General features: G+C 43.2%; 36 protein-coding genes, 1 tRNA gene and 1 pseudogene (1 of these 38 running past the window's edge). 24 read left to right on the top strand and 14 right to left on the bottom strand.

Going from position 1 to position 57,671, the window contains the following annotated elements:
- Positions 1 to 108: 108 nt before the first annotated feature.
- The 4 genes from E4T80_RS05140 to fabI form a co-directional block, all read right to left on the bottom strand.
- Positions 109 to 185 (bottom strand) — tRNA-Val (locus E4T80_RS05140).
- 80 nt (positions 186 to 265) lie between these two features.
- A complete protein-coding gene (apaH, locus tag E4T80_RS05145; RefSeq protein WP_135055706.1) occupies positions 266 to 1,087 on the bottom strand; it encodes a bis(5'-nucleosyl)-tetraphosphatase (symmetrical) ApaH in 822 nt (273 codons plus the stop codon).
- A 45-nt stretch (positions 1,088 to 1,132) separates the two neighbouring features.
- Positions 1,133 to 3,112 carry an exoribonuclease II gene (locus tag E4T80_RS05150; protein WP_135055709.1) on the bottom strand — a complete coding sequence of 660 codons (1,980 nt, stop codon included), beginning with the start codon at positions 3,110 to 3,112 and terminating at the stop codon, positions 1,133 to 1,135.
- A gap of 92 nt (positions 3,113 to 3,204) precedes the next feature.
- Entirely contained in the window at positions 3,205 to 3,993 is a 789-nt protein-coding gene (fabI, locus tag E4T80_RS05155) for an enoyl-ACP reductase FabI (protein WP_135055827.1), read from the bottom strand.
- A 217-nt stretch (positions 3,994 to 4,210) separates the two neighbouring features.
- Between fabI and rlmE the strand changes: the two genes are divergently transcribed.
- From rlmE to E4T80_RS05205, 10 genes are all read left to right on the top strand, one after another.
- Entirely contained in the window at positions 4,211 to 4,837 is a 627-nt protein-coding gene (gene rlmE / locus E4T80_RS05160) for a 23S rRNA (uridine(2552)-2'-O)-methyltransferase RlmE (RefSeq protein ID WP_135055712.1), read from the top strand.
- A 76-nt stretch (positions 4,838 to 4,913) separates the two neighbouring features.
- Positions 4,914 to 6,830 (top strand): ATP-dependent zinc metalloprotease FtsH, encoded by a 1,917-nt coding sequence (gene ftsH, locus E4T80_RS05165; protein ID WP_135055715.1) that lies wholly within the window; start codon positions 4,914 to 4,916, stop codon positions 6,828 to 6,830.
- Positions 6,831 to 6,981: 151 nt separating this feature from the next.
- Positions 6,982 to 8,196 carry an aromatic amino acid transport family protein gene (locus tag E4T80_RS05170; protein ID WP_135055718.1) on the top strand — a complete coding sequence of 405 codons (1,215 nt, stop codon included), beginning with the start codon at positions 6,982 to 6,984 and terminating at the stop codon, positions 8,194 to 8,196.
- Positions 8,197 to 8,378: 182 nt separating this feature from the next.
- On the top strand, positions 8,379 to 9,596 hold the full coding sequence (locus E4T80_RS05175; protein WP_135055721.1) for an aromatic amino acid transport family protein: 1,218 nt from the start codon (positions 8,379 to 8,381) through the stop codon (positions 9,594 to 9,596).
- Between the two features lie 131 nt (positions 9,597 to 9,727).
- Positions 9,728 to 10,210, top strand: coding sequence for a leucine-responsive transcriptional regulator Lrp (gene lrp, locus E4T80_RS05180; protein ID WP_047976425.1), 483 nt, complete (start codon positions 9,728 to 9,730; stop codon positions 10,208 to 10,210).
- A 9-nt stretch (positions 10,211 to 10,219) separates the two neighbouring features.
- Positions 10,220 to 12,940: a DNA translocase FtsK gene (locus tag E4T80_RS05185; protein ID WP_135055723.1), complete on the top strand. Its 2,721-nt coding sequence runs from the start codon at positions 10,220 to 10,222 to the stop codon at positions 12,938 to 12,940.
- 59 nt (positions 12,941 to 12,999) lie between these two features.
- Positions 13,000 to 13,842 (top strand): KPN_02809 family neutral zinc metallopeptidase, encoded by an 843-nt coding sequence (ypfJ, locus tag E4T80_RS05190; RefSeq protein ID WP_135055726.1) that lies wholly within the window; start codon positions 13,000 to 13,002, stop codon positions 13,840 to 13,842.
- 99 nt (positions 13,843 to 13,941) lie between these two features.
- Positions 13,942 to 15,009 carry a 3-deoxy-7-phosphoheptulonate synthase AroG gene (gene aroG / locus E4T80_RS05195; protein ID WP_135055729.1) on the top strand — a complete coding sequence of 356 codons (1,068 nt, stop codon included), beginning with the start codon at positions 13,942 to 13,944 and terminating at the stop codon, positions 15,007 to 15,009.
- A gap of 98 nt (positions 15,010 to 15,107) precedes the next feature.
- Entirely contained in the window at positions 15,108 to 15,797 is a 690-nt protein-coding gene (tsaB, locus tag E4T80_RS05200; protein ID WP_135055732.1) for a tRNA (adenosine(37)-N6)-threonylcarbamoyltransferase complex dimerization subunit type 1 TsaB, read from the top strand.
- A 160-nt stretch (positions 15,798 to 15,957) separates the two neighbouring features.
- Entirely contained in the window at positions 15,958 to 19,053 is a 3,096-nt protein-coding gene (locus tag E4T80_RS05205; RefSeq protein WP_167740695.1) for an autotransporter outer membrane beta-barrel domain-containing protein, read from the top strand.
- A gap of 302 nt (positions 19,054 to 19,355) precedes the next feature.
- On the opposite strand, the gene purF is transcribed toward E4T80_RS05205, so the two are convergent.
- Both purF and E4T80_RS05215 read right to left on the bottom strand, forming a co-directional pair.
- Positions 19,356 to 20,870 carry an amidophosphoribosyltransferase gene (gene purF, locus E4T80_RS05210; protein WP_135055738.1) on the bottom strand — a complete coding sequence of 505 codons (1,515 nt, stop codon included), beginning with the start codon at positions 20,868 to 20,870 and terminating at the stop codon, positions 19,356 to 19,358.
- Between the two features lie 9 nt (positions 20,871 to 20,879).
- On the bottom strand, positions 20,880 to 21,383 hold the full coding sequence (locus E4T80_RS05215; RefSeq protein WP_047976419.1) for a CvpA family protein: 504 nt from the start codon (positions 21,381 to 21,383) through the stop codon (positions 20,880 to 20,882).
- Between the two features lie 368 nt (positions 21,384 to 21,751).
- Between E4T80_RS05215 and E4T80_RS13330 the strand changes: the two are divergent.
- The 4 genes and pseudogenes from E4T80_RS13330 to lysS all read left to right on the top strand — a co-directional run.
- Positions 21,752 to 22,507 (top strand): annotated as a pseudogene (locus E4T80_RS13330) (ESPR-type extended signal peptide-containing protein); the annotation flags it as partial.
- Between the two features lie 12 nt (positions 22,508 to 22,519).
- On the top strand, positions 22,520 to 33,274 hold the full coding sequence (locus E4T80_RS12770; RefSeq protein ID WP_233437162.1) for a YadA-like family protein: 10,755 nt from the start codon (positions 22,520 to 22,522) through the stop codon (positions 33,272 to 33,274).
- Between the two features lie 276 nt (positions 33,275 to 33,550).
- Positions 33,551 to 35,983, top strand: coding sequence for a DNA topoisomerase (ATP-hydrolyzing) subunit B (gene gyrB / locus E4T80_RS05270; protein ID WP_135055741.1), 2,433 nt, complete (start codon positions 33,551 to 33,553; stop codon positions 35,981 to 35,983).
- A gap of 201 nt (positions 35,984 to 36,184) precedes the next feature.
- Entirely contained in the window at positions 36,185 to 37,687 is a 1,503-nt protein-coding gene (lysS, locus tag E4T80_RS05275; RefSeq protein ID WP_135055744.1) for a lysine--tRNA ligase, read from the top strand.
- A 108-nt stretch (positions 37,688 to 37,795) separates the two neighbouring features.
- Here lysS and E4T80_RS05280 read toward each other — a convergent pair whose 3' ends face one another.
- Positions 37,796 to 38,581 carry an alpha/beta fold hydrolase gene (locus E4T80_RS05280; RefSeq protein ID WP_135055747.1) on the bottom strand — a complete coding sequence of 262 codons (786 nt, stop codon included), beginning with the start codon at positions 38,579 to 38,581 and terminating at the stop codon, positions 37,796 to 37,798.
- A 107-nt stretch (positions 38,582 to 38,688) separates the two neighbouring features.
- On the opposite strand from E4T80_RS05280, the gene seqA reads away from it, so the two are divergent.
- The 4 genes from seqA to aroC are packed head-to-tail and all read left to right on the top strand — an operon-like array spanning position 38,689 to position 45,035.
- On the top strand, positions 38,689 to 39,249 hold the full coding sequence (gene seqA / locus E4T80_RS05285) for a replication initiation negative regulator SeqA (RefSeq protein ID WP_135055749.1): 561 nt from the start codon (positions 38,689 to 38,691) through the stop codon (positions 39,247 to 39,249).
- Between the two features lie 29 nt (positions 39,250 to 39,278).
- Positions 39,279 to 40,688 carry an o-succinylbenzoate--CoA ligase gene (menE, locus tag E4T80_RS05290; RefSeq protein ID WP_135055752.1) on the top strand — a complete coding sequence of 470 codons (1,410 nt, stop codon included), beginning with the start codon at positions 39,279 to 39,281 and terminating at the stop codon, positions 40,686 to 40,688.
- On the top strand, positions 40,651 to 43,980 hold the full coding sequence (mscK, locus tag E4T80_RS05295; RefSeq protein ID WP_228064779.1) for a mechanosensitive channel MscK: 3,330 nt from the start codon (positions 40,651 to 40,653) through the stop codon (positions 43,978 to 43,980). Before menE ends, mscK begins: the two co-directional genes overlap by 38 nt.
- The gene (aroC, locus tag E4T80_RS05300; protein ID WP_135055755.1) at positions 43,962 to 45,035 is read left to right on the top strand and encodes a chorismate synthase; all 1,074 of its coding nucleotides are present in this window, start codon (positions 43,962 to 43,964) and stop codon (positions 45,033 to 45,035) included. The genes mscK and aroC overlap by 19 nt, the downstream gene beginning before the upstream one ends.
- A 35-nt stretch (positions 45,036 to 45,070) precedes the next feature.
- Here aroC and E4T80_RS05305 read toward each other — a convergent pair whose 3' ends face one another.
- The 3 genes from E4T80_RS05305 to E4T80_RS05315 form a co-directional block, all read right to left on the bottom strand.
- Positions 45,071 to 45,838, bottom strand: coding sequence for an FNR family transcription factor (locus E4T80_RS05305; RefSeq protein WP_047977487.1), 768 nt, complete (start codon positions 45,836 to 45,838; stop codon positions 45,071 to 45,073).
- 304 nt (positions 45,839 to 46,142) lie between these two features.
- Positions 46,143 to 46,493: a hypothetical protein gene (locus E4T80_RS05310; RefSeq protein WP_135055758.1), complete on the bottom strand. Its 351-nt coding sequence runs from the start codon at positions 46,491 to 46,493 to the stop codon at positions 46,143 to 46,145.
- Between the two features lie 12 nt (positions 46,494 to 46,505).
- Positions 46,506 to 47,543, bottom strand: a complete 1,038-nt coding sequence (locus E4T80_RS05315) for an IS1595 family transposase (protein ID WP_135055761.1) — start codon at positions 47,541 to 47,543, stop codon at positions 46,506 to 46,508.
- Positions 47,544 to 47,891: 348 nt separating this feature from the next.
- Here E4T80_RS05315 and E4T80_RS05320 point away from each other — a divergent pair, with 348 nt between their 5' ends.
- From E4T80_RS05320 to E4T80_RS05335, 4 genes are all read left to right on the top strand, one after another.
- A complete protein-coding gene (locus E4T80_RS05320) occupies positions 47,892 to 48,356 on the top strand; it encodes a hypothetical protein (protein ID WP_135055839.1) in 465 nt (154 codons plus the stop codon).
- On the top strand, positions 48,329 to 49,306 hold the full coding sequence (locus E4T80_RS05325; RefSeq protein WP_135055764.1) for a nucleotidyl transferase AbiEii/AbiGii toxin family protein: 978 nt from the start codon (positions 48,329 to 48,331) through the stop codon (positions 49,304 to 49,306). Before E4T80_RS05320 ends, E4T80_RS05325 begins: the two co-directional genes overlap by 28 nt.
- A 493-nt stretch (positions 49,307 to 49,799) precedes the next feature.
- On the top strand, positions 49,800 to 50,771 hold the full coding sequence (locus E4T80_RS05330) for a nucleoid-associated protein (RefSeq protein ID WP_077474557.1): 972 nt from the start codon (positions 49,800 to 49,802) through the stop codon (positions 50,769 to 50,771).
- Complete coding sequence (locus E4T80_RS05335) at positions 50,771 to 51,943, top strand: hypothetical protein (RefSeq protein ID WP_077478817.1); 1,173 nt, start codon at positions 50,771 to 50,773, stop codon at positions 51,941 to 51,943. The genes E4T80_RS05330 and E4T80_RS05335 overlap by 1 nt, the downstream gene beginning before the upstream one ends.
- Before the next feature lie 123 nt (positions 51,944 to 52,066).
- Here the strand turns inward: E4T80_RS05335 and E4T80_RS05340 are convergent, their stop codons facing one another.
- From E4T80_RS05340 to E4T80_RS05350, 3 genes are all read right to left on the bottom strand, one after another.
- Positions 52,067 to 53,149: a restriction endonuclease subunit S gene (locus E4T80_RS05340; protein ID WP_135055767.1), complete on the bottom strand. Its 1,083-nt coding sequence runs from the start codon at positions 53,147 to 53,149 to the stop codon at positions 52,067 to 52,069.
- Positions 53,139 to 55,109, bottom strand: a complete 1,971-nt coding sequence (locus E4T80_RS05345) for an HsdM family class I SAM-dependent methyltransferase (RefSeq protein WP_135055770.1) — start codon at positions 55,107 to 55,109, stop codon at positions 53,139 to 53,141. The genes E4T80_RS05340 and E4T80_RS05345 overlap by 11 nt, the downstream gene beginning before the upstream one ends.
- A gap of 114 nt (positions 55,110 to 55,223) precedes the next feature.
- A complete protein-coding gene (locus E4T80_RS05350) occupies positions 55,224 to 55,574 on the bottom strand; it encodes a helix-turn-helix domain-containing protein (RefSeq protein ID WP_135055773.1) in 351 nt (116 codons plus the stop codon).
- 109 nt (positions 55,575 to 55,683) lie between these two features.
- Here E4T80_RS05350 and E4T80_RS05355 point away from each other — a divergent pair, with 109 nt between their 5' ends.
- Together E4T80_RS05355 and E4T80_RS05360 are read left to right on the top strand one after the other, a co-directional pair.
- Positions 55,684 to 56,721 (top strand): IS1595 family transposase, encoded by a 1,038-nt coding sequence (locus E4T80_RS05355; RefSeq protein WP_135055776.1) that lies wholly within the window; start codon positions 55,684 to 55,686, stop codon positions 56,719 to 56,721.
- Between the two features lie 10 nt (positions 56,722 to 56,731).
- Positions 56,732 to 57,154: a hypothetical protein gene (locus tag E4T80_RS05360; RefSeq protein WP_135055779.1), complete on the top strand. Its 423-nt coding sequence runs from the start codon at positions 56,732 to 56,734 to the stop codon at positions 57,152 to 57,154.
- Positions 57,155 to 57,176: 22 nt separating this feature from the next.
- On the opposite strand, the gene E4T80_RS05365 is transcribed toward E4T80_RS05360, so the two are convergent.
- Positions 57,177 to 57,671 carry the 3' portion of a hypothetical protein gene (locus E4T80_RS05365; protein ID WP_135055782.1) on the bottom strand. 21 nt of this gene lie beyond the right edge of the window, so only the last 495 of its 516 coding nucleotides appear in the window; its start codon lies off the right edge, out of view; the stop codon is at positions 57,177 to 57,179.

The following is a 57,671-nucleotide window of genomic DNA, read 5'->3' on the forward strand; positions in this document are numbered from 1 at the left end:
AACGAAAAAAAGCGATAAATAACGATAGGTAAAAAGGACTAAATTAGGCTTAGGTGCTTGATTTATAAGAGTTTAAAGAGAAGTTACGAAAGGTCGTGATAAGTAGAATGGTGCGACCGGCTGGACTCGAACCAGTGACCCCCACCATGTCAAGGTGGTGCTCTAACCAACTGAGCTACGGTCGCATTGTGCTTGAAAACGCGGGCTATTCTATCAGAAAGATGGGGGAATGCAAGTGCCTTTTATTCAAGTGATTGTTTTTAAATCATTTTGGTGAATAAATGCGTGGTTGGGTGAAAATGTGTTTATCTTCCCACCGCAATAGGGTGAGGTGATTGCCCCACACGCAGCCGGTATCCAGTGCGTAGATATTGGCAGGTGTGGGGTAGCCGATAAGACTTGCCCAGTGTCCGAAGAAAATAGTCTGTTCTTGGTAGAGCGGGTTAGGTAGCTCAAACCAAGGTTTTAGTGCTTCGGGGGCTTGTTCTACAGGGAGTTTGCAGTCGAAGTCTAATCGATTATCGGCATAGCAAAACCGCATTCGGGTGAAGACGTTAATAATGTAACGTAGCCGATCGATGCCTTGTAAATCGGGCGACCACCGAGTCGGTTCATTACAATACATTTGGGCGAGCAATTGGGCAAAATGGTCGCTTTGCAAGACGCTTTCCACCTCTCTTGCACAGGCTAGGGTGGTGGTAAGATCCCACTGCGGACTAATCCCCGCGTGCGCCATAATAAATCGATGTTTTGGGTGTTGAGCAACAAGCGGTCGGTTTCTCAGCCAAGTTTGCAATTCGAGCCGATCTTCAGCATTAAATATCGCTTCCACATTATCTTTTGCTTTAACAGGCTTGATACCTTGCAAAGTAGCGAGTAAATGCAGATCGTGATTACCGAGCACGACCGTTGCGCGCTCGCCGAGTTGTTTCACAAAACGCAAACATTCCAAAGACTGCTCGCCACGGGCGACTAAATCGCCTGTCAGCCAGAGTTCGTCTTGGTTAGGATCAAAATCCGCCTGCTTTAACACACGTTGAAATTCATCAAAACAGCCGTGTAGATCGCCGATAATGTAAGTTGCCATTTTGTATCCTTGCAAAGTTTGGGAGAGAAGTTACCGCTTGTGCCGTTAAATCACCAATTCACCCACGATAGAGCGGGTCTCAATCCGCACCTCTTTGAGTTTTATATTAACCGTTTGCCCGATTTGGTAGGCTTTTTCGCCTTTAATGTAAAGGGCAAGCGCTTCGGGGTTGAACTGGATTTCCTCTTTATTCGGGTGAAGCGTTGAGAACGGAACGAACAGTGAAGCACCGTTTTTCAGCACTTTTACACGCAATCCGCCACGGGAAACATCGTGAATTTCTCCCTCAAATACCGTGTTTTGCTCGACCATTGGGGCGAGGTAACGGGCGTAGAGCCAGTCGGCAATATCCCGTTCAACCAAGCGATTTTGCTTGCGGGCTTCTTGCAGGCGGGTGAGGATATCCTCATTCACCGGCGTTGGTAATTGTCCGAGTAGCACCTGTTTGATGAGGCGGTGATTAACCATATCGCCGTATTTGCGGATTGGCGATGTCCAAGTGGCATAGTGGGCGATCCCCAATCCCAAGTGTGGTGCGCAGTGCGATTTAAATTCGGCAAATGTCAGATAGCGGCGGAGGCGCATTTCTAAGAAATTTTCCGGAAAATCCTCAATATCTCGGCGCATTTCGCAGTAGCCTGCTAATGTGCTTAACCGCTCGACTGAGTAGCGTGCGGCTAGTTCGGCTTGGTTCTGCTCATTGGCGAGGGTGTCGAGCAGGAATTTTCTTGCCGGTTCGAGATTTTTTTGATCGAAGCCGGAATGGGTATTGAATACGCCGGTGTGAGCGTGCTGATCTAAAAATTGTGCCGCACACATATTGGCGATAATCATTGATTCTTCGATCATTTGGTTAGCGATACGGCGGTATTCCACCTGAATATCTTTCACCGATCCGTCTTCGTTCAGCTCGAAAGCGTAGTCGCCCTGTTCTTTGAAGAGCAAGGCATTTTGACGTCGCCATTCAATGCGCGCTAAGGTGAATTGATGTAGCCATTCGATCTGTTGCTGTGTTTCAGGCTGATCCGGTGTCCAATGCTGCTCGGTTTTTTCAATAAAATCAGACACATCGTTGTAAGCTAATTTGGCTTTGGATTCAATCCACGCTGAAACGAAACTCGTGTCGCCCGTAACGTTACCGGCAAGATCCGTTTCAATATAGGAGACCAATGCCGGACGTTTTTTGTTCGGTACAAGCGAGCAAAGTTCGTCTGACAGCTCACGAGGTAACATCGGAATGTTAAAGCCCGGCAGATAGTTGGTAAAGCAGCGTTGGCGGGCAGCTTTTTCAATCTCGGAATTGAGCGGAATATAGGCGGTCGGATCGGCAATCGCGACCACTAAACGCCAGCCGCTTTGTACTTCGCCCGCTATTATCGGCTCAATATAAAGGGCATCGTCCATATCCTGTGTGCTTGGCGAGTCGATGGTGGTGAAGTAGAGCGAGGTTAAATCTTCCCGTGGTAATTCATCGTGAAGTTGATAGCTTGGTTCGCTTTTAACCGGCTCTCGTGGCTGCTCGTGGCGTGCTAAAGTTACCCACCACGGCGCAAAATTATCCGTGCCGGAGCAGATAAATTGGGCAACTTGCGCAAAGAAAAAGCGATCATCACGCAATGGGTGCGTTTTTAATTGTGCCACCACCCAGTCGTTTTCCGTCAGTTTTTGCGTGATTTTTTTGTGCGTATTGGCGGGAATAAATGACTTAATGCTTGGGTGATCGACCGCTAATTGCAATTTGCCGTCTTTGTTGAATTTGACTTGGGCGATAAAGCGGTTCAACATCGGCTCAAGCAATGAGTCAATCTCCACTTGTTCTTTGTCGCCGTCCCGTTTAACGACGGCTCGCACCTTGTCGCCGTGCATAATTTTTTTCATTTCCGGCGGTGGAATGAAATAGGTGTTCTTTTCACATTCTAAAAAGCCGTAGCTTTTATCGGAGGCTTTTACCGTGCCTTCCACATATTCTTTACTGGCTTCAATCTGTTGTTTGAGTTGGGCTAAAAGCGGGTTATTTTGAAACATAGGTTTAAATTAAAAGTATAAAAAATGAGAAACAAGCGGTGAGATTTGGCAAAAAATTGACAACAATCGACCGCTTGTCTGTGTATTGTAAATTATTCTGCGCCTAAATCGCCCATTGCGACAATGCTGAAACCGGCGTCCACGTGCACCACTTCGCCGGTGATCCCGCCGGCTAAATCGGAACACAAGAAAGCGGCGGAGTTACCCACATCTTCAATCGTAACGGTGCGACGTAGCGGTGCTGTTTTTTCAAAGGTCGCCAACATTTTTTTGAAATCTTTAATGCCGGAGGCTGCAAGAGTGCGGATTGGGCCGGCTGAAATAGCGTTTACCCGAATGCCTTCTTTGCCTAAATCCGCTGCCATTACACGAGTGCTGGCTTCAAGGGAGGCTTTTGCCAAACACATTACGTTGTAGTTTGGAATTGCCCGTTCTGCGCCAAGGTATGAAAGGGTGAGCAATGCCGAGTTTGGATTGAGCATTGGGCGGGCAGCTTGTGCCATTGCCACAAAGCTGTAGGCACTGATGTCGTGGGCGATGCGGAAGCCCTCACGGGTTGCGGCATTGACATAATCGCCGTCTAGTTGATCTGCCGGGGCAAAGCCGATGGAATGCACGAAACCGTCAAATTTTTCCCAATGTTTGCCAAGGGCGGCGAAGCATTCCGTGATGCTCTCGTCTGTGGCAACGTCCATTGGTAAGACAATTTCCGAGCCAAATTCTTTGGCAAATTCTTCAACACGCCCTTTTAATTTATCGTTTAAATAGGTAAATGCTAGTTCAGCCCCTTCACGCTTCATTGCGCTGGCAATGCCGTAAGCGATCGAGCGGTTGCTTGCCAAACCGGTAATTAAAATACGTTTTCCAGCTAAAAAGCCCATAAAATGTTCCTCTTTTTTCATTCATTACTGTGGCTCTATGAGCCGAAACGGGCGAATTATAGCGAATTTTTGATTTTTCGGGAAATACAAGCGGTCGGATCAGCGGTATTTTTTGCAAATTTCTCGGCAAGTTTAGCCGGAAAATCACATATTTCCCTTGAAATTAGGGATTTCAGCCTTATTATATCTGCCCTAAAATGAGGTGTTAATAGACAAAATGGGTAGAAAACGCAGTGCAAGTTCCTCTCGTTGGCTTGCGGAACATTTTAAAGATCAGTTTGTACAGAAGGCGCATAAGCAAAAATTGCGCTCTCGTGCGTATTTTAAATTGGACGAAATTCAGCAGACTGATCGTCTATTTAAAGCGGGAATGACCGTGGTTGATTTAGGGGCAGCGCCGGGCGGTTGGTCGCAATATGTGGTAACCCAAATCGGCAGCAAAGGGCGGGTGATTGCCTGTGATATTTTAGATATGAACCCGATTGTCGGGGTTGATTTTTTACAAGGCGATTTTCGTGAAGAGAGCGTATTAAATGCGCTATTAGAGCGGGTCGGTGAAGCAAAGGTGGATGTAGTGATGTCTGATATGGCACCGAATTTTAGCGGAATGCCGTCAGTCGATATTCCAAGGGCAATGTATTTGGTTGAGTTAGCCTTGGATATGTGTCGCCAAGTGTTAGCACCCAAAGGCAGCTTTGTGGTCAAAGTGTTCCAAGGCGAAGGGTTTGACGACTATCTGCGTGAAATACGCGCACTATTTAGTACCGTTAAGGTGCGTAAACCGGAAGCCTCACGGGATCGCTCTCGAGAAGTGTATATTGTGGCGACGGGCTATAAAGGATAGCCTAGTCAGCGTGGCGAATTTGTGGTAATTTGAACAGAATTTTTCAGTAAAAATAAGAGGTAAAGCCTTGAACGATATGTTTAAAAATATTTTGCTTTGGGCAGTGATTGGCATCACGTTGATGACTGCATTTCAAGGCTTTAACACGGGATTTAACAGCTCGGAAAATACGGCGTATTCCACGTTTTTAAGCGATATTAAAAACGATCGGCTTAAAACGGTGGATTTTAAACGCAGTGATGATGTGATTGCGGTAACACGGACAGACGGTACAAAATACCAAACTGTGATGCCGATATATGATCGCTCTTTAATGGATGATCTCGCCAACACCAATGCGGTGATTACCGGCGAACCGGCAGAAAGTCGCAGTTTTCTCTCACAAATTTTAATTTCTTGGTTTCCGCTTATTGTGCTAATCGGTTTTTGGGTATTTTGGACACGCCAAATGCAAGGGGGCGGCGGTCGAGCAATGAGCTTTGGCAAAAGCAAGGCGAAAATGTTGGCACCGGATCAAATTAAGACCACCTTTGCTGATGTCGCAGGTTGTGATGAAGCTAAAGAGGAAGTAGCGGAAGTGGTGGACTTCCTGCGTGATCCGAGCAAATTCCAGAAATTAGGCGGACGTATTCCTAAAGGCATCTTAATGGTCGGCCCGCCGGGAACGGGTAAAACCTTACTGGCAAAAGCGATCGCCGGTGAAGCAAAAGTGCCGTTCTTTACAATGGCAGGTTCGGATTTTGTCGAAATGTTTGTCGGGGTCGGGGCGTCTCGTGTGCGGGATCTTTTTGAACAAGCCAAGAAAAACGCGCCTTGTATTATCTTTATTGACGAAATTGATGCGGTTGGGCGTAAACGTGGCGGTGCCGGTTTTAGCGGCGGGCACGATGAGCGTGAACAAACCCTCAACCAAATGCTCGTGGAAATGGACGGCTTTGAAGGTTCGGAAGGCGTGATTGTGATTGCGGCAACCAACCGCTCCGATGTGCTGGATAACGCATTGACCCGTCCGGGACGTTTCGACCGTCAAGTGATGGTTGGTTTGCCGGACGTTAAAGGGCGTGAGCAGATTTTGCAAGTCCATATGAAGAAAGTCCCGCTTGCACCGGATGTTGATCCGATGATTATCGCCCGTGGCACACCGGGGTATTCGGGTGCAGAGTTAGCCAATTTAGTGAATGAAGCGGCGTTGTTTTCCGCGCGAGCGAATCAACGTGTCGTAACGATGAACGATTTTGAAAAAGCGAAAGACAAAATCAATATGGGGCCGGAACGCCGCTCAATGATTATGACCGAAGAGCAAAAAATTTCGACCGCTTATCACGAGGCAGGGCATGCCATTGTCGGTTACTTAATGCCGGAGCACGACCCGGTACATAAAGTTACCATTATTCCGCGCGGACGGGCGTTAGGGGTAACTTTCTTTCTGCCGGAAGGGGATAAAATCAGTATCAGCCAAAAACAACTGGAAGGCAAACTTGCCAGCACCTACGGCGGTCGCTTGGCGGAAGAGTTAATTTACGGCAAAGAAAATATCTCAACCGGTGCATCAAGCGATATTCAAGTGGCATCTAATATTGCCCGCCGTATGATTACGGAATGGGGTTTCTCCGAGCATCTCGGGCCGATTTTATACAAAGAGGAAGAGGGCTTTGGTGCACCGAAAGTGGTGTCGGAAGCAACGGCGAAGCTGATTGACGAGGAAGTGCGTAAAATTATTGATCGCAACTATGAACGCGCCAGACAAGTGCTAGTGGACAATATGGATATTCTGCACGCAATGAAAGATGCGTTGATGAAATATGAAACCATTGATATGCCACAAATTAAAAACTTAATGGAACGTAAACCGGTTGGAGAGCCGGCAAGTTGGCAGGATCATAACGATAATCCGCTACCGTCTTCAGCGGATAGAACGCCGGAAAAGGCGGTCGAAGAAAGCCCTTCACCATTGGAAGATTCCGTGGCTGATAGCCAAGCAGATCTTAAATAGCCGTCTATTAAGCTAAAGAACCGAGCAAGCGCTCGGTTTTTTCTGTTTTTTGCAAAATGCTGTATTTATAAAATTACATTGTAAAAATAACTATACATATCATTTTGTTGTTTGCTAGAATACTGCTGATTTTTTTGGTTTAGAGGTGCTTATGAAGAATAAAACGTTAGGCAGTGCTTTGATTGTTGCCGGTACAACAATTGGCGGGGGAATGTTGGCGATGCCGCTCACTTCCGCAGGGATTGGGTTTGGTTTGACCATTGTATTGTTGATCGCCCTTTGGGTATTATTATGTTTCAGTGCGTTATTATTTGTCGAACTGTATCAAAATGCTGACAGTGATGCCGGTATCGGGACTTTAGCGGAGAAATATTACGGCACGTTCGGGCGGGTGATTTCTACCGCCGTTCTGATTATTTTCTTGTATGCGTTAGTTTCCGCCTATGTGTCCGGCGGTAGTTCGATTATTGCCGCTTTCCTGCCGACTATTGTCGATGCGGAAACGACCTCCCGCGTTGCCGGATTGCTGTTTACCCTCGTGTTCGGTGCATTTATTATTATCGGTACGAGCAGTGTTGATGTAGTAAACCGCCTGTTGTTTACGACTAAAATCTTAGCATTTCTGCTTGTGCTTTGCTTATTGTTACCGAAAGTGTCGTTTGAGAACTTATTGGAAATCCCGATTGATAACGCATTGATCATTTCCGCCAGCCCGATTTTTTTCACCTCTTTCGGCTTTCACGGCTCAATTCCGAGTTTGAACAAATATTTGGACGGTAACGTAAAAGCATTGCGAATCTCCATTCTTATCGGTACCTCAATTCCGTTGGTTGCCTATATTCTATGGCAGTTGGCTACTCACGGCGTATTAAGCCAAGGGGAATTTTTAGCCATTTTAGATAAAGATCCGACCCTAAACGGCTTAGCCACCGCCGTGAGTGCGGCAACCGGTAGTGAGATTATCGGCGGTACGGTGCGCATTTTCTCGGCATTGGCATTGATTACCTCATTCTTAGGCGTGGCATTAGGCTTGTTTGAAGCCCTTGAAGATCTGCTTAAACGGGTGAACATCAACGCAGGTCGGGCTTCATTAGGTCTTTTAACCTTTTTACCGCCCCTTGCTTTTGCACTTTTCTATCCGCAGGGGTTTGTTGCCGCCTTAGGCTATGCAGGGCAAATGTTTGCTTTCTATGCGATCGTCTTACCGATTGCAATGGTGTGGAAAATGCGCCAACAATTCCCTGATTTAGCCTATCGGGTGAAAGGTGGCTCGGCGGCTTTAATCATCGCATTGGTAATCGGTATCTTTATCGTGATCGTCCCATTCTTAACGGAAGCAGGTTTATTACCAAAAGTGGTCGGCTAAACACCGCTATTGTTCAAATCGCTTAGTACAAGCGGTCGGTTTTTGCAAAAAACTGCAATGAACCGGCCGCTTTTTTGTCAGCATAAACTGACATAGATGTAATAATTTTATTACAGTGAAAATTTTTCGTTACATTTTGTTTTGGCTTTGCTAAAATGCTGCCGATTTTAATCGGAGGACGTATGAAAAATAAAATCTTGGGCAGTGCCTTGATGATTGCCGGCACGACGATTGGTGCCGGTATGCTGGCAATGCCACTCACCTCAGCCGGAATGGGCTTTGGAATGACATTGGTGCTTTTGGTCGGTTTATGGCTATTGCTGACTTATACCGGCTTGCTGTTTATGGAAGTGTATCAAACCGCTCGGCAGCAAGATGTGGGCGTGGCATCACTTGCGGAGCAGTATTTCGGCATTGTCGGGCGGGTGTTGGCAACGTTTAGCCTATTGGTGTTGCTCTATGCGTTATTGTCCGCCTATATCACCGGTGGCGGTTCGTTATTGTCCGGCTTATTACCGCAGATTATTGACGAACAAACCACTCTCAAAGTCGGTATTTTATTGTTTACCCTGATTTTAGGGACGTTTGTCGTGGTTGGGATTAAAAGTGTTGATGGTTTAACCCGCCTGCTGTTTATCGGCAAAATTGTCGCTTTTGTGTTTGTATTGTTGATGATGCTTCCAAAAGCGGAATTGGAGAATTTAACTGCCGTACCCCTTGATAATTTATTGGTGATCTCCGCCGTGCCGATTTTCTTCACCTCTTACGGCTTCCACGTCATTATGGGTAGTATTAACAGCTACCTAGATGCCGATATTAAGAAAATCCGCCTTGCGATTTTAGTCGGTACGCTCATTCCGTTGGTCGCCTATGTCTTGTGGCAGTTAGCTACTCACGGTGTGCTGACACAATCGGAATTTGTAGCACTGTTAAGCCAAGATCCAACCTTGAACGGCTTGGTGAAAGCGACCTCGCATATTACCGGCAGCACGATTTTAGGCGAAATGGTGCGTATCTTTTCCGCATTGGCATTGATTACCTCGTTTTTAGGGGTAGCGATGGGCATTTTTGAAGGCGTGGGCGATTTGCTGAAACGCTTTGAGCTGCCGAATACCCGTGGCGTACTGACACCGCTGACCTTTATTCCGCCCCTTGTATTTGCAATGTTCTATCCGGACGGCTTCATTTATGCGCTCGGCTGGGCAGGCTTACTGTTTGCCTTCTATGGTTTAATCTTGCCGATCGGCTTAGCGTGGAAAGCCCGCCAATTACACCCGAATTTGCCTTATCGTGTTGCCGGCGGTAATGCCGCACTTATTGTAGCGTTTGTGATGGGCGTCATCATTATGGTTATCCCTTTCTTAATGCAAAACGGCATTTTGCCACAGGTTGCGGGCTAAATTAGCGGTTCTTTCTCAAATCCAATCGTGCAAGCGGTTGGATTTTTGCTTTTTTTGAAAATAGTTTTAGACCTTGCAAATTTATCTCGGTAGAATAGCCTGTTAGAGAAATTTGCTAAAAAGGTCGTAAAATGGAACATAAAAAACTGCCGAAAGCCCTTGATGCCATTGATTTAAAAATTCTAAACGAATTGCAACGCAACGGCAAAATGTCCAATATTGAATTGTCGAAACGGGTCGGACTTTCCCCGACCCCCTGTCTTGAACGGGTCAAACGCCTTGAAAAGCAAAACGTGATTATGGGCTATAAAGCGTTGCTCAACCCCGAGTTATTGGAAGCACCGTTATTAGTGATTGTCGAAATTACGCTGGTGCGGGGGAAACCGGATGTGTTTGAAGAATTTAACCGTGAAGTGCAGCAGTTAGATGAAATTCAAGAGTGCCATTTGGTGTCCGGCGATTTTGATTACCTGCTCAAAACACGGGTGGCAGATATGGCGGCGTACCGAAAATTACTCGGCACAACCTTGTTGCGTTTACCGGGCGTAAACGATACCCGCACTTATGTGGTAATGGAAGAGGTCAAACAAACCAACTATTTATTATTAAAGTAAGGAAGTGAAGTGATCGCACATTTAAAAGGGAAGCAAAATGTCATTAAATTTGCCCTCTTGCTAACGGGCTTAGTGGGGTTATATTTGATTGTTGCTTGGGCGAGTTATAGCTCATTGGATAACGGCTGGTCGGTGGCGAGCAGTGCAACGCAAGACGTACTGAATAAAAGCGGCAGTTTGGGGGCGTGGCTGATTGATTTGCTCCAGTCAATGTTCGGCAAAGTGGCGTTTATCTTTCCCTTTGCCTTAACGTTCACCGCGGGTTATCTCCTGATAATGCGGTATGCCGAACAACTGACGTGGCAAGCAATGTGCCTGTGGTTTGTCAGCCTCTTATTGTTGATGTGCGGCTTAGCAGGCTTGGCAAACGTGCTGCTTGCCAACTCTGCCTATTATTTATCCGGCGGGTTTGTGGGGGGCGTGTTAGCCGATCTCGTTGGCGATTGGCTCGGTCAGTTTGGGATTTTGCTTATCGCAATGGTACTGGCTTCGGTCGGTTTTTATTTTTGCTCCGGTCAATTATTATGGGGCTTGTTCAATCGTTTTTATCATTGGCTGACGGAAGTAAAAGATCAAGCAACGAGCGAGCCTGCACCACCGGAAGCCGCGTTGCAAAAAAATGACGATCACACACCGCTTGTCATACCAAATGTTGATACCGATATTGCCCCACCGACAGCGGAAACAGGCTTAACCTATGTGTCGAACTTTATCACTCGTCCGAAGATTATCGGCTTAAAAACCGCGGAAAAACCTGCCGAGCCGACAGCGGTAATGCACCGTGAAATGCCGCAAAATCTGACCGATGTATCAAGGTTTCAGGTGGAAAATCCGCAGCCGTTACCGAAAGTCAGCGTGTCAGATGCCGAACCTCTGCCTGTTCACACTTCGCCAATCTCTGTTGAGACCGAGTATACTATCGAACCGTTATCCGAGCCGACAATGCCGCAGGTTCGGCTAAATCCGAGCAGTGTGGCGGTATCGCCAACGGTGAATGAAGAAGGACAAAACGAATTTAGTAGGGCGAGTATGGAAACGGCATTAGACGAACCGTTGTCATTGCCGAGTGTGAGTATGCCTCACGAAAAAGCCGAGTCGCAGCCCTCTTTTTTGCAAACTTTGGGGCAAAACGCACCGCCTGAGCCGATGGAAACGCTTTCTGAAACCGAGGCAAAACCGAAAGCGAGTTACCCGAAAGGCTATGGCAATAGTTTAATTCACCCGTTGTTGGAACGACAGAAAACGGTGGAGAAGCCGACCACCCCGTTACCGACGTTGGATTTACTCAATCCAAGCCCGGCTGCTCCGCAACAAATTACCGAGCAGGAAATTCGTGAAACTTCGGCGAGAATTGAGCAAGAGCTGGCAAATTTCGGCATTAAAGCTACTGTGGAAGATGTGTTAGTCGGGCCGGTAGTAACCCGTTATGAAATTCAGCCGGCAGCGGGAGTGAAAGCGGCAAAAATTGCCGCCCTTGGCAGTGATTTAGCCCGCTCGTTGATTTTTAAAGCGATTCGGATTACCGAAGCCGTGCCGGGCAAGCCTTATATTGGCATTGAAGCGCCAAATCGACAGCGTGAAACCGTGTGGTTGCGTGATGTGTTGGAGAGCGAAGCGTTTCGCTGTTCCGAGGCGATTTTACCAATGGCATTGGGCAAAGATATTAGCGGTAATCCGATCGTAGTCGATATGGCGAAAATGCCGCATTTGCTGGTGGCAGGGCAAACGGGCGGTGGTAAATCCGTTGGGGTGAATACGATGATCCTGAGCCTATTGTTCAAGCTCACGCCGGATCAAGTCCGTTTTATAATGATCGATCCGAAAGTGGTCGAACTGTCGGTGTATAACGATATTCCGCATCTGCTTACCCCAGTGGTAACGGATATGAAAAAAGCCGAAAATGCGCTACGCTGGGCGGTTGAGGAGATGGAACGTCGCTATTTGTTGTTGAGTAGCATTAATGTGCGGAATATTGAGGGCTATAACAGCTTGATTAAAAAGGCGAACGAAGAAATGGGCATTCCGATTCCAAATCCGCTTTGGCGACCGGGCGATACAATGGATCAAATGCCGCCGCCGTTGGAAAAAATGAGCTATATTGTGTTGGTGGTCGATGAATTTGCCGATTTAATGATGTCTGCCGGTAAACAGGTTGAAGATTATATTATGCGTATTGCCCAGAAAGCACGGGCGGTCGGCATTCACTTAATTTTAGCCACGCAGCGTCCGTCCACTGATGTGATTACAGGGGTGATCAAAGCCAATATCCCTAGCCGAATTGCCTTTACGGTGGCGAGCCAAATTGATTCCCGCACAATTTTAGATAAGGGCGGGGCGGAGTCGCTGTTGGGACGGGGCGATATGCTATATGCGCCGAACGGTAGTCCGGAATTAGTGCGTGTCCACGGGGCGTTTATGACCGATGATGAGGTCAATCGCATTGCGGATAACTGGCGGGCGAGGGGCAAACCGGCGTATATTGAGAATATCACTGCCTCAAACGATAATGACAACGGCAATGGTGATGAACGGGATAGTGGCGATCTCGATCCGCTGTTTGATGAGATCGTGCAATTTGTGATAGACACGGAAATTACCTCCATCAGCGGTATTCAACGCCGCTTTAAACTCGGTTTTAACCGTGCCGGCAGAATTGTGGATCAGCTAGAAGCCGAGGGGATCTTGTCTGCACAGGATAACCGTGGTAAACGGGAAATTCTCGCCCGTTGACCGTGCAAGCGGTCGGTTCGGGCTGAAAATTGACAAAACAATGAGAGAAGGAAACCAATATGCGTTTAGAAAATGAAAGAGAAAGTCGCAATGTGGAAGATCGCCGAGGGCAATCGGGCGGTCGCAGGATGGTTGGTGGGCGTAAAGGCGGCATTTTAGGCTTTATTATCTTATTGGTCGGGGCATATTATGGGGTGGATCTGTCCGGTATGGTCAATTTTGGCGAAGGGCAGTACGAGCAACAGCCACGGATTGCCAGTGCCGAAGAGCAAGAGTTGAATACGCTTTCCCGCAAAGTGCTTTATACGACCGAGCGAATTTGGGGCGACTATTTCAAGCAAAACGGAATGACCTACCAAGCACCGACCTTAGTGTTGTACCGTGGAGCAACGGGAACGGCGTGTGGCACCGGGCAGTCGGTAATGGGACCGTTTTACTGCCCTGCCGATGAGAAAATTTATCTCGATCTCGCCTTTTATGATGATATGAAACACAAATTGCGTGCGGCAGGGGATTTTGCATTTGCCTATGTGATTGCCCACGAAGTAGGGCATCATATCCAAAATAAATTGGGCATCACCCAGCAAACACAGCGGGCGCAACGCAATGCCGCCAGCCAAAAAGCCGCTAATCAAATTTCGGTGAATGTCGAATTACAGGCAGATTGTTTTGCGGGAGTATGGGGCTACCAAATTCAGCGTGAAGGTAAACTCGAGGCGGGCGATGTGGAAGAAGCCTTTTTAGCTGCCGAAGCGGTCGGCGATGACCGTTTGCAGCAACAAAGTCAAGGCAGAGTCATTCCGGACAGTTTCACCCACGGGTCATCGGCACAGCGTTTGGCGTGGTTTAGAAAGGGGCTACAATCGGGCAATCCGAATGTGTGTAACACCTTTAATCATTGATTGACAATGCCCGCCAATTCTTCTACTTTAATTGGCGGGGCGTTGTATTTTAACGATCCCCATTATCTACGGATATTTTTATAATAATGAGGAAGCAAAATGTACAGAAATGACGATATTCGGATTAACAGCATCGAAGAATTATTACCGCCGGTGGCATTGATTGAAAGTTGTCCGGCAAGTACGGTCGCCGCAGATACGGTAGAGAAAACCCGTACCGCCGTCCACAATATTATTCACGGTAAAGATGATCGCTTATTGGTGGTGATCGGACCTTGTTCCATTCACGATCCCAACGCGGCGATTGAATATGCGCAAAGAATTAAAGCGTTACGCGCCAATCTGGATATTGCCCGAAATCTTGAAATCGTAATGCGGGTCTATTTTGAAAAGCCACGCACCACAGTCGGTTGGAAAGGCTTGATTAACGACCCGTATCTGAATGAAACTTTTGCGTTAAATGACGGTTTACGCATTGCCCGTAAGGTGTTATCGGATATTAACGATCTGACCGTACCGGCGGCAGGGGAATTTTTGGATATGATTACACCGCAATATGTGGCGGATTTTATGAGTTGGGGAGCAATCGGCGCAAGAACGACTGAATCGCAAGTGCATAGAGAACTAGCCTCCGGCTTATCCTGTGCGGTAGGCTTTAAAAACGGCACAAACGGCGGAGTGAAAATCGCCTTAGATGCGATTTCTTCGGCGGAATCACCGCACCATTTCCTGTCTGTTACCAAGTTTGGCCATTCTGCGATTGTGTCCACTATCGGCAATCCTGACTGCCATATTATTTTACGGGGAGGGGATAATGGCACGAATTATGATGCGCAATCTGTGGCGAAAGTGTGTGCCGATATTGAGAAAGCCGGTCGCCGCCCGCACGTGATGGTTGATTTCAGCCACGCTAACAGCCAAAAACAGTTCAAACGTCAAATGGAAGTGTGTGCGGACGTCTGTGCCCAAATTGCCGGTGGTTCGCACTTTATTTCCGGCGTAATGATCGAGAGCCATTTGGTTGAAGGACGGCAGGATCTAGTCGCAGGTGAACCGTTGGTGTACGGGCAAAGTATCACCGATGCGTGTATCGGTTGGGAAGATAGTGAAAAGGCACTGTTCCAACTGGCAGAAGCCGTTGAGCAACGCCGTCAAAAAAGCCACTGATTTGCAAAAAACAGTGAGAAACAAACCGCTTGCAGTTGATGAGCAGGGACGCATTGGCGTCCCTTATAGATATAAAAATATGATCGGATAAGCAAAATATGACAACCATTCTTGCGTTAGATACCGCAACAGAAGCCTGCTCGGTGGCATTATTACATCAGGGGCAGCACACTTTTATGGATGAACTTAGCCCTCGTAGCCATACGCAGCGCATCTTGCCAATGGTCGATGAATTACTGACACAAGCCGGCATAGATCTTCGTCAAGTCGATTACTTAGCCTTTGGACGTGGACCGGGCAGTTTTACCGGTGTGCGTGTCGGCGTAGGGATTGCACAAGGCTTGGCAATGGGCGCGGATTTGCCAGTGGTGGCGTTATCCAACTTACATATAATGGCGGAACAGGCTTATCAAACGCTCGGTGCTACGGAGGTGGTTGCTTTAATTGATGCCCGAATGAACGAAGTCTATTTTACTCAATTAACCAAAACAGCAGACGGTTGGCAGGACATTATACCGGAGCAGGTCTGCTCGCCTGAAAAAGCGATCGCACAGTTCCGACAGGAACGTAATCCAACCGTTGTCGGCACAGGCTGGGCGGCATATCCTGCGTTTGCCGCTGCGGATTTAGGGGTAATAGTCAGCGATATTACTTTGCCTTCGGCACGTTATATTCTACCGCTTGCATTGGCGCAGGCAGCACAAGGTCGGAGGCAATCCGCCCTTGAGATTGAACCGGTTTATTTGCGCAATGAAGTAACTTGGAAAAAATTGCCGCATAAATTATAGGATTGGTGAGTTAAGTGTTGCTTTTAAAGCGATAATAATAGGTGTGTTGCCTGTTGACGCTAGCCTTTGATATTAAAATTATTTCCACTTTGTTCCTGTCATAAAGTATCCATATTTCCTTATTAGAATGCGCAAAATTCATTCTAATAAGGAACGTTCAATGGCTCAACCTTCATTTCAATTAAGCAAAATTGCTGTGTGCCTTAGCCTATTCTCGCTATTTACGCCTGATATGTTAGCGGAAATAGATTTAAACCAAACCTATCAGTTAATAGAACAGCAAGCGGGTAGTTGGTTTCAACAATTAGATAGAAGTTTGCCGCTTTACCCTCAGCCGGGATCGGTCGCAGCGGAGATAGATCGTAGGGAGGCATTAAATCGTCAACAGTCTGACAAGGCTCGCAAAGTTTTAGCTCAAGAAGATGCGAATCAACATAAAGATCACGTTGCAATGTTAATGCGTAATGCCGCATTACAGAATTTTGCCCCAAGTATTGATAACCAACGTTATTATGAATTGAGTGATGATTTACGCAATCTAGTAAAGCGAGCCGGTTATGTTTTTGATCCGAATAAAGGACGCTCTCGTTCTTACGATTTTATTTTGAAAGATAAATATCGGCGTGGCAGACCCTATCAGGTGTTAGATAAGAAGGGAGAATATAAACCGAATTATGTCAACGTAAAAGGATCATCTTATCCTAGCGGGCATACTGCTAACGGTTTTGGTGAAGCTGTCTTAGCCTCAATGATTTTTCCTGAACGAGGTAAAGAGATTTTTTCACGGGCGCTACAATATGGTGAAAGCCGTACAGTGCTTGGTGCTCATTTTCCAACAGACACGATAGCCTCTCGTTTTTCTCAGTATTTTTACAAAGCCCAATTACTTAACAATGATGAAATTGTTTCCCATTTAGTGCAATTTGCTAAAAGTGTGCGTGAGCCATTTGATACGGTTTGTCGGGAAACAGAAGATGCTTTACGCACTTGTTTAGATATGCTTGATGCTCCGTTATCCACCCAATATGAGGCTGAAGATCATAATATTGGCTATTATGGGCAAATCTTTCCTGAACGCACCGCTCAAGTTGTTTTACCGGATAATTTACCCGATACCGCAGGTGCTTTATTACGTCTGCGTTTTCCATATTTGAATGATAATGCCCGAAGACAAATTCTCGCAGCCGATGCCTACCCAAGCCATAGTTTGGCTAATTTGGGGGATTTCTCAAATGCAGAAAATAACTGGGGCTTGATCAATTTGCCCGCCTCTTATGATGGACCTAGTTATTTTTACGGAGATTTTGCCACGCTTGCTGAACCGGAACACCACTTAGATTTAGGCAATTTTAGTCAGTATGACCGTTGGACAAAAGCGATTCAAGGAGAGGGGCGCTTAATAATGAACCATACAGGTATATTGGATTTGGTGGGGCGTAATCGCTTTGCGGGTATTATTATTCATCAAGGGCTTGTTCGGTTAGCGGGCGAACATCGTTTAGCTGGCAAGAGTCAGATAAGTGAAAATGGAAATTTAGTGATTGCGGAAGCAACGCCAAGGTTGGGGCAATTAAGCGGTAATGGAACGGTGATATTTGAACCTCGTGAAGGGTTTTCAATCTTGACATTAGATAACCTATCCGGTCAGTTAAATTTTGAGATTAACACCGATCTTGCTCATCAAAAATCCGATAAAATCGTTGTAAAAGGCTCGGACAACGGTGAGTTTGGTTTGATTGTTACAGATAGCGGTAACGAACCGCAAACGGAAAACGGCAAGGTTACACTGGTTGAAACCCAAACGGGGACGGCACAATTTCGCTTAAAAGATCGGGAATATATCGATGCAGGGGCATTCCGCTACCGTTTGTATAAAGAGGACAATGATTGGGTGCTGTCTAACCGCAATGGTGAGCGGGTTGTTACACTGACTAAACCGAATGAGGCAGAAAGTGCGCAAACGGATATGTCTAAGCCGGAAGCGGATATCCAGCCGACTGTTTCGACAGAGACACGGCCAAATGAAAATACCAACAACAAAGAGCATCTCGTCAATCAGCCGAGTGAAACGCTGACCGTGCCGGTAGAGAATCCGCCAAAAAATGATGTGGCTGATTTGGGGGATTTTGAGAATCAACCAATAGAATCTCCAATAACATCAGCCATATCAGCAGATAATTCATCAAAAGATAATGTAGGGAATTTGGCGATTCAACCAACGGAACTCCCAACAACATCAGACATATCAACGGGCAATTTACCAAAAGAGAATACGTCAAGTTCGAGTAATGTTACGCATCAACCGACAGAATCAGCTAATAATGCGACACCGTCGGTGAATACACCGTCAATAACGCCTCAAGTGCCGCAAGTAACGGGCGGTTTAAAGGAATTGTCGGCAAGAACCAATGAGGGTATCTCACTTCGTCAGGCACAGGTGTTGCATTTGGAACAGAGTTTAAGCGGTATTCATCAGCGCTTGGGTGAGCTAAAACAAGGCGAGCGGAGCAATGTATGGGTGAGAAATCTCAACAGTCGTCATAAGTTGGGTGAAATGCAGGTTGTACCGGACAGCCGTACATCGGGCTTTACGCAGGATTATCACACGCTACAAGTCGGAGCGGATACTGCATTAAATGATACGTTGCGGTTGGGGGCATTTGCCGGTACGGCTCGCTCGAAGATTGATTTTAAGGGCGACTACGGCTCCGGCAAAATCAACAGCCAAACGCTCGGTTTATACGGCACGTTCCAATTTAATAACGGTTTGTATTTTGATCAGATTGCCAAATATGAACGCTTAACATCACAGGGGCAGGCAACAGCGAAACGTCGTTACAATGGCTATACGTTGTCGAGCGAAGTGGGCAAAGTGCATACATTGGGGCAAGGTTGGACGGTTACGCCGCAATTACAGTTAGCGTGGTCAAGCCTCTCGGCAAAAGAGAATGAAGATCGTCTGTCAGCATTTTATGCGAGAATGGGTGTTCGGGTCACCAAAATGTTGGATTTAAACGGTTGGACGTTACAGCCGTATGCGGAAGTCAACGGTATAACGACCAAAAACCGCCACAGTCAAGTACGAGTTAATCAATATGTCTTTGACGTTGCCTCAACACGAGGGCGGGTTGAAACTGTTCTTGGCATCAATGCAGCGGCAGGCAACCACCGTTTTGGTGTAGAAGCAACAACCACGAGGGGTAAACACCTCGACCAACCGTTTGCAGTACAAGCAAATTACCGTTATAGCTGGTAACAAACAAGCGGTCGGTTTGTTGTTATTTTTGGCAATAATCATCGTAGTGGCACAAAACGATTGCTTTAATGTAGGTATTGGGGACGCGATCTAGGCGCTCCTCTCTATGTGGAAAATGATATTTTGCGTACAACTATACTATACAAGAGCGTACTTCTTATGCTGATGGGAGATGATAAAAATCGGCAAATTTTTGCCGATTTTGGGGAATGATGTAGTAAATACATAAAATAGATATTGCGATGTAATATCGTAATTTTCAGGAAATATCTTAAAACGCACCGCTTGTACGGTGCGTTTTGTTATCTTTCGTTGTGGATTTCCAAATTGGTTGCTTGAGCAGCGAGTTTGGCTTTTGCCTTATCGTTGCGGGCGTTGGCTACGGCATCAAGATAGGCACAATCGACATCACCGGTAATGTATTCTCCGGTAAAGACAGAAGCATCGAAATTGTGGATTGCCGGATTTTCAATTTGCACGGATTTAAACAAGTCCGCTAAATCTTGGAAAACCAATTTATCTACGCCAATCATTTCTGCTACTTGTTCAACAGTACGGTCGTAAGCCACTAATTCTTGGCAGGTCGGCATATCGATACCGTACACATTCGGGTAGCGGATTTCCGGTGCGGCGGAGGCAAAATAGACTTTTTTCGCACCGGCTGCCCGTGCCATTTCCACGATTTGCTCGGAGGTTGTGCCACGTACGATGGAATCATCAACCAATAACACGTTTTTGCCGGTAAACTCGGTCGCAATGGCGTTTAGTTTACGGCGTACCGAACTTTTACGCTGGGCTTGTCCCGGCATAATAAAGGTACGAGCCACATAGCGATTTTTGACAAAACCCTGTCGATACGGCTTGTTCAGTACATTGGCAATTTGCAAGGCAATATCCGTTGAAGTTTCCGGAATCGGAATAACCACGTCAATATCGGCAAGCTCCGTTTGCCACTCCCGTGCGATTTTCTCACCGAGTAAACGCCCCATATGGACACGGGACGCATAGACGGAAACGCCGTCAATTACCGAGTCCGGACGGGCAAAATAGACGTATTCAAAAATACACGGGTTGAGCTTCGGATTATCCGCACAAATGGCAGAGTGGAATTGCCCGTCAAAGCTGATGTAGATTGCCTCGCCCGGTTGTACATCACGCACATAATCAAAGCCGACGACATCAAGTGCCACGCTTTCGGAGGCAAACATATATTCCGTTTTGCCGTTGATTTCACGTTTACCCAGTACAAGCGGTCGGATACCGAACGGATCACGAAATGCCACCATACCGTAGCCGATAATCATAGCCAAACAAGCATAAGCGCCTTTGATGACGTTATTCGTTTGGCGGACGGTATCGAAAATATTTTGGGGGGTAAGCGCATTCGGGTATTGATCGAGGTAATGAGCGAAGATATTGAGTAAGGATTCGGAATCGGAATTAGTATTCACGTGGCGTTTGGCAAGGGTGAATAGCATCTTTTTGAGTTCGGCATTGTTGGTTAAATTACCGTTATGCACGAGGGTTAAGCCGTAAGGCGAGTTTACATAGAAAGGCTGCGCTTCCGATACGCTAGAACTGCCCGCCGTTGGGTAGCGAACGTGCCCGATACCGACATTGCCCTGTAAGCGCAACATATGCTCTTGTCGGAATACATCGCTGACTAAACCGTTGGCTTTACGCAGCCGGAAGCGGTTTTCGTTATCAATGGTTACAATGCCTGCCGCATCTTGCCCACGATGTTGTAAAAGGGTTAAACCATCATAAATTGCCTGATTAACAGGCGTATTGCCAATAATGCCGACAATGCCGCACATAATTACCTCTTAATTGGTCGATTTGAGAAAACTGGAGTTTGCTTGAAGCTGTTCAAAAAACCATTTCACGATGAAGTCGAAATGGGGAATCAGTTGCGATTCTTTCCACAATTCACTTTGGCTGAATTGGGTAAAGGTATCAATAAAAAATAAAATTGCCGCCACAATGAAAATGCCGCGTAAAACACCGAATGCAGCACCGAGCACCCTATCTGTACCGGTTAAACCGGTTTTATCTACTAATTGGGATAATAGTGCATTGGCAATGCCGACAATCATTAGTGTGATAACAAATAAAATAGCAGCGGCAATGCCGTTGCGAAGATATTCCGAGTTTTGTAGATAAACAGAGTTAATTTGCAATAAATAGCCGCTTAAATACGGATAAAATTTGCTGGCGATAAAGAAAGCAACGACCCATCCGACAAGAGATAGCACTTCGCTGACAAAGCCCCGCCAAAGACTGACTAGTAATGAAAAAACAATAATCCCGATAATAATGGCATCAACCATAAGCACCTCAAAAGTGGATTAGGCAACAAAATGACTATTCTACAAAAAAAGAAAACGTTTGCGTAGTTTAAATTTGTCAGCTTGATACTTACTCTCTTAGCAAGCGGTCAGTTTCAGCAAATTTTTGCAAAATGTCGTTTTCATCTATCAATAATTTATGCGAAGCTCTACTAATTTGTTTGGTAAAATATTGTAAATTTTTCATTTGTTTTAATTTTGTTAAATTTGTATAAGTGATTGATTTTTTTTTTTTTTTTTTTTTTTTTTTTGAGGGATGTTGGGTTTGCGAACTTTACGATTGTGTACTTTTAATTCTTTATTGTATATAATCGCGCGCCATTTAAATCAAAAAGGTAATAAGGAACTTTATGAATAAGATATTTAAGGTTATTTGGAACCAGTCTTTAGGTGTTTGGGTCGCTGTGTCTGAGTTAGCAAAAGGGTATAGTAAATCAACATCGAGTAATCAATCGGTAGATAAGGAGAGTATAACGACATTGGTCAAAAACACGAGTTTTATACTTTCTAATATATCCCTTGGATTAATTACTCTTTTGGCGGTTGATGCTGTTTTTGCGGGTCAAGTGGGTAACAGAGCAGATAGAGGAGATCCTAAAACGATTGTTATTGGTGAAGGGGAAGATTTTACTGGTTTACCTGCATACACATATTCTAATACGACATCTTCGAGTGATCCCCATCTGGTTTCGCCTAATGAGCATTCTATTGCAATTGGGGGGGCTGCAACGGTTTGGAATAAACAAAACAGTATTGCATTAGGACATAATGCCGTTGTTTGGGATGACTATCCTAAAGGAAATTTTCCTCAGGCAGGTAGTATTGCATTAGGTGCTCACTCTGTTGCCGGAGCGACAAATACTGGAAATACAACTAAATCAATAGAAATTGGTGGGATAAAATATACTTTTGCTGGACAACCTGGTGACAGCACTCCTGTGCTTTCGATTGGTTCAGGGAGTTCTTATAAAGGTACTCGAACAACAAGAAATCAAACTCTTACTCGTGACTATCAATACCGTCAAATTCAAAATGTAGCGGCGGGGTCTATTTCCAATACATCAACAGATGCAATCAATGGCTCGCAATTATATGCTGTTATTGAAGCGTTAGGAAATATGAGTGGTGATGCTGGACTTTCAAATTTTACGCTGGGTGCAGGTAAGGCTAGTGAGAAGATCACTGTCAATAAAGATGCCGATAAAAATCATTTTGATATTGTTAGTGGTAATGAAACCTATCTGACAACTGCCGTTGATGGCAGAAATGTTAAAGTTGATTTAACAGAAAAGACTAAAAATGCGATTGATCAAGTTGATCAAAATAAGGCAAATATTGCTAACAATACCAAAAATATCACCAATAATGCTCAAAACATTATCAACCTTCAAAATGAGGTGGCTAAGGGATGGAATGTAACTACCTCCAAATCTGGCACGGGTAATGTAAATGGTGCATCTTTATCAAAAGTGGCGATGGGTGAAACGGTTACTATTGATGCAGGGGATAATATCAATATTACTCAAACAGGTAAGAAAATCACGATTGCGACTTCCTCTACACCAAATTTTAGTTCGGTAAATAGTGGTAATTTAACGATCAGACCAAACGGTAAAGTCGATTTTGGCAATAATAGATTAACTAATGTTGCTAACGGTACAAGTGGTACAGATGCGGTAAATTTAAACCAACTTAATGCTTCAATGGCTAAAGCAAAAACGGAAGTCAAAGCCGGCAATAATGTGAATGTCACGAAATCCTCTGCAGCGGACGGTCACGATGTTTATACGGTTAATGCTGATAAATCTACAGTAAGTAACGGTTCTGATAAGGTTAAAGTTACCTCAACAGTTGGTGCAAATAATACTACGAATTATGCTGTTGATCTTTCCGATACGGCTAAACAACAATTAGCGAAAGAAGAAAGTGTTAATTCAACCACTTCTAACCTGATTGTGACTGAAAATGGTAAGAATAGCACAGGTGGTAAAAACTACTCGGTTAATCTAAACACTACCCTTGATCTGACGAATGCGGGAAGTGTGAAAACGGGTGATACGGTTCTTAATTCAACCGGTGTAACCATCAAAAATGGCCCGAGCGTAACAAATACAGGTGTTAATGCAGGTAATAAAAAAGTTACTAATGTAACTAATGGGACAATTGCACCAACCAGTACCGATGCGGTAAATGGTAGCCAGCTTTATGCAACTAATCAAAATGTAACTAATCTGACAACGGAAGTGAATAAAGGTTGGAATGTTACGACTTCAAAATCGGGTACAGGTAACGTATCTAATAATACCACGGCAAAAGTTGCAATGGGTGATACGGTTACCCTCGATGCCGGTGATAATATCAACATTACTCAATCAGGTAAAAAAGTTACGATTGCGACTTCCTCTACACCAAATTTTAGTTCGGTAAATAGTGGTAATTTAACGATCAGACCAAATGGTAAAGTCGATTTCGGTAATAATACCTTAACTAACGTTGCGGCACCGACAAATAATACGGATGTGGCAAATAAAAAATATGTAGATGATGGTCGTACAACGGTTAATTCAACAGACGGTAGTGTGACGGTAAATGGCACAGGGACAAATCCGAAGAATTATGATTTGTCTGTCAATATGTCAAAAGTCGCTAATGATGTGAAATTAAAATACAAAGGCGATAACAATACCTCAGGCGAAAATAAACTTGCCGATACGGTAACGTTTAAAGGTTCAACGGATATTGTAACGAATGCGAGCAATGGCCAAGTTGCCTTTGATTTAGCCGATGCAACCAAAAATAAAATTAACAATGCGATCCAAAATTTCACTGTTGGTGCGGATAAAAATAATACTGCAGCAGGTGTAAATGTAACAAATGGCGGACGTTTTGATATTGTTGGTAAAGACGGCAATTATATCGAAACGAATGTCAGCGGCAGTAATATTACCGTTGCATTAAATCAAAATGCGACTGAGGCAATCGAAAAAGCACATAAAGGCTTTAGCTTGAAAGCTCAAGACGGTAACAATGTTACTAAACAATTAGGCGAAGCGATTGAGGTTGAAGGCGGTAATAGTAATATCAACACCACCGTTGTTGACGGTAAAGTTAAGGTTAACTTAAATAATAGCCTTGATTTAACAGAGACTGGTAACGTAAAAATTGGCGATGTGAACCTGACTAAAGAGGGTTTAACCATTAACGGTGGGCCGAATGTCACTAAAGCGGGTATTGATGCGGGTAGCAAGAAAATTACCAACGTTGCAGACGGCGATATTGCGGAAAACAGTAAAGATGCGGTCAACGGCGGTCAATTATATACGGCAATCAAAGATTCCGGCTTTAACTTAGCTACCAACGGTGAAGATGTTGCAACAGATAAGCGTATCAATAATAACGAGACCTTTAACCTTAACCAAAGCACGAATATTTTGGTTAAACAGGTCGATAACGGCTATGAAATTGCTACGGCTGATAATGTAACGTTCACAAATATCACAGTTGGAAAAGACGGTAAAGACGGTGTTATCGGTGTAAACGGTGCAGACGGTAAAGGTGTCGTGTTAAACGGTAAAGATGGCTCTATCGGTCTGAAAGGTAAAGACGGTGTGTCAGCGAACTTTACAGTCGCAAACGGTACAGGCACGTTGGATGAACCAAATAAAGGCAAAGAAGGTATTGAGCGTCTTGTTTACAACACCACAAATAAAGACGGTACAACAACGACCCGTGAAATTGCCACAAAAGATGACGGTTTAATCTTTAAAGGTGATGACGATAAAGAGATTGCGAAGAAACTTGGTTCAACCTTAAATATCACCGGTGGTGCAAATAAAGATGCATTAACTGATAAAAATATCGGTGTGAACAATGAAAACGGTACATTAACGGTGAAATTAGCCAAAGATCTCAACTTAACCGAAAACGGTAGTGTGAAGATCGGCGATGTAAATCTCTCAAATGGCGGTTTAACTATCACGGGTGGGCCAAATATCACTAAAGATGGTATCAATGCGGGTAATAAAACGATCACTAATGTTGCCAATGGGACAAACCCGACCGATGCAGTTAATCTATCACAACTAAATGCCTCTGCAAAAGCGGCTAAAACGGAAGTGGTTGCAGGTCGAAATGTGAATGTAACAAATGCAACAGGTGATGCAGGTCAAACCATTTATACGGTTAATGCGGAGAAATCGGTTGTCAGCAACGGTTCGAGCAATATCACCGTTACGGCTACACCGAATGCAACCACGGGTATCACCGATTACAGTGTTGATCTTTCTGATGAAACTAAGGCACAAATCAAGAAAGAAGAAAGCGTTGTGGCGGCAAGTGATCGTGTTACAGTCACTCAAACCAAAACAAATGAGACCGGCGGCAAAGAATTTGAAGTCGATGTGAATGCACAAAAAGTGGTGGAAGCGGCACAATTACCGGTTGTTTATACGAATAAAGACGGTGATAAGCTTGTTAAAGTTGGCGATAAATTCTATAAAGCAGGTGATGTGACAAACGGCACGGCAAACGCGGATGCAACCGAAGTACCGAAAGCAGATGTGATCGCGTCATTAAATAACGGCGACAACAATACCACAGCGCCGATGACTTTAAGCAACCTACAAAGCACGTTAGACAAAGTCACCAACACGACAACGTCTAATCCGGACAAAACTGGCACGAAATATGACAATGCAACTCATAATGCTGCAACAGTCGGTGATGTGTTAAATGCAGGCTGGAACTTAAAAAATAATGGTAAAGACGTGGACTTTGTGACGCACGGTAACTCAGTCAACTTTAATGACGGCCAGGGTGTAAAAGTCAGTACGGATTACAACAGCACTACCGGTACAACTAATATTACCTTTAACACCACAAACAGTTATGTGGATAGCAACGGCAACCCAACAACCGAGCCGAGCAACAAGGTGAAATTCATCGGTGCAGAAAACGACAAACCGGTTTCTATCACCAATGTGGATAGCGGTGTATTGCCAAATAATAAAGCAATTCCGGAAGGTAAATCCTTTAATGATGTGCTAAATAATATTACCGGTAGCGATCTTAATAATGTTGTGAATGTGGGCGATTTACAAAATGCCACTAAAAACATTATGAACACCTCATTGCAAGCGGTCGGATTTGCATTAAAAACGACAAATGTAAGCGGGACTAATGGAGTAGCCGAAGAATTAACCGGTTTAACGGATGAAGGTAAACGTTTAACGAACAATGAAACCTTTAACCTAAATGCAAGCAATAATATCCAGATCAAACAGGTTGAGAACGGTTTTGAAGTGGCAACGACCGAAAACGTAACTTTCACCAACATTACGGTCGGTAAAGACGGCAAAGACGGTACAATCGGTGTGAACGGTCAAAACGGTACTGGTGTTGTGTTAAACGGTAAAGACGGCACAATAGGCATTAACGGCAAAGACGGTGCATCTGCTAACTTCACCGTGGCAAACGGTACGGGAACATTAGATACAGATGACAAAGGCGGTAACGGTATTGAACGTTTGGTGTACAACACCACCAATACGGACGGTTCAACCATGACCCGTGAAATTGCAACCAAAGATGACGGCTTGAAGTTCAAAGGCGATAAAGGTGATGAGATTGCGAAGAAACTCGGTGAAACCTTGAATATCACCGGTGGCGTGAGTGATGAAGCGAAGCTAACCGACAATAATATCGGGGTCATCACTAAAGACGGCAATCTCACTGTGAAACTAGCCAAAGATCTAAACTTAACCGACAACGGTAGCTTAACTATTGGCGATGTAAACCTCACAAAAGAGGGCTTAACTATTGCGAATGGTCCTAGCATCACGAAAAACGGTATAGATGCTGGTGATAAGAAAATCACGAATGTTACAGCAGGCACACTTTCAGCCGATAGTAAAGATGCGGTAAACGGTAGCCAGTTATATGCGACTAACCAAAACGTGACGAATATTACCAATGAAGTGGAGAAGGGCTGGAACCTCACGACCTCTCAATCCGGTACAGGTAAAGTCAGCGGTAATAGTACTGAAAAAGTCGCAATGGGCGAAACCGTGACTATTGAAGCAGGCGATAACATCAATATTACTCAAAGCGGTAAGAAAGTTACTATTGCGACCTCAAACAACATTACGGTTGGTACGGCTGGTAAAGACGGTCAAGATGGCGTTGACGGCACAATCGGTGTGAACGGTAAAGACGGTTCTGCGGTGGTGATTAACGGCAAAGACGGTTCAATCGGCTTAACCGGTCCGAAAGGTGCAGATGGTAAAGGTGCAGGTATTGCCTTAAACGGTAAAGACGGCGCAATAGGCATTAACGGCAAAGACGGTGCATCTGCTAACTTCACCGTGGCAAACGGTACGGGTACATTAGATACAGATGACAAAGGCGGTAACGGTATTGAACGTCTGGTGTACAACACCACCAATACGGACGGTTCAACCACCACCCGTGAAATTGCAACCAAAGATGACGGCTTGAAGTTCAAAGGCGATAAAGGTGATGCAGTTGCGAAGAAACTCGGTGAAACTTTGAATATCACCGGTGGCGTGAGCGATGAAGCGAAGCTGACCGACAATAATATCGGTGTCATCACTAAAGACGGCAATCTCACTGTGAAGTTAGCCAAAGATCTGAACTTAACCGAAAACGGTAGCCTCACAATTGGTAATGTAACGCTTAATAAAGATGGCTTTAACGCAGGCAATACCACAATTACCAATGTGAAAGGGAATTTAGATGCTGTTACCAACGATACAACGTCTAACCCAGATGCGACCGGTGATAAATATGCCAATATTACTCATAACGCAGCGACAGTTGGCGATGTATTAAATGCAGGTTGGAACTTGAAAGAGAACGGTAATGCAGTGGATTTTGTAACTCACGGCAATACGGTTAACTTCAAAAACGGTCAAGGTGTGAAAGTAGGGACAACCTACAATAGTACAACAGGAACGACCGATATTACCTTTAATACCACAAATAGCTATGTGGACGATAACGGAAATGCGACAGCCGAGCCAACCAATAAAGTGAAATTTATCGGTGGCAATGCGTCAGCGCCGGTTTCAATTACCAATGTGGATAGTGGCGTATTACCAAACAATGCCAGCTTACCGGAAGGTAAGACCTTTAATGATGTGTTAAATAACCTTACAGGCGATGCGTTAACTAACGTAGTCAATGCGGGTGATTTGAAAAATGCAACTAAGGATATTACAAATAGTACGCTAAATGCGGTTGGCTTTACGCTTGCGTCAAAAGCAGTGGCGGATACCAACGGTCAATCTAGCGAGAAAGAGGGATTATCGGAGGCGGATAAACGTCTGACGAACAATGAAACCTTCACATTAGATGCGGGTAATAACGTTCGCATTAAACAGATTGAAAACGGCTATGAAGTATCAACTGCAGACAATGTTACCTTTACCAATATTACTGTGGGTAAAGACGGTCAAGATGGCGTTGACGGCACAATCGGCGTGAACGGTAAAGACGGTGCGTCAGTGGTACTAAACGGTAAAGACGGCACAATCGGCATCAACGGCAAAGACGGCGCATCCGCTAACTTCACCGTGGCAAACGGTACGGGAACATTGGATACTCTGGAAAAAGGCGGTAACGGTATTGAACGTTTGGTTTACAACACCACGAATACGGACGGTACAACTACGACCCGTGAGATTGCCACTAAAGATGACGGCTTGAAATTCAAAGGTGATAGTGGTGATGAGATTGCGAAGAAACTCGGTGAAACCCTAAATATTACCGGCGGATTAACTGACAGCAATAAATTGACCGATAACAATCTTGGTGTAATCAATCAAGCGGGTGGTTTAGTGGTTAAATTAGCAAAAGAGCTTAACTTAACGAAAGACGGTAGCCTGACAATCGGCAATACCACCTTAAATGATAACGGCTTTACCCTAGTTGGCGGACCAAATATCACGACAAGCGGTATTAATGCCGGAGATAAGAAAATTACCAATGTTTCAGACGGTAATGTCAGCAGCGGTAGCAAAGAGGCAATCAACGGCGGTCAGCTCTATACGGCGATTACCAACAGTGGCTTTAACCTCACCACAAAAGCAGTGACGGGTACAAACGGTCAATCCAGCGCAGAAGGGCTATCTGATGAAGATAAACGTTTAGCGAATAACGAAACCTTTACGTTGGATGCCGGTAACAATCTTGTGATTAAGCAAATTGCAAACGGCTACGAGATTGCGACTTCTAATAACATCACTGTTGGAGCAGCGGGTCAAGATGGTGTTGACGGCACAATCGGTGTGAATGGTAAAGACGGTTCTGCGGTTGTGATTAACGGCAAAGACGGTTCAATCGGCTTAACCGGCCCGAAAGGTGCAGATGGTAAAGGTGCAGGTATTGCCTTAAACGGTAAAGACGGCGCAATAGGCATTAACGGCAAAGACGGTGCATCTGCTAACTTCACCGTGGCAAACGGTACGGGTACATTAGATACAGATGACAAAGGCGGTAACGGTATTGAACGTCTGGTGTACAACACCACCAATACGGACGGTTCAACCACCACCCGTGAAATTGCAACCAAAGATGACGGCTTGAAGTTCAAAGGCGATAAAGGTGATGCAGTTGCGAAGAAACTCGGTGAAACTTTGAATATCACCGGTGGCGTGAGCGATGAAGCGAAGCTGACCGACAATAATATCGGTGTCATCACTAAAGACGGCAATCTCACTGTGAAGTTAGCCAAAGATCTGAACTTAACCGAAAACGGTAGCCTCACAATTGGTAATCTAACGCTTAATAAAGATGGCTTTAATGCAGGGAATACCACAATTACCAATGTGAAAGGGAATTTAGATGCTGTTACCAACGATACAACGTCTAACCCAGATGCGACCGGTGATAAATATGCCAATATTACTCATAACGCAGCGACAGTTGGCGATGTATTAAATGCAGGTTGGAACTTGAAAGAGAACGGTAATGCAGTGGATTTTGTAACTCACGGCAATACGGTTAACTTCAAAAACGGTCAAGGTGTGAAAGTAGGGACAACCTACAATAGTACAACAGGAACGACCGATATTACCTTTAATACCACAAATAGCTATGTGGACGATAACGGAAATGCGACAGCCGAGCCAACCAATAAAGTGAAATTTATCGGTGGCAATGCGTCAGCGCCGGTTTCAATTACCAATGTGGATAGTGGCGTATTACCAAACAATGCCAGCTTACCGGAAGGTAAGACCTTTAATGATGTGTTAAATAACCTTACAGGTGATGCTTTAACCAATGTGGTTAATGCGGGCGATTTGAAAAATGCGACCAAAGATATCACGAATACCACGTTGCAAGCGGTCGGATTTGCGCTGAAATCTGCAAAAGTGGCTGGCTCTAATGGTATGGTTGAAACAGCATCAGACTTAAATGAGGCAGGTAAACGTTTAACAAATAACGAAACCTTTAGCTTAAATGCCGGCAATAACATCGTGATTAAACAAATCAACGATGGTTATGAAATTGCAACTGCCAACAACATCACAGTTGGAGCGGCTGGCAAAGACGGTGTTGACGGCACAATCGGCGTGAACGGTAAAGACGGTGCGTCAGTGGTACTAAACGGTAAAGACGGCTCTATCGGTTTAACCGGCCCGAAAGGTGCGGACGGAAAAGGTGCAGGCATTGCTTTAAACGGTAAAGACGGCACAATCGGCATTAACGGCAAAGACGGCGCATCCGCTAACTTCACCGTGGCAAACGGTACGGGAACATTGGATACTCCGGAAAAAGGCGGTAACGGGATTGAACGTCTGGTGTACAACACCACTAATGCGGACGGTTCAACCACTACCCGTGAAATTGCAACCAAAGATGACGGCTTGAAGTTCAAAGGCGATAAAGGTGATGAGATTGCGAAGAAACTCGGAGAAACCTTGAATATTACAGGCGGTGTGAGCGATGAAGGGAAGCTAACCGACAATAATATCGGTGTCATCACTAAAGACGGCAATCTCACTGTGAAGTTAGCCAAAGATCTGAACTTAACTAAAGACGGTAGCGTTACTATTGGTAATACAACCTTGAATGATAAAGGGCTAACCATTGCCGGTGGACCGAGTGTTACTGTTGATGGCATTAATGCAGGGGATAAGCAGATCACTAATGTAGCAAATGGGACAAATGCAACAGATGCTGTGAACCTTTCCCAGTTAAATGCAAGTATGGCTGCGGCGACAACTGAAGTTGTAGAAGGTAAAAACGTTACTGTAACTAATACAACTGTAGCGGACGGACATAAGATTTATACTGTTAATGCAGAAAAATCGATTGTTAAAGGTTCTGATAACGTTAGTGTGATTGGAAAAACAGATACAGCAAACTTCACAACAACTTACGAGATCGATCTTTCCGATGCAATGAAAAAACAAATTGCGAAGGAAGAAAGTGTTACTGCCGGTGATACAAACATTAAAGTCGATCCGAATGGCACTAACGCGTCAGGTGGTAAAGACTTTGCGGTCAGCCTCAATAAAGATCTGAACCTGACTAAAGACGGTAGTGTAACCATTGGCGGAACGACGTTGAAAGACGGCAACTTAACAATGGGTAACACCACAGTCGGCAACGATGGTCTCACCATCAAAGACGGTCCATCCATCACCCAAAACGGTATTGATGCCGGTAATAAAGTGGTGAACAATGTGGCAGATGGGGATATTAGCCCGAACAGCAAACAAGCGATCAATGGTGGTCAGCTCCATACAGCGATTACAAACAGCGGCTTTAATCTTGCGACTAATGGTCAAGATACGGCGACGGATAAGCGGATCAACAATAACGAAACCTTTAACCTCAACCAAGGTAACAATATTGTTGTGAAACAGATCGATAACGGTTACGAAATTTCAACGGGTAACAACTTAGTTATCGGTGAAAAAGGCGAACCGGGTAAAGACGGTCAGCCGGGCAAAGATGGTGTTGACGGTTCAGTCGGTGTAAACGGCAAAGATGGATCATCTGTTGTAATCAACGGTAAAGACGGCTCAATCGGCTTAACCGGTCCAAGAGGTGCTGACGGCAAAGACGGTGCGTCTGCCAACATTAGTGTGAAAAATGGCACTAAAGGTCTGGACGGTAATGACGGCAAAGACGGCGAAAGCAAAACCCGTATTGAATACGTCAAACAAGATGGTTCGACCGAAACGGTAGCAACCCTTAACGATGGTTTAGAGTTTATGGGGGATACGGGTACAGTATCTAAACAGAAACTGAATAGCCGAGTTAACGTTGTCGGCGGTCAAACGGATGCGACAAAACTATCCGATAAAGCGAACATCGGTGTGGTATCCGACGGTAAAGGCACACTTTCCGTGAAGTTAGCGAAAGATGTTGATTTAGGTCAAGAGGGTAGTGTTACTATTGGCGATACAATCATCAACAATGACGGTGTGTCTATCAAAGATGGTCCAAGTATTAACAGCAAAGGTATTAATGCAGGCAGCAAAGTGATTAGCAATGTTGCACCGGGCGTGAAAGGCACAGATGCAGTGAATGTGAGTCAATTGAAAGAAATGGGTAATCAAATTGGTCGCCATATCAATTCAATTGATAATAAAGTGAATAAAAACCGCAAGCGTAGCGATGCAGGTATCTCCGGCGTTGCTGCTATGAGCAATATTCCACAAGTGATGCTGCCGGGCAAATCTGGTCTAGGTGTCGGCGTTGGAACGAAGAACGGTCAAAGTGCTATAGCTGTGGGTTATTCACGAGCAAGTGATAATGGACGTCATATTATTAAAGTATCGACCTCCTATGATTCACAGAAGAACTTTACTGGCGGTGCAGGTTATATGTATCAATGGTAAATTAGCATTATTACCAAACTGTAATTTTATCTTTAAATAAAATTAAGCATTAATTTAAGAACTGATTTCAGCATTATGTTGGGATCAGTTCTTTTTTATATGGGAGTATTTTGCTTATCCCTTCGGAAAAGACAATCGCCGAGGGATCTGCTAAAATAGCAGTATAAATCCACTTAAAGCGGTTTTTATCGGCAAAACGACAAGCGTTGTGCGATACATTCTACACGGGTAGTGATTAAAGGCTTTAAGTATCAATCGGTTAAAAGGAAATTTATAATGACAGAGCAAAATCAACCAACTAACTATGATTCTTCAAGCATTAAGGTATTGCGCGGGTTGGATGCCGTGCGGAAACGGCCGGGAATGTATATCGGTGATACTGATGACGGCACGGGCTTGCACCATATGGTGTTTGAAGTGGTGGATAATGCGATTGACGAGGCATTGGCGGGGCATTGTGATGATATTGTTGTTACTATTCATTCGGACAATTCAGTGTCGGTGCAAGATGACGGGCGGGGGATTCCAGTCGGCATTCACCCAGAGGAGGGAGTGTCGGCGGCGGAAGTGATTATGACGGTACTGCACGCAGGCGGTAAGTTTGACGACAATTCTTACAAAGTCTCCGGCGGCTTGCACGGTGTGGGGGTGTCGGTGGTGAATGCGTTATCGTCAAAATTACAGCTCACCATTCGCCGTGAAGGACACGTTCACGAACAGTTTTACACTTTAGGCGAGCCCGATGCACCGCTCACCGTGATTGGTGAAACGGAGAAAACGGGTACAACCGTACGCTTTTGGCCGAGTTATGACATTTTCAAAAATAAAACCGATTTTGAATACAAAATTCTCTCTAAACGTTTGCGTGAGTTATCATTCTTAAATTCCGGCGTGTCGATTAAATTGGTTGATGAGCGGGACGGCAAAGAGGAACATTTTAAATATGAGGGCGGTATTCGGGCGTATGTGGAGTATTTAAACGAAGGCAAAAATCATATTCACCCGACCCCGTTCTATCTGTCCACCGAAAAAGACGGCATTGGTGTGGAAGTGTCGTTGCAGTGGAACGATAGCTACAATGAAAACGTCTATTGTTTTACCAATAATATTCCGCAGCGGGACGGTGGCACGCACCTTGCCGGTTTCCGTGGCGCATTAACCCGTGCGTTAAAGAATTATATGGATAACAGCGGCAAACTGAAAAAAGCTGACGCCAATATTGATGCCTCCGGCGATGATGCCCGTGAAGGTTTAGTGGCGGTGATTTCCGTGAAAGTGCCTGATCCGAAATTCTCCTCACAAACGAAAGATAAATTGGTCTCGTCCGAAGTGCGTCCGGCGGTAGAAAGTTCGATGAATGAAGCCTTGCAGGATTATTTATTGGAAAACCCAAACGATGCGCAAAGTATTGTGAGCAAAATTATTGATGCGGCGCGGGCGCGCGAAGCTGCACGGAAAGCCCGTGAAATGACCCGCCGTAAAGGCGCGCTAGATCTAGGTGGCTTACCGGGTAAATTAGCCGATTGTCAGGAAAAAGATCCGGCATTGTCCGAACTCTACTTGGTGGAGGGAGATTCCGCAGGCGGCTCGGCAAAACAGGGCAGGGATCGCAAAAATCAAGCGATTTTGCCGTTAAAAGGGAAAATTCTGAATGTGGAAAAAGCCCGTTTTGACAAGATGCTCTCCTCGCAAGAAGTGGCAACTTTAATCACCGCACTCGGCGCAGGTATCGGGCGTGATGAATATAATATTGAAAAGCTGCGTTACCACAAAATCATCATTATGACCGATGCGGACGTGGACGGTGCGCACATTCGTACCCTATTATTGACCTTCTTTTACCGTCAAATGCCGGAGCTGATCGAGCGGGGCTATGTGTATATTGCCCAACCGCCGTTATATAAAGTGAAAAAAGGCAAACAAGAGAAATATATTCAAGATAACGAAGAAATGACCCAATACGAGCTGGCACTCGCATTAGACGGTGCGGCATTGTATGTGAGTGAAAATGCACCGGCATTGAGCGGTTTAGCCTTGGAAAGTTTAATTTCCGAATATAATGCCGTGCAAAAATTACTGGAGCGGCTGGTGCGCCGTTATCCGTTGGCACTCTCTAATGAGCTGATCTATCACGAGCCGCTTTCAACGGATTTTGCAAAAAATGAAGCGGAAGTAACCGCTTGGGTAAGCACTTTGGTGGACACGCTAAACGCTAAAGATACCGCCGGCAGCACTTATCAAGCCAATGTGTTTTACAATGCCGAACGGCATATTTACGAACCGGAAATTGTCATCAAAACCCACGGTATTGACAGCACTTGCCGTTTGGACTTCAACTTTATCAGTAGCAATGAATACGCCCGTATTATTAAGTTGGGCGGACAACTCAGAGACTTACTTGAACCGACCGCCTATATAATGCGTGGCGAGCGGAAACAGCCGATTGATAGCTTCGCACAGGCGATTGATTGGCTAGTGAAAGAATCCCGCAAAGGATTAACCATTCAGCGCTATAAAGGGCTGGGCGAAATGAACCCGGAACAGCTATGGGAAACGACTATGGATCCCGTTGCCCGTAAAATGTTACAGGTTACGATTACCGATGCGATTACCGCCGATAAGCTCTTTACAACCTTGATGGGTGATGAAGTTGAGCCCCGCCGAGACTTTATCGAAAACAATGCGCTTTATGCCAATTTAGATATTTAACAAAAAGCCCCGAATTGTCGGGGCTTATTTTTTAGATTTAATAATAGAGAGTAGTCTAGCAGACGGTCAGATTGCCAATATGACATTATTGCAAAATAATTCAAGTATCCCACCGCTTGTTTCCTACCAAAACAATGGAAAATCGCTTATAATCTCGCCCTTTAACGTTCCGAATTTATTTTAAAAAGTTAAGGTAATCAAATGTCTGAACAGGAAAATCAAGAACTGGATCTCAACGGGGAAATGTTAGCCCGCCGTGAGAAACTCAATCAGCTGCGTGAACGTGGCAATCCTTTCCCGAACACCTTTCGCCGTGAAGATAAAGCCCTCGATTTACATCAAAAATATGATGACATAGACGGTGAAGAATTAAAAACACAATCAGTATCAGCGGTGGTTGCCGGGCGGATTATGCTGCGTCGTGCAATGGGAAAAGCTACTTTTATCACTATTCAAGATGTAAGCGGACAAATTCAGCTCTATGTTGCCCGTGATAATTTAGCCGAAGGCGAATACGAAAAAACCGTTGGTTTGTTGGATTTAGGCGATATTATCGGCGTCAAAGGCACTCTGTTTAAAACCAAAACCGGCGAACTTACTGTGCGAGCAGCCGAATTACAACTTCTCACCAAAGCATTACGTCCTCTACCGAACAAACATAAAGGCTTGACCGATCAAGAAACGCGCTATCGCCAACGCTATTTGGATTTAATCGCTAACGAAGAGTCTCGCCGTGCCTTTGTGATCCGCTCGAAAGTGGTGTCCGGTATCCGCCAATTCTTCTTGGAAAAAGATTTTATCGAAGTGGAAACCCCGATGTTGCAAGTTATTCCGGGCGGAGCGGCGGCCAAGCCGTTTATTACCCACCATAATGCGTTAGATGTGGATATGTATCTACGCATTGCGCCGGAACTCTACCTGAAACGCCTTGTGGTCGGCGGCTTTGAGCGGGTATTTGAGTTAAACCGCAATTTCCGTAACGAAGGGGTATCGGTACGCCATAACCCTGAATTTACAATGATTGAATACTACCAAGCCTATGCCGATTACCACGATTTAATGGATAACACCGAAGAGTTATTGCGTAAATTAGCATTGGATATTCTCGGTACGACCACCGTGCCTTACGGCGAATATGTGTTTGATTTCGGCAAACCCTTTGAACGCATTACAATGCACGATGCAATCGTGAAATATGGTAACGGCATTACTCTTGAGCAGTTGCACGATTTTGACCAATCGGTCGCCGTGGCAAAAGCGCTGAATATTGAGATCCAAAAATCGTGGGGCTTAGGTTCGGTGGTTAATGCAATTTTTGAAGAAGTGGCGGAGCATCAACTTATTCAGCCGACCTTCTTAATGGCGCATCCGGCGGAAATCTCCCCGCTTGCCCGCCGTAACGATCAAAATCCGGAGGTAACGGACCGTTTTGAACTCTTTATCGGCGGTCGTGAAATCGGCAACGGCTTCTCAGAGTTAAACGATGCGGAAGACCAAGCAGAACGCTTTCAAGCGCAAGTGGCAGCGAAAGAAGCCGGCGATGACGAAGCGATGTTCTACGATGACGACTTCGTGGTTGCCCTTGAACACGGCTTACCGCCGACAGCCGGCGAAGGCTTAGGGATCGACCGCTTGGCGATGATTTTTGCCAACGCACCGTCTATCCGTGATGTCATTTTATTCCCGGCAATGCGCCAAAAATAACCTCATATAAAAAGTGGGGAAACAGCAAGTGGTCTGTTTCCCCGCTTTTTTTACCCTTGCGGCATAATAGTTTTATTTTGCAAAATACTCGCTAAAACCCACCGCTTGTTAAGCTAAAAATTTCTGGATCGCGCGGATAACCGTATCCGGTTTTTCGGCGTGTACCCAGTGATCCGTATTGCTCACCACAAAAGAGCGGGCTTGCGGGAATTGTGCCAAAATAGTCGGCGTATCCTTTGCCTGCAAATAGTCCGACAGTTCACCTTTAATAAACAGGGTCGGTTTATTGACGTTTACCGGCTGCCAATCCATTATCCTTTCGTAGTTTTGTTTTAAGCCGGACAGGTTGAATTTGAATGATTCAGGGCTGTTCAGATCGAAGGATTTGAGCATAAATTGCTGAACGCCTTCGTCTTTGATGCCTTTGGCAATCTCGGCTTTCGCTTGTTGGCGATTAGCAGGTTTGGCGGCTTTGACGGCAAATAATCCGGCGAAAATACTGTCGTGGCGGTGCGGCGGATAGATCACTGGCGCAATGTCGATCACCACTAATTTAGCCACTAATTCGGGGGCGAGATCTGCTAATTTCATTGCGGTTTTGCCGCCCATTGAATGACCGACCACAATTACCTGCGTTAAATTCAGTTTCACTAATAATCGGCGTAAATCTTCTGCCATTAGTGCATAACTCATTTCATCGCTGTGAAAGGATTGCCCGTGATTACGTAGATCGGCCCGTAAAATCCCATATTGCTCGCTAAAGGCTCTGGCGATAATGCCGAGGTTATTCATATCGCCGAATAAACCGTGCAGAAACAGCATTGTCGGCGGATTTGGACTGCTTGGCGCAGTGGCAGCTTGGTAGTGGTAGTGAAGTAGGGTTTGTTCGTGCATAATTTGTCTAAAATGAAGTAAAAAGTCAGAGAAGATCCTGCAAAACGGATCTGAAATGCGTATAATGCCTAGAATTTTTTGCGAATCAAGTTATTTAGGGGAAAGAGATGAAAACAATTGAGATTGACGATGAATTGTACCACTATATTGCCAGCCGTACGCAATCTATTGGCGAGAGCGCATCCGATATTTTACGCCGTTTGCTTCGCCTGCCGGCATCGCCGCAACCCTTTGTGTTGGTTCAAGAAAATATGATCGATGAGTTGAAAACATTGGCGAAAATGCCGAAGAAAAAGCAGACGCTCAGCAATCAGGAAAAAGTGGTGAAGCGGGTTGAATATGTGTTGGTGTCCAGTCAGTTTGTGGAAGAAAGCAAAGGGGTAAACCGTTTTCTGCAATTGCTTTCGGCGTTGTACCGAGCGAGTCCGGAGGCATTTTCCCAAGCGACTGAAAACGTACAGGGCAGTGAGCGAATCTACTTTGCCAAAGACGAGGCGACCATTTTAGCCAACGGTAGCAGTGCGAAAGCCAAACAAATTCCCGACTCGCCGTTTTGGGTAATCACCAATAATAATACCGAGCGAAAAGGGATTATCTTGTGTGCTTTGATGAATGCGATGGAGCTGCCTGAAGCCTTAGTCAGCCGTGTGAAAAACTGTTTTATTTAACCTAATCCTAGTCCGATAGTTCAACCGATATGCAAGATTTTTCCCTTTTTCCGAGTGCGCAATGGTGCGATGCAATTCCCGAACAGTGTGCGCTGATGTGGGAAAAGGGCGAGGCTGATCCTCTTTCTTTCTTACCTGAACAATTTTCGTGGCGGCAGTGGCAGCGATTAGTCTGCCAAATGGCAACCTTTCTGCAAAGCAAGGGCGTAGCAGCACAGCAATTAGTGGCGTATCGTGGGCAGCATCGCTTGCTGGGGCTACTCTGCTATTGTGGCGTCTTGAGTTTAAATGCCCGCATTTTGATGTTAAATCCGGCAATGCCGCCTGCCCAACGCAATCAGATTTTGGCGGATAATCGGATCGAACATTGCTTGTGTGAAGCGGATTTTGCCGATTTTTCCCTGGAACTGCCCGCTTGCAGTTTGCCGTTACCCGCCCTCGATCAGCCGGCGACGTTGACCTTAACCTCAGGATCGAGCGGTAAGCCGAAAGCGGTCGTCCACAGCATACGGCAACATTTAGCCAGTGCCGAGGGCGTCTGTCAATTTATGCAGTTCGGGCAAGGTGATAGTTGGTTATTCAGCCTGCCGCTATTTCACGTTTCGGGGCAAGGCATTGTATGGCGTTGGCTCAGCCAAGGGGCAACGTTGGTGATTTGCGAAGAGAAAAACCGCCTTTGGCATTGGCTGGCACAGGTCAGCCACGCCTCTCTCGTGCCGACACAGTTACAACGCTATTTGACGCACTTAACGGATAGAACGGCACATCAGCATATTTTGTTGGGCGGTGCATTTATTCCACCTGCGTTGATCCGCCAAGCCCAAGCAAACGGAATAACCACCTATGCGGGCTATGGTATGACTGAAATGGCCTCTACGGTGTGCGCCGTCAAAAACGACCACGATAATGTCGGCTACCCGTTAGCCGACAGAGCAGTCAAAATTGTCGATAATGAAATTTGGGTGCGAGGCGCAATGTTAGGGTTGGGCTACTGGCAGCACGGCGAGATTGTGCCGTTCACCAATGCGGCGGGCTGGTTTGCGACCAAAGATAAAGGCGAATATCGGGCGAACGGTAAATTGGTCATTAACGGACGGTTGGATAATATGTTTATTTCCGGCGGCGAAAATATTCAGCCGGAGGCAGTTGAGGCAACCCTATTTGCCAGCGGATTGTTAAAAAATATTGTGATCGTACCGCTTGCGGATCGGGAATTTGGCGAGCGTCCGGTAGCTCTGGTGGAATTTAACGAGCCTTTTTCAACGCAAGCGGTCGAAAAGCTCCGACAATTTGCAAAACAGCAGTTGGAAGCCTTTAAACAGCCGATTCACTATTTGCCGTGGGCGGCGGAAAAATGGCAAACAAATGGCATTAAAATTTCACGTTCACAATTAAAACAGTATGTGGCAGAACTTATTAGAGAGCAGCACAATGTTTAAAAAAGGCTATTGGTTAGTGTTATGTTGGCTATTTTGCTTTGCGAGTGTCAGTGTCGGCGAGATTTCGCCACTGGAAATTGATGCGATAAAAAACCAACTCCAACTGGTAAAATCGGACAGTACCAATGAAGCAACGCTGCTGGCAAAAAATTTGGAAGGCACATTAGCCTTTTTGGAGCGTGCCAAAAAACAGCAAAAAGAGCTGGAAGAGTTGGAAAGCCAACTAAAAACCGCACCGCAAGAGATTGCCGAGTATCAAGCTAGGATCAAAAAATTGAAGGACGAGATTGATGTTAATATCAATGATTTTGACGGCTTAACCAGCGAAGAGATTGAAGCGAAGCAAGACAGTATTCACCAAGAATTGCAAGAATTGCAGCGAAAAATGAGCGATCTCAATTCCAGCTTAGCAAGTTATCGCTCCGCTCTTGAACAGACCCGCCGCCAAATCGGTGAAAATCATCAGCAAATCGAAAAGCTGACCCGTTGGAAATATAATGCGCAGGCGAGTAAGTCGTTGATTGATAAATATAATGCGGAAATTCACTATTTAGAGCTGAATAATCGCTATAATCTGATTTTAGGTCAGAACATTGAGTTGCTTTCCAACCTTGATGAAGCGAAAAAAAGCCTTGCAACCTTGCAGCAGCAGCGTTTTTACCAACAAATTACCAGCTTGCAAGATGTGCTGAATGAGTTTCGGGTCAAAGAGTACGAGGCACAAGCCAAACAGGCCGAAGAACTGAAGGCAAACAATAAAGTTGAAAATCCGATTATTCAGGAAGAACTGAATTTAAATACCAGGCTCAGCCAATATTTAGTCGAACAGACCCAAAAAGCAAATAGCCTCTCCCAAGAAAGTTTGCGCGCCCGTAACGTGTTGGACGGTTTAACTCAAACTCAGCACAATATTGAGGAGCAGATCAGTGCTTTGCAGGGAACATTGGTGCTTTCCCGCATTATCAACCAGCAAAAACAGAGCTTGCCGACGGAAAGTGTGACTAAAGGTTTGGCAAAAGATATTGCAAAATTGCGGGTGGAAATCTTTGAACTCTCGCAAAAACGGGACGGATTGTACAATGTGCCGGAGGCAATCGCTAAAATTGAGAGCGATCACAAAATCACCCTCGACAATACGGAACGCCAAACCTTAGAGAATATCCTCAAAGAGCGGGAAAAAATTTTGGTAGAGTTGGTGAAAACCCTCAACAGTAAACTCAATTTAGCCAACGAAATTGAGTCCATTCAGAAAAAAATCATTGGCATCAGCGACTCGCTGCAAAGTAAATTGCAGTTGCAGAGTTTTTGGGTGCAGAGTAACAACCCGATTGATTTGTCGTGGGTGGAAGAGTTTCCGCAATTAGCGATCGCCGAGGTGTCGGAATTAACCAAGTATCTCGGCTTTGATAATTTAGGGCAGAACCTGTTTTCTACCGCCGTCTTTTTGTTGATCTTGCTTTTGCTTTACGGCTTGATTATTTGGAAAAAAGCGGCGATAAAAGCCCGCTTGTCCACCATTGCCGGTCAAGTGAATACCCTGAAAAATGATAGTCATTGGCATACGCCGGAAGCGATGTTGTGGACGATTATCCTCAATTTGCCGAGCACCCTAATGTTTCTATTTGTGGCGACCGTGTTGGTGTTCATCTTTTTTGCCGATCCGCTGTCGGCGTGGGAATGGGTATCCAGTATGTCGTCTTACTGGTTGTTCTTTGCCACCATTCTCTCACTATTACGTCCGAACGGCTTGGCGTACCGCCACTTTGGAATGCCGCCGGAGAGTAATGCGATTTTCCAACGGATCATCAAAGAGTCCGTTTGGATTGTGGTGTTGCTGTTTGTCTCCTCAATTTTTTCGCAGGTGGAGATTATCGGCTTTACCAACGATGTGATCGGGCAGGTGATGACGATTATTGCACTTGCTTTGTGTACGTTTTTGGTTCGTCCGTTGCTGGATCGCGGGATTAGGGAGTATGAAAATGCCAATACAGAAGACGGCACGAAGCGAAGCGTCAGCCTGTTCAAATTGTTGCGGTTTGTGCTATTTATCGTCCCGCTAACCTTGATCGTCTTGATTGTATTGGGATACTACTATACGGCGGTTTACCTGATCGAGCATATCATCAAGAGCTATTTGATTGCGTTAGTGTGGGTGTTCGGACGCTATTTTGCCTATCGCTCCTTAACCATTTCGTCACGGCGAATGGCATACCGCCGTTTGCAGCATAAGCGGGAGAAAATCCGTGAGCAAGCTGCCGAGCAGGGCAAGGAAGAGCCAAAAGAGAAAGCGGAAGAGACGATTAAAATTTCTACCGTTAATGAACAGATTTTCAGAATGGCGGATTTAATCGGCTGGGTGATTTTGTTCGGATCACTCTATGCGGTTTGGTCGGATCTGATCGGCGTGGCTAATTACCTGAATACCTTTGTGCTGTGGGAGCATATCGAAAGCACATCTAAAGGGGAGTTGGTGGAATCCGTTACCTTGCTGAATATGTTGCGTTCAATGCTCTATATCACGATCACCTATGTGTTGGTGAAAAATATCAAAGGGATCTTGGAAGTTACCTTTTTCTCTCGGGTAAAATTTTCCAAAGGCACACCGCATACAATCACGGCGGTATTAACCTATCTCATTATTACCTTAGGCTGTATTTCTGCCTTTACGGCGTTGGGGATCTCGTGGAGTAAAATTCAGTGGGTGTTTACAGCGTTATCCGTCGGTCTTGGTTTTGGGGTACGGGAAATTTTTGGTAGCTTTGTTTCCGGTACTATTTTATTATTTGAACGCCCTATCCGGGTTGGTGATAAAGTAACGGTCGGCAGTTTTACCGGCGTTATTACCCGCATTCGCCTACGTTCCACTACTTTAATTGATGACGATAATAAAGAAGTGGTATTGCCAAACCAAGCCTTTGTTACGGATCGTTTTATTAACTGGACGTTGAATAACACCATTACCCGTTTACAAATCGGCTTGAAGATCAACTCCGGCGAAGATCTCAATTTAGTCAAAGCCCTGTTGCTGCAAGCGGCGACCGATGCACCGAAAGTGATTGCCGAGCCTGCTCCGAAGGTGAATTTAATCAGCTTTGGCGAAGGGTGGATCGAACACGAGCTGGCGGTACACGTTTTAGAATTAGACGATCGGGCGGATACCCGCAATTTCTTGTATCATCGCATTGACGAATTATTTAACCAACATCAGATACAGATTGCTTTCAATAAATTAGAGGTAAACCTCGCCCATAACACAACATATAAGGATACAAAATGGCAGGAAACAGCATAGGACAACTTTTTCGGGTAACGACCTTTGGCGAATCTCACGGCATTGCACTCGGTTGTATCGTGGACGGCGTGCCGCCCAATATGATGCTTAGCGAAGCGGATTTACAACCGGATTTGGATCGCCGTAAACCCGGCTCATCCCGTTATACCACACCTCGCCGTGAAAATGATGAAGTGCAAATTTTATCTGGCGTATTTGAAGGCAAAACGACCGGAACGAGTATCGGCTTAATCATTAAAAACGGCGATCAACGCTCAAAAGATTACAGCGAGATTATGGATAAATACCGTCCGGGACACGCCGATTATACTTATCAACAAAAATACGGTATTCGGGATTACCGTGGCGGTGGTCGCTCCTCCGCCCGTGAAACAGCAATGCGTGTGGCAGCGGGAGCGATTGCAAAAAAATATTTGCGTGAACAGTTTGGGATTGAAGTGAGAGGCTATCTATCTCAAATGGGGAATGTTAAAATTTCCCCGCAAACGACCGCTTGTATTGATTGGCAGCAGGTGAACAACAATCCGTTTTTCTGCCCTGATCCGCAAGCAATTGAGCAGTTTGATGCCTTAATCCGAGAATTAAAAAAAGCCGGCGATTCCGTTGGCGGCAAGGTAACGGTTATTGCAGAAAATGTACCGGTGGGGCTGGGCGAACCCGTGTTTGACCGCCTAGATGCCGACTTAGCTCACGCATTAATGTCTATCAATGCGGTGAAAGGGGTGGAAATCGGCGACGGTTTTGCCGTTGTTGAGCAAAACGGCAGCCAGCATCGTGATGAAATGACCCCGCAAGGTTTTTGTTCTAATCACGCTGGCGGTATTTTGGGCGGTATCAGCTCGGGACAGCCGATTATTGCCCATATCGCCCTAAAACCGACTTCCAGCATTACCGTCCCCGGACGCAGTGTGAATACTGCCAATGAAGCGGTTGAAGTGGTAACAAAAGGGCGGCACGATCCTTGTGTGGCAATCCGAGCCGTACCAATAGCGGAAGCGATGACGGCGATTGTTCTGCTCGACCATCTATTGCGGTTTAAAGCGCAATGCAGATAAGTAAAAAGCCTCTGGGATAGAGGCTTTTTTTGATATTAGGCATTAACGGAAATCGGCACTTGCGCTTTGGTGCCGGTTGCCATTTCGGTCAGCTCGTCCATTCGGTTAATGGTAATATATTTACCCTGTACGCTGATCATTCCGCTTTTTTGGAAACGCCCGAGTAAACGGCTGATGGTTTCAATGGTTAAACCGAGGTAATTGCCGATATCGCCACGGGTCATCGTTAAACGAAATTCCCGTGCCGAAAAACCACGGGCGGCATAGCGTTGAGAAAGATTATGTAGAAAGGCGGCCAGTTTTTCTTCGGCGCTCATTTTGGATAACAGCAAAATCATTTCCTGATCGCTTTTAATTTCGCTGCTCATTAAACGCATAATTTGGTGGCGGATTTTCGGCATTTTGCCGGCTAAATCGTCTAAAATATCAAATGGAATTTCGCAGATCATTGACGTTTCAAGGGCTTGAGCAAAGCCGATATGGCGCATATCCATAATGGCATCGAAGCCGACCAAATCCCCCGGCAGATGGAAGGCGGTGATTTGCTCTTCGCCGCTTTCGCTGATCGTATAGCTTTTAATTGTACCTGAACGAATCGCATAAATAGAGCGTAGTTCATCGCCGGACTGGAAAATGATTTGCGACTTTTGAACCGGCTTTTTCCGTTCAATAATGTTGTCTAATTGGGTTAATTCGTGCTCATTGAGGGTAAAAGGCAAACACAACTGGCTAATACTGCAATTTTGGCAGTGAATTGTGCAAGCCGTCCTTCCATTTGCTTTAAAATCAGATACAATTTTCATACTGTATTCGCCTTAAATTTGATTTAAGGCAAATTTTACCATTTTTCAGTGTCATATTGAAAGGATATTATTTGGATTTGAGGTGAAAATGCCCGCAGAGAAATTAACCAAAAAACGCTTAATTCAAATCATCATTATGCTGGTGATTTTAATCGCAGCGTTTACTTACCGTACCTATACTTATTAGCAACAAGCGGTGAGTTTTGCAGATTTTTTCGATATTATGTAGCAGTTGCACAAAGCCGTTTTAAAACAAGGCGACCTTTCCGTCGCCTTTATTTTTGTGGCTAATTCTGTCATTTTATTAGTGGCGATTATTCCATTTTTGGTAATAAATCTCAACGCTATCTAAGCAGTAAACTAATATTCTGTCAGCAATCACCTCGTTTTCCCACTGCATTAAACCTTCGATTTCATTTAGCCTTTTCTGTGCTTGGTATTGGGCGTAGGCTTTTGAGTAGCGAGGTTCGACCTGCTCTATTTTTGCAGGGACTTTGGTTTCCAATAAATCGAAAAATTTGTTGATACTATGCCGTTCACTCCACCTTACCGTATGACGTTTTATATCATCCAAAATGGAATGCTCGCCCCATCTCCAAATGTCAAAATCTTCACTAGATTCAAAATAGATCCGCATATCATAATGTAGCTTCATTTTCGCTCCTTATTAGGTCGTTTGTAATGAATGGATGCCAAATCGGGCTTCAGGCATTTTATTGCCTTGCCAATAGCCGGTAAAATGGCGTGAGGGTAAAGTGTTGAACGTGCAGCGTAGCAAATGTTCAAATTTCTCTTTGACGCTTTTTCGACGATTATCTTCCCGCCACGCTGTCTCGTTAGCGTAGAACATTAGGTACTTGTTTTTCATTTTGTGGTAAATCCCTGTAATGGCACGCCGCAGTCGTGCAAAAAAGGATTCGGCAAGGTTATTGGTGATGCCCTCGATGGAACGATATTCTTGGGAATGATTTACCCGCCATAAATCATAATGGAATATCAGGCTATCGTAGGCAGGGTTTTCGTCAGCGTGAATCGTGCTGTTGGGTTTCACAAGGCGTTGGGTTAAATCCAGTATGTCTTGGGTGTTTTCTTCTTTGACGAGGGCAACAATGCTTCGCTCTGCACCTTTGATTATTTTTTGATTTTTTGCCTGTTGCCGGAATACCAATACACAAGCCTTATCCTTGCATTGATGACATTTCTTACGTCTATCAATGCGTTTGTGGCGGAAGTTTTTCGGGCGGATGTAGTAATTTACATAAGCACCGTCAATATGGATTTCACCATGTAATGGCGTTAAATCTTTCGTCTTTTCTAGGCTTTCACGGAATTTATGTAACAGTACCCACGCCGTTTTATATTGCACATTGAGCTTGTGAGAAAGGGAAATGGCGGATAAGCCTTTGCTTTCCGTGACAAAGAGAAGAAGTGCAATAAGGATTTGCCGCAGGGTGAGTTTGTGAAATTGAAATATTGTGCCTGTGGTAATCGAAAAGCGATATTGGCAGTGTTTGCATTGAAATTGTTGGCGTGTGTGGATGAAATAGGCTTGATGGCAAGTGTCACAACGCGGGCAGACTTGCTCTGCTTCACTGTGCCAACGGGCATTTTTGAGTAAGGCAAAGATTTCGGCATCAGAAAGCAGTGCCACTTGCGCAATCGGCAAGCGGCGTGCTTTGGCTGATAACAGAAAATGCTGTGCCATAAAAACAATAATCCCTTTATTACAACGCTTAAATTCCAAGCCTTTTTAGGCTTTAAAAAATCAAAAGTCGTAATAAAGGGACTATTATTTTTCTGTGCGGAAAAATGTATTGTTATATAGGGTGCTTGTCAAGGAAAATTTTCAAGCGCTTTAAGCCTACCTTTTGAAAAATCTGTCAAGTGTTTTTTTGAATTAATTTTGAAAATTAAAGAATATCAAAGAGTTAAAAAAATTCCATAAAAGGATCTTTTAGATCCTTTAGAAACTGATTGCTGGTTTTTTAATCGGTGTTTTTAGATGATTAATCCGCTATAATTACGTCAATGGAAGAAAAATGAGATGATAAAAATGCTTTATATTCCACCCACTAATCCTAATCACTATGTCAGTAGTATTGTTGCCTTAAACATTATCAGTCCTGAAAATACGGGGGACTGGCATAGTGCGGCTGCGTTAAGTGAAAATGCGTATCCCCTTGAGTTCTATCTCTATGGCGAAAATCAGTCTAAAAATACCCATCATTTATTAGGGCAGCAAGGTATTATTGACGGTACGCAACGATTGAATGAGATGGGATATTATCCTCAGAATACACCGGTTTGGATAGCCGACCACCCGCGTGCCTGCGTGGATTATCTCTATTATGCCGTGCTGAAAACCGGTTCACTTGGACGGGTAATGCTTGATGATTGGTTTCCTAGCGAGGAAGATAAACTGTCTGTCTATGCTTTAATTGATGCGTTAGAACCCCACTTAACGGATGCTGAAAAGGAGAATTTACAATTATGGAAGAAAAAGAATCCAATAATGTAATCTTAACAGAACGAGATAAACAGCACGAATGCCTAATTCGTGCCGTGTTGAGTAATCTTGTCGAAACACCACTTGTATTAAAGGGCGGCACGGCACTTTACTTAGGTTATGGATTAAATCGTTTCTCCGAAGATTTAGATTTCGACTCTGATAAGAAACTTAATCTTGTTAATAAAATCAAAAGCTCTGCACCGCACGGCATTGTAATTGATGAGGTGAATGTAAAAAAGGATACCGATACCGTCAGTCGTTATATGGTGAATTACCACGTTCGGGATACAGGACATAAAGATTCGCTAAAAATCGAGATTTCTTATCGTAACCCACCGCCAACGGAACAAATTTCAGTCCAAAATGGTATTCGTGTTGCTTCCATTGAGCGTATTACTGACAATAAATTAAATGCCGCCTTTGATGGTGAAAATACTCGAACAAAAGGGCGTGATTTATTTGATTTACATTTCATCGCAAAGAACTATGGCGATATGTTATCACTTCCGATATTAGAGCGTTTAAGGACTTTTTCGCAAGATCCTGATAAATTAGTCAGTGCGTATAGCGAAGATATAAAAGCCGATCCACTTTTAAATAAAATTATGGATGTAGATACTATTTCACTTGAGCTTAATGAAATTGCAGAAAAATTACATACAGCGAGATCTTCTATTAAAATGGAAGAAGAAACACCCGCTCAAGCATTAAAGCGTGTATTACATTCAAGAAGAACATCAATACCGTCTGAAGATGAGCAGGATTTAGACTTAAATTTTGATCCTAATTTTGAGTTAGATTCAGAATCTCGTATTGCAGTCGAAAATGCTATTTACCAACAAATGAATGCAGAAGAAATACTGAACCGTTATGCTGAAAAATCTACAAATATGAATAAATCTGAAATACAGAGTTCAACTGTTAATTCTATTATTTCTAAGGCATTAAAAAGGAGATAGCAGATAGGGTAAGGTATTCGAGACGCTCTAAACTCCTACTAGAGATGTTCCAACTTGAAAATTCAAGTCAAAGCGTTTATGCCTCGAATACCGTACTGTCACAAGAAAATTTGTGAGCTAAACGCCTAGATAAACTCATTGCAGCATTCGCCCATAATGTGCAAGATGCCCAATTTTTGCGGTTTATCTATCTTCCCCATTTGAAGGAAAGCTAAAGACAAAATAATTGATTCGTTGGCAAATTGTACTCATTCTTGGTGGGAATTTTTCCCCAAAGAACGAGATTTGAATGTAATCCTAAATGATGGATTCGTCAAGTAAAACAACCTCTTTTGCGGTATATCTTATTTTACTACCCACTTTTTATCTTTTATTTTTCTTTCATTGAATAAACATTCTTGTATTTTAAATTAACTATTTAGTTAATATGTTTTCAATTTAGCTTATAATGTTATGAAACTTCAATTTTTTCATAGCAAGATAAGCAATTATTATGATAATAAGACATATTACCTACCATATCTTACATAAAGAACAAAGCGGTGAAGCTGAGTTAGAGCTTAACCCGAGTCCACTTACCCCAAGTGAAGCTCATCATAATTTCTTAGAAACATTAACAAAAGCATATAGAGTTCGGGCAGGTAAAGGGTTTGGTTCATTTGATAGTGATGAAGACAATTTCCCAATGCCTAGATTCTTAATAGATTATTTGGGAGATGATGACTTTCAACGCTTAACAGTAAGAATGATGAATACTCTTCTAGTAAAGATTCAAAGCCAACCTTTTGCAACAGGTGGAAAAGTATTTATCGCACATTATGAAAACCAAGACAGCAATTACCTATTAATTGCCATTTTAGCTGACCGTGTTGGTTTCTCTGCTCAAAACTGGGAAATGTTAGAAAACGAAATGCTGGATATTGAGCATCTCAAATACGCTGGACGTATTGATTTAACTGCTTGGCAAGCAAATGAAACTCGTTATATTAGCTTTCTTAAAGGACAAGGTGATGTATCTGTTTACTTTAAAGAATTTTTATCTTGTAACGATGCTCTTGTTGCAAGAGAAGAAACTAAAAAATTGGTAGTCTTGCTTGAAGAATTTACTCGTGAACAAGGTTATGAGTTAGAGCAAAAAACAGCATTCTTTAATGACGTGAAATCTTATTTAACAGATATTAGCAATAATGGCGGATCATTTAATACTGAGGAGTTTACTAATCGAGTTTATCCGAGCGATCCTCAGTTATTACAAGAAAAACTAAGTAACGTGGAGACAGGTGTACAAGATGGTTTTACTCCAGATAAGACCGCACTTAAACGATTGATTACTTTTGTTGGGAAAACAAAGAATTGGCGTTTATCTTTTGATCGAACAGCAATTTCAGAAGGGCAAATTTCTACAGATAATGGTAAAATTATCGTTAACAATCCAACTTTAGAATTATTAGAAGCATTTGAATAATGAGCGTTACTTTTTCCGATCTTATACAAATTTATCGTGAATCTGAACCGTTAATTGGTTCGGAGAAGCGTCTTTTTTGTATTCAAACGGAACAGCAATTAGATATACTCAATCAGCTATTATCCGATGACAATTATGAAAATACAGTGTTGGAATCTGAAAATACGCTTGAGCTTGGGGCAAAAGTTAATCTCATTTTTGGAACGCCTAAACCCCAATTTGGGCGTTTCTTCAATAAGCTAGATGATTTTATAAAAGGTGATATAACTCAATTCAATAACGATGCATTATCCAACGCTCCTTACTTTATAAAATCCGAAAATCTTGCTTCATTCGATGAGAATGTCCCTATTTTAAAGTCTTATCAAGTAGTCAGAGATTTCTTGCGACAATTGATCGCAATGGACTCTTATACAGATGTGGTAAACAAGAAACTTATATTCTTTAGCAAAAAGACCTTTGAATTATCCATTGATGTAACTATTAAACTAAACGAATTTATTCAACTCATCAGAGATTTGGACGATGAACAACGTAAATTAATTATTGATTTTCAGGAGTGGCTTAATGATGAAGAGACGAGCAGCCATACTGATGAGAAAAAATCAATACTAGCTTTTGTGCTATCAGATTCTTTGCCTTCTGATGCCAACTTTTCAGATGTAATTCAACAGATTGCTCGTATTAGTGAATCGGTACAAGCTCAATATGCCTTATACCTTGAAAACTTTAGCTATGAAAAATTTGTTAAAAAGTTAGAAGAGAATACTGAAAAATTTGTTACAAAAATCAACGATACGATTAGCAAAGTGCTTCCTCAGTTCCTAGGACTACCATTTTTAACAGCTGTGCCTTCAGCTCTGAAATCAGCAGATAACTGGTTGATTTATCTTGCTCTTATGCTCTATTGTATAATATGTGGTTATGGGTTATCTAACCAAAAATTAGTTCTCGATCACATTAGACAAGATGTTGAACGATTTGAGGGTAAAGGCAAAATTCCAGGAAAATTAAAAGGGCAATGGGAAGAAGATAAAGTTAGAATAAATAAATTACTTAGAAAACAGAGACATTTATATAGAGTTTTATTTTTATCTTTAACTGGTTGTTTTGCTTATGGTTTTATAAGGTTTTTATTTGTAATTAAAACATTCCAAATATATTGTGGATAAAATGTAATATAGCAGTTTTCAGCATATAAAATATTTTTGAGTAGTGTAAAAACACTTTTTACCAATACTTTTATCTGCTCAGTTTTCAAGTATAAAAATAGCGAGCTTAAGCTCGCTATTTTTTTATAATCTATCTCCATAAGGTAAAGATTTCACATAATTTTCCATAAACTTCCAGTCAGGTAGAAATCCATCATCAGAATACCTTCTTTTGATATCTATAAATGGCAGATTATCTTTATTCATTATAATTGGAAGCTTTATTATTTCCTGCTTTAGTTTGCTTAAAATTCTAGCTCTTCCATAAGAGAATTTGTAAGCATCTCTATTTAGAATTGTACTAATGAAGATTGCATTAAAGACATTAAGGTTTTCATTTTTTAATGTATATACTTTGTTACCTGCTACAAAATCCACGTCCTGATAAAAACTATATATTCCTTCTGCACCAATAGTTAAGCAACATTGCTTATTTATATATTCTGGATCCGCATCGACATATCCTATACATCCATTATTTTCTGCTGAACGAGAGATAAATGGAATACTGCCATCCTCTAGCTCATCTTTAATTAACATTTTTGTTGTTTCACATTTAAACAACTTTCCTACTCTAAACTCTTTCCAAAGTTGTATATTAAGATCCTTAATTTCTCTACTATTGTTTTTGGTTGTTAAAGGTTTATATGATAAAGATTTTATATAATTATCCATAAAATCCCAATCTGGTATATAACCATATTTAGAATATTCAAGATTTCTATCCATTAACAATGTACCATCAGAATTATACTTTGTAGGTAATAAAACTTCCGTTTCTTTTAAATACTTCTTCCATTTTCTTCCAAATGAATATTTTGGTCGCTCTTTACTAAAAACTGTTGCCAAAAAAGTACCTATATTTTCATTTAAAATACTATTGTAAGCTGCAACAATATCTGTTGTACCTATAAAATCCACATCCATGTAGTTAGAAAATCCAACGGAACCTTCACCATTGCAAATAAATATTATACAATTTCCCTTCTGTATAAGTTCTTCATCTCGTTTACATGTAAACATTACTCCATTATCATCTTTCTTTGCTCCTACATAAAAACAATCTAAGCCATCTTGAAGTAACCCTTGATTAGCTTTTCCATTTTGAAATAATGAAAATAAATTACCAATTTTAAACGGTTTCCAGTTTTCTACATTAAGATTCATAAACTTGTCCTGTTTTAACTTTGTATGAAAGATAATTATTTAATGTCAATTGAAAATCGTCTTTTGTGAGAGTTGTATAATCTGTTTTCATATATGCTTCACATAACCACTCATCATTTCCATCAACTTCTGCCATTGCTGATAAACCATCAACAATAGTTTTATTTCGATACATTGAAATCCACTTTTCTTCAATTTGTTTCCATAAGCTATTATTATTTTCATCAAATTGTTCAATACGCCCCAAGTTTTTTTTCTTCTTGAAACCATCATTTTTATAAAATCCAAAGAACGTTTTAGATTTTGTTCCATCAGAGTTTACATGTGGTTTTCCAAGAGTAAATATCATACAACAGGCAGAAGCTGATGCTCCAGGATAGAAAATTTCATTTGGGAGAGTAAAAACAGCTTCAAGAGTATTATCTTCAAGAATTTTATGTTTAGCTTCAGTAAGAATTGAACTTGTACCAATAGCTGCCGCAACAGGTAATAATACAGCAAGTTTTACATTCTTCTTTGATTTTCCTTTTTCTAATAATTCAACATTTATTTCATTTATACAATTAGATACAAATTGAACAAATACAAAGCCTTTTGTTGGATCCTCCTTTCCTTTGAGAGCTTTTTTTTGCCATGTACCTTCTATCGTATCCTCATCTAATTCTGAATTGATAAGATAAACAGATGAAAATGGAATGTTCATAGGTTTGGCGTTATACGGAGGATTCATTAAAATAATATCTGGATTAGCGGATTTTATAAATTTTTTGTTATTGAATAAATCACCTTCTTTAATATTACTATTACCATCACCATGTATTAACATGTTAGTGGTAGCCAGACCATAGGCATTTTCTTCGATTTCTATTCCCCATATATGCTCTCGTTTTACAGTTTCGGACCAGGACATTTTTTGTTCCGATGTTGTGTTCATAGTATTACAATCAGCAAGTTGTTTAACTAATGCCTGAACAAGGAATGAGCCAGAGCCACATGTGCCATCAAAAACTCTTTTTGTTCTATCCATATCAGTAATTCGGCACATAAATTCTGTAATATGATCTGGAGTAAATGCCTGATTTTTATCAGCTTTACCTGTATATTTATTAAAAGCAATAAAGAATAGATTTAAAATATCTTGACCTTCAGCACTTTGCGTATCAATATAAGCATAAATACCATTAGTTATTTTTAGTAAAATCTCAACCCAGTCAGATATTTTTAATCTTTTTACTTTCTGATTTTTAAGAATGTTATTTTGAATTAACTCTATTTTCTTTGTTTTATTTTCTGAACCATTCAACAATCCTTCAAGAGTCTCTTCCACTCCTGCACAAATTAATTTTTCTGATAAATCCTCCCAGTATGCTTTTAATAAACTAACTGATTCTTTATCAGATAAAGTAATGTTTTTTCTCTTCACAATATCTTTAATGTAAAGTAAAGCTGTTCCTACAAATTGACTTCTAAGTTTTTCATCAATATCTTTTTTGTGCAATAACTCATTTAATTCATAAGTATTCCTAAGAACTAATTCTCTGTCATTTTGCTTATTTTCTGAAAATAACGAAACATAATGTTCCATTGAATCAATAGTTTTTTCATCTTCAAGAAAACTATCATCTTCAATAGAATACTTCCACACTTTAATCTTATCATTCTGAGTGTTAGCCAAAATACAAATAGTTTTCTTATTTTTATGTAAAGCTATTTCTTCTGCAAGATATTCTTTTAACTGCTCTTCATCTGATTTAACAAATTTCTGCTTTGTTTCGACAAGAACAACTACATCATCACACTCAAAGCGAATATCAAGTTTAAAGTGTTTTGGTTTCCAGCCTAAAGCATCAATTAGAGCTTGTTTACTCCCAGCTTCTGATACGTAGCTATATTCACCACCTTCAATATTTGAAGTATGGTACTTAATTCCAATTCGATTAATTATTGATGTTCTATCCATTAGAAATCTCCCCAAACGCCAGAAATACATTTGCAAGATTTTTCTTTGATAGATGATAATTTATTTGTAGGCTTGTAGGCTCATTTTGCGTCCTTAATTTTATTTGTCAACTATTTATTTTAATTCATTTAAAATAATTTCACTTGTTTTTTGTAAAATTATTTTTCCTGAATCATTTGTCAATCTATACTTATTTAATAGTTCTAACTCGCTTGAATTTAGTGTCAATTCTAGTGAATCATTTAAATACATTTCATTTTTACCTAATAAAAGCCAATTCAAGTTAATATTAAATTCACTCGCAACTTTTATTATATTTTCTACACTCGGTTCACGCTCACCACTTAAATAATTATGTAGTGTTCTTAACGGTATTCCAGTTTGTTCGGAAAAGGCTTTGATTGATGTGTTACTGCTCTCAATGACAGAGCGCAATCTAAAGCGTAATTGTTCTTTAATGCTCAATTTTGCATTCCTTATTGACTTTTAGGGAAACTTATGGCATTATTAAAGAATGAAAAATGCCTATTTGAGCATTATTATAACTATTTTTCGCACAAACTGTAAACTGATTATGTCCCAACATTTCCTCCTCTCAAGCAAAGCTCGCATGCTTTCGTCCTATGAGATAGCTCAACTCTCGGACGAACAAGCGTTTGATTTGCTTTGTGAATTAAGATGGGGAAGTAAAGAGAATGTGGTTTGCCCGAAGTGCGGTGTTCAACACATCGCATATCGAATCTCCACCCGTAACCAATGGCGTTGCCGTCACTGTAATCATACTTTCAGCGTGACTTCCGGCACCATTTTTGCCAATCGTAAGAAACCGATTAAAGTCTATCTTTTTGCCTTGATGGAGTGGGTGAATGCCGTGAAAGGTTTATCTTCGCTCCAGTTGGCGCGTAACGCCAAATTAAACCCTCGAACCGCTTTTGTGTTATCCCATAAATTCCGTAAAGCCTTGCTGGAAAGCCGTGATATGCAGCCGCTTTCCGGTGAAATTGATATGGACGGGACTTACGTTCATCCAGCACCACGCAAAGCAAACAAAAAATCTGACCGTATCGACTACCGTCTAAAAGAAAATCAGAATCCTGATAAACGTTGTGTCATGGTTGCACGTGAACATTATTCGCCAGAAGAAAAAGCCAGTAATGCGCTGCATTGTGGGGCAAAACGCTCGCACGTCTTTGTCGCTCATACAGAATCACAATCCGTAGTAAAAAGTTTTGCGGACAAATTCATTAAGCCTAACACGCGAATCAATACCGATGAAAGCAATGCCTATGATGTCTTGCTACCTTACTATGATTTACGCACGGTCAATCATAAAGAGGAATATCGGAGCGATGTGGGTGTCACCAATAATCAGGCGGAAAGTCTATTCAGTCGATTCAAGCGAATGTACTACGGACAGGTTCACCGCATCAGTAACGAATATTTGCTCAACTATGCCAACGAAATCGCCTACCGCGAGGATAACCGCCGTCAATCCAATAAAACCCAGTTTATTGATGTACTCAGTCGATGCTTAAAAACCACCAATGAAAACAACGAATGGTGCGGTTATTGGCAACGCAAAATCATTCATCAAGAAGTGATTTGGCAGTAGGAAAAAGCTGATGGCATACAATTTAGAAAAGAAGATTAAAGAATTTGAGTTTGAGCGTAAGCAGGTTTTACACCACTTAGCCTTGCTTGATGCCAACATTGCGACACTCAAACGCGCCATTGATTTAATGCAGCAAGAAAACGATATTACGCTTTACAACACGCAAAACTTTGTTTATCGCCGTAAATTTAAGTTATTCAAAGGCAAAATCCGCAAATACCTTGTTCAAATCCTACGCAATGAGCCAAGCAAAGGCTTTACCATCGCCGACCTCACCCAACGGATTTTTGAGATTGAACAAAATCAAGATACGCCCACCGAAAAACATCTAGATTCCGTCCGTAAACAACTCAATGAGTTTTACCAAAGGAATTGGCTCACCCGAACACAAATCAGCCGTAGAGAGGTGCTTTGGCAATGGAAACTAAAATAGCGGTATTCCACCGCTATTTTTACTATCCTTCGTTCTCTATCTGTTTTAACCGCCATTCGGACGTATCAAATATTCCTCTTTTCTTAATCTTGTAGTGTAAATACTTTTCTTGTCGTTCAATAATCCCTTGTTTATATAGCTTACGCAGTGTGTTCCCGATAGCGCATTGATGCTGCATTGTGGCTTCAACACGGGAAGTCGATAACAGCTCTCTGTCTATTTTTATTGCGTCAAGCGTAATCGAATATAAATTTCGCCAATAATTATTTTGTTTGAATACTTGAGAAATCAGATAGGATAAATTCTTATTAAACGGCTTTTGACGAAGTAATTTCGTCGCATCATAATCTTTCTTAATCGTCCTCACATCAAGATCAGGATCGATATAGCCTAAAGATGTCGTAAAGCTGTTAATCTGTGCATTTAAAAGTCTTTCTCGCTCAGCAAGCTCTTTGAGCTTATAAGAAATAATCGCATTTTCCTTATAGCATTGCTCAATTAACTTTACCATTTGCGA

Origin of the sequence: Muribacter muris (assembly GCF_004569585.1) — a bacterium.
Taxonomy (GTDB): domain Bacteria; phylum Pseudomonadota; class Gammaproteobacteria; order Enterobacterales; family Pasteurellaceae; genus Muribacter; species Muribacter muris.

Coding starts and splice junctions, on each gene's coding strand:
- apaH (WP_135055706.1), bottom strand. CDS start 1,087: ATGGCAACTTACATTATCGGCGATCTACACGGCTGTTTTGATGAATTT.
- E4T80_RS05150 (WP_135055709.1), bottom strand. CDS start 3,112: ATGTTTCAAAATAACCCGCTTTTAGCCCAACTCAAACAACAGATTGAA.
- fabI (WP_135055827.1), bottom strand. CDS start 3,993: ATGGGCTTTTTAGCTGGAAAACGTATTTTAATTACCGGTTTGGCAAGC.
- rlmE (WP_135055712.1), top strand. CDS start 4,211: ATGGGTAGAAAACGCAGTGCAAGTTCCTCTCGTTGGCTTGCGGAACAT.
- ftsH (WP_135055715.1), top strand. CDS start 4,914: ATGTTTAAAAATATTTTGCTTTGGGCAGTGATTGGCATCACGTTGATG.
- E4T80_RS05170 (WP_135055718.1), top strand. CDS start 6,982: ATGAAGAATAAAACGTTAGGCAGTGCTTTGATTGTTGCCGGTACAACA.
- E4T80_RS05175 (WP_135055721.1), top strand. CDS start 8,379: ATGAAAAATAAAATCTTGGGCAGTGCCTTGATGATTGCCGGCACGACG.
- lrp (WP_047976425.1), top strand. CDS start 9,728: ATGGAACATAAAAAACTGCCGAAAGCCCTTGATGCCATTGATTTAAAA.
- ypfJ (WP_135055726.1), top strand. CDS start 13,000: ATGCGTTTAGAAAATGAAAGAGAAAGTCGCAATGTGGAAGATCGCCGA.
- aroG (WP_135055729.1), top strand. CDS start 13,942: ATGTACAGAAATGACGATATTCGGATTAACAGCATCGAAGAATTATTA.
- tsaB (WP_135055732.1), top strand. CDS start 15,108: ATGACAACCATTCTTGCGTTAGATACCGCAACAGAAGCCTGCTCGGTG.
- E4T80_RS05205 (WP_167740695.1), top strand. CDS start 15,958: ATGGCTCAACCTTCATTTCAATTAAGCAAAATTGCTGTGTGCCTTAGC.
- purF (WP_135055738.1), bottom strand. CDS start 20,870: ATGTGCGGCATTGTCGGCATTATTGGCAATACGCCTGTTAATCAGGCA.
- E4T80_RS05215 (WP_047976419.1), bottom strand. CDS start 21,383: ATGGTTGATGCCATTATTATCGGGATTATTGTTTTTTCATTACTAGTC.
- E4T80_RS12770 (WP_233437162.1), top strand. CDS start 22,520: ATGAGTGGTGATGCTGGACTTTCAAATTTTACGCTGGGTGCAGGTAAG.
- gyrB (WP_135055741.1), top strand. CDS start 33,551: ATGACAGAGCAAAATCAACCAACTAACTATGATTCTTCAAGCATTAAG.
- lysS (WP_135055744.1), top strand. CDS start 36,185: ATGTCTGAACAGGAAAATCAAGAACTGGATCTCAACGGGGAAATGTTA.
- E4T80_RS05280 (WP_135055747.1), bottom strand. CDS start 38,581: ATGCACGAACAAACCCTACTTCACTACCACTACCAAGCTGCCACTGCG.
- seqA (WP_135055749.1), top strand. CDS start 38,689: ATGAAAACAATTGAGATTGACGATGAATTGTACCACTATATTGCCAGC.
- menE (WP_135055752.1), top strand. CDS start 39,279: ATGCAAGATTTTTCCCTTTTTCCGAGTGCGCAATGGTGCGATGCAATT.
- mscK (WP_228064779.1), top strand. CDS start 40,651: ATGTGGCAGAACTTATTAGAGAGCAGCACAATGTTTAAAAAAGGCTAT.
- aroC (WP_135055755.1), top strand. CDS start 43,962: ATGGCAGGAAACAGCATAGGACAACTTTTTCGGGTAACGACCTTTGGC.
- E4T80_RS05305 (WP_047977487.1), bottom strand. CDS start 45,838: ATGAAAATTGTATCTGATTTTAAAGCAAATGGAAGGACGGCTTGCACA.
- E4T80_RS05310 (WP_135055758.1), bottom strand. CDS start 46,493: ATGAAGCTACATTATGATATGCGGATCTATTTTGAATCTAGTGAAGAT.
- E4T80_RS05315 (WP_135055761.1), bottom strand. CDS start 47,543: ATGGCACAGCATTTTCTGTTATCAGCCAAAGCACGCCGCTTGCCGATT.
- E4T80_RS05320 (WP_135055839.1), top strand. CDS start 47,892: ATGCTTTATATTCCACCCACTAATCCTAATCACTATGTCAGTAGTATT.
- E4T80_RS05325 (WP_135055764.1), top strand. CDS start 48,329: ATGGAAGAAAAAGAATCCAATAATGTAATCTTAACAGAACGAGATAAA.
- E4T80_RS05330 (WP_077474557.1), top strand. CDS start 49,800: ATGATAATAAGACATATTACCTACCATATCTTACATAAAGAACAAAGC.
- E4T80_RS05335 (WP_077478817.1), top strand. CDS start 50,771: ATGAGCGTTACTTTTTCCGATCTTATACAAATTTATCGTGAATCTGAA.
- E4T80_RS05340 (WP_135055767.1), bottom strand. CDS start 53,149: ATGAATCTTAATGTAGAAAACTGGAAACCGTTTAAAATTGGTAATTTA.
- E4T80_RS05345 (WP_135055770.1), bottom strand. CDS start 55,109: ATGGATAGAACATCAATAATTAATCGAATTGGAATTAAGTACCATACT.
- E4T80_RS05355 (WP_135055776.1), top strand. CDS start 55,684: ATGTCCCAACATTTCCTCCTCTCAAGCAAAGCTCGCATGCTTTCGTCC.
- E4T80_RS05360 (WP_135055779.1), top strand. CDS start 56,732: ATGGCATACAATTTAGAAAAGAAGATTAAAGAATTTGAGTTTGAGCGT.